This window comes from Pseudomonas sp. G(2018) (genome assembly GCF_005502415.1).
GTDB lineage: Bacteria > Pseudomonadota > Gammaproteobacteria > Pseudomonadales > Pseudomonadaceae > Aquipseudomonas.
Map to the genome: position 1 here is coordinate 1 of NZ_SCOO01000032.1, position 57,671 is coordinate 57,671.

A 57,671-nucleotide genomic window follows, 5' to 3' on the forward strand; every position below is an offset into this window, starting at 1 on the left:
GGCCTGACCTCATCGATCTACACCCGCGACCTGAGTAAAACCCTGCACGCCATGCGCGAACTGGATTTTGGCGAAACCTACGTCAACCGCGAGAACTTCGAGGCCATGCAAGGCTTCCATGCCGGCGTGCGCAAATCCGGCATCGGTGGCGCGGATGGCAAGCATGGGTTGTATGAGTACACCCATACCCATGCGGTGTATCTGCAAGGCTGAACCTGTAGAGCAAACCCTCGTGGGAGCGAGCCGGCTCCGGGTGGCGCTCCGACGAAAGCGGAGTGTCAGACGATACAAATGGCGACTGACACGCCCTCTTCGCGAGCAGGCTCGCTCCCACAGGATTTCGCTCAGAATTCGACCGTCGCCGTCAGCAGGTAGATTCGCTGTCATCCGACGCGCCCGCCGAACTCCAGTAGCGCTTGTCCACCTTGAACGCATAGCACGCGCCGACGTCGAAATGCTCCCACGAGCATCGCCACATCACTCATATAAATAAGCGTAAAAGAAGAGAAAAGCCAAATTTCAGACACAAAAAACCCCGGTCTTTCGACCAGGGTTTTTGCTATCGACTCGAAGTAGCCAATGTTGGCTTTCTTCGTAGCGCCAAGGCGTTCAGTGGGCCTTGAGGCAGATATGGCGCAGCGGACGGGACTCGAACCCGCGACCCCCGGCGTGACAGGCCGGTATTCTAACCGACTGAACTACCGCTGCGTATCGCTGTGGACTTGCGTCCAGGTAACTCGTTTGATTGAAAGCTTCGGTGCTTTTCAACCGCGAACCGAATAAATTCCGATTCGTAAAATATGGCGCAGCGGACGGGACTCGAACCCGCGACCCCCGGCGTGACAGGCCGGTATTCTAACCGACTGAACTACCGCTGCGCGTCGGTGGAGGCTTTTCAGCTTCCATCTTGCTTTCGCAAGACTCTCGGGAGTGGTGGGTGATGACGGGATCGAACCGCCGACATTCTGCTTGTAAGGCAGACGCTCTCCCAGCTGAGCTAATCACCCGTTTGCATCTCCGAGGCCGCGAAATTTACGCAGGTAGCGAACCTAAGTCAATAGCAGGATTGAAGTTTTTCTGAAAAAGACAAAATTCTTTCAATCGGTACTGCGTCGACCGCTTACGCGAGCAGGCTCGCCCACAACGGATCGCATTTCTAATGTGGGAGCGAGCCTGCTCGCGAAGACGGCGGCACATTCGACATCAATGCCTGAGTTACTCGCTGTAAATCATCTTCTTGGTCATGCCACCGTCCACCACGAATTCCTGCCCCGTGACGAAACCGGCGTTCTTCGACAGCAGCCAGGCCACCATCGCCGCCACGTCCTCAACCGTCCCTACCCTGCCCGCCGGATGCTGCGCATGATCGGCATCGGTCAGTGGCTCGGCACGGCGCACCGAAGGGTCCCGCGCATCGATCCAGCCGGGGCTGACCGCATTGACGCGAATCTCCGGCCCCAGACTGATGGCCAACGCGTGAGTCAGGGCCAACAGGCCGCCCTTGCTCGCCGCATACGCCTCGGTATCGGGCTCCGACTGCCCGGCACGGGTCGAGGCCAGATTGACGATCGCCCCGCTATGGGCTCGCAGATACGGCGCACAGTGTTTGGCCAACAGCATCGGCCCACTGAGATTGACCGCCAATACCCGATTCCAGTAAGCCAGATCGAGACTTTCCAGGGTGATGTTGTGCGGGTCGGCAACCGCGGCGTTGCACACCAGCGCATCCAGACGACCGAACTGCCCCAATACCTCGGCAACCCCCAATGCGACCTGCGCCTCATTAGAGACGTCCATGGCGATGAACCAGGCGTTCTCACCAAGCACCTTCGCCACTTTCGATCCGCGCACCCGATCCAGATCCGTCAGCACCACTTGCCAGCCTTCGCTGATCAACCAGGCCGCAATGCCCAGACCGATGCCCCGCGCAGCGCCGGTGACCAGCGCTACACGGCCATTGGAGCCCGTTGGCGTGGACAACTCGATCACAGGGCAGCCAAACCGCGCACCAGGTCGGCTTGCAGGTCCGCCACGTCTTCCAGGCCGACCGCGATGCGGATCAGGCTGTCACGAATGCCCGCAGCTTCACGCTCTTGCGGCGCGAGACGGCCGTGGGAGGTGGTGCTCGGGTGCGTGATGGTGGTTTTGCTGTCACCCAGGTTGGCGGTGATCGAAATCAGTCGGGTTGCATCGATAAAGCGCCAGGCGCCCTCTTTGCCGCCCTTGACTTCGAAACTCACCACCGCGCCGAAACCTTTTTGCTGACGCTGAGCCAATTCGTGCTGCGGATGGCTCTTGAGGCCGGCGTAATGGACTTTCTCGATACCGTCCTGCTGCTCCAGCCACTCGGCCAACTCCTGGGCGTTGGCGCAATGCGCCTTCATCCGCAGATTCAGGGTTTCCAGGCCCTTGAGGAAGATCCAGGCGTTGAACGGGCTCAGGGTCGGCCCGGCGGTACGCAGGAAACCCACCACTTCTTTCATTTGCTCGCTGCGACCGGCCACGACACCGCCCATGCAACGGCCCTGGCCGTCGATGAACTTGGTCGCCGAGTGCACAACGATGTCCGCGCCCAGTTTCAGCGGCTGCTGCAAGGCCGGGGTGCAGAAGCAGTTATCGACTACCAGCATCGCGCCCTTGGCGTGAGCGATTTTCGCCAACTCGGCGATGTCCACCAGTTCGGCCAACGGATTGGATGGCGATTCGACGAACAACAATTTGGTGTTGGGCTTGATCGCCGCGTCCCAACCGGACAAGTCCGCCAAGGGCACGTAATCGACTTCGACGCCAAAACGCTTGAAGTATTTCTCGAACAGACTGATGGTCGAACCGAACACGCTGCGCGACACCAGGACGTGGTCGCCGGCGCTGCACAGGCTCATCACCACCGCCATGATCGCGGCCATGCCGGTGGCAGTGGCAACAGCTTGCTCGGCGCTTTCCAGGGCGGCAATGCGCTCTTCGAAGGCGCGCACGGTCGGGTTGGTATAGCGCGAGTAGACGTTGCCCGGCACTTCCCCGGCAAAGCGCGCGGCCGCGTCGGCGGCGGTGCGGAACACATAGCTGGAAGTGAAGAACATCGGATCACCGTGTTCGCCTTCCGGCGTACGGTGCTGACCGGCACGTACGGCCAGGGTATCGAACGCTACGCCTTCGAGGTCGCTGTCCAACCGACCGGCATCCCAATCCTGACTCATGCTGTCACTCCTTTCCTTATTCCCGAAAATTAAAAGCCAGATACAAAACCGGCCCCTCAGGGCCGGTAGAAACTCAGTTGTTGTACAGATCGATGATCGCGCTGACTGCCTGCGTTTTGACCTTGGAGGCATCGTTACGTGCCTGCTCGATCTTGTTCAGGTAAGCCTCGTCAACGTCGCCGGTCACGTACTGGCCGTCGAACACTGCGCAATCGAACTTCTCGATCTTGATCTTGCCGCCACCGACCGCTTCGATCAAGTCAGGCAGGTCCTGATAGATCAGCCAGTCGGCACCGATCAGGTCCGCCACGTCCTGGGTCGAACGGTTGTGGGCGATCAGTTCGTGGGCGCTCGGCATGTCGATGCCGTAGACGTTCGGGAAGCGCACGGCCGGTGCGGCGGAGCAGAAGTAAACGTTCTTGGCGCCCGCCTCGCGTGCCATCTGGATGATCTGCTTGCAGGTGGTGCCGCGCACGATGGAATCGTCCACCAGCATCACGTTCTTGCCGCGGAATTCCAGCTCGATCGCGTTGAGCTTCTGGCGTACGGATTTTTTCCGTGCCGCCTGGCCCGGCATGATGAAGGTCCGGCCGATGTAGCGGTTCTTCACGAAGCCTTCGCGGAATTTCACGCCCAGGTGGTTTGCCAGCTCCAGGGCCGCGGTGCGGCTGGTGTCCGGGATCGGGATGACCACGTCGATATCGTGATCAGGACGCTCGCGCAGGATCTTCTCGGCAAGTTTCTCACCCATGCGCAGACGGGCCTTGTACACCGACACGCCGTCGATGATCGAATCCGGACGTGCCAGGTAGACGTGTTCGAAGATGCACGGGGTCAGGGACGGGTTGGTCGCGCACTGACGGGTGTGCAGCTTGCCATCTTCAGTGATGTAGACCGCTTCGCCCGGTGCCAGGTCGCGAATCAGGGTGAAACCGAGCACGTCCAGGGACACGCTTTCGGAGGCGATCATGTATTCGACGCCTTCGTCGGTGTGACGCTGGCCGAACACGATCGGACGGATGCCGTGCGGATCGCGGAAACCGACGATGCCGTAGCCGGTCACCATCGCCACGACCGCATAACCGCCCACGCAACGGTTGTGCACGTCGGTGACTGCGGCGAAGACGTCCTCTTCGGTCGGCTGCAACTTGCCGCGCTGGGCCAGTTCGTGCGCGAACACGTTAAGCAGCACTTCCGAATCGGAGCTGGTGTTGACATGGCGCAGGTCGGATTCGTAAATCTCCTTGGCCAGTTGTTCAACGTTGGTCAGGTTGCCGTTGTGCGCCAGGGTGATGCCGTAAGGCGAGTTGACGTAAAACGGCTGAGCTTCGGCCGACGTCGAGCTGCCCGCGGTCGGGTAGCGCACATGGCCGATACCCATATGGCCGACCAGGCGCTGCATGTGACGCTGCTGGAACACGTCACGCACCAGGCCATTGTCCTTGCGCAGGAATAACCGGCCATCATGGCTGGTCACGATACCGGCAGCGTCCTGGCCGCGGTGCTGGAGGACGGTTAGCGCGTCATACAGCGCCTGATTGACGTTCGACTTACCGACGATACCGACGATGCCACACATGCGACGCAACCCCTACTTAATGGATCTGAACTGAACACAACTCACTGAGGCGTTTTGGCCGTCGGCAAGAGGTGCTCCTTGAACGGTATATCAGCGGGTACGCTGATTCCGCTGGCAAGCCACTGACTGCTCCACCCGAGAATCAGGTTTTTGGACCAGTCTGCGACCAATAGAAATTTTGGCACGAGCTGGGACTGTTGCCACCACTCGTCCTGCTGTACCGGCCCCAGGCTCAACAGCCCGACCGCCACGACCACCAGCAGCCCGCCACGCGCGGCGCCGAAGGCCATGCCGAGGAATCGATCGGTCCCGGACAGCCCGGTGACGCGTACCAATTCGCCGATAAGATAATTGATCATTGCGCCTACGATTAACGTGGCGACAAACATTATTGCGCAACCCGTGATCACACGGGCTGATGGTGTTTGGATATATCCGGCGAGGTACTCGGACAATGAGCCACCAAACATCCAGGCAACGACTCCTGCGATGATCCAGGTCACCAGCGACAGTGCTTCTTTGACGAAGCCGCGGCTCAGACTGATCAATGCGGAGATGGCGACGATTGCAACGATCGCCCAGTCAACCCAGGTAAATGGCACAGTGCAGCCTACAGACGGATAAGGCGGCGCATTTTAGCAGAGCCCATGCTTATCGGTAAGCTGCGATTGTCAGTGCATTTCAAATCGGGTCGATAGATTTAGCCGCGTTCTGGTTGAAAGCGCACCACAAATCCCTTGAGGTTCTGCTGACGGTTCAACAAGTCACGCAGGCGATCGGCCTCGGCGCGCTCGATCAGCGGTCCGACAAACACCCGGTTCTTGCCGTCGGCAGAACGGATATAAGCATTGTAACCCTGGCTGCGCAGGGTTTTCTGCAGCTTTTCCGCACTTTCACGGTTGGACAGGCTGGCCAGCTGCACCGACCAGCTGACCGACAACCCATTGGCGTCGACGCGACTTTGCGTGGTGTCCGGCTTGCCCGGAGCCGCCGTAATGGGCTGGGCAGGAGCCGTCGCGGGCTTGGCAGCCAGCGCCGGGATCGGTGCCGGACCAGGCGGTGTGACCGGCTTGGCAGCTGGTGCCGGTGCCGGTACAGCGGACACAGCCGGTGCGACCGGTGCGACCGGTGCAGCCGGCGCTGCAGGCACGTCCTGAGCGATATCGTCGTCGCTCGGTACCGGTTCCTGTGGCAAGGCTTGGGGTTCTGGCACCACTACCGGCTCAACCTGCACTTGCGGCATCGCTGGCGCTTGCGGCGCAGCCGGGGCCTCGACCGTTACCTGGCGCTGCTCATCCTGACGGGAGAACAGCATCGGCAGGAAAATCACGGCCAATGCCACCAGGACCAGGGCGCCAACCATGCGCTGTTTGTAGGCTTTATCCAGCAATGCCATTTGCCGCTTCCTCCGTGGAGCGCCGGGCCAGCCAATCCAGGGCCTCGGCGACACAATAAAATGATCCGAACAACAGAATTTCGTCGTCGCTCGTCGCCAGCGCACACTGCCCTTCCAGGGCGGCGGCCACGCTGTCATATGACGTTACCGAAGCACCGCGCTTGTGCAGCGCCCCGTGCAACTCGACTACCGGCCGTGCCCGTGGCGAATCCAGCGGTGCGACGGCCCAGTGCTCGACACTAGCACTCAACTCGTCAATTACACCATCTAGATCCTTGTCCGCCAGCAAACCGAACACCGCCAGGCGCTTGCCGACAGGTGGACGACTGGCCAGACGCCGGGCCAGATATTCAGCCGCATGTGGGTTATGCCCCACATCCAGCAGCAGATTCAGACGCTTGCCCTGCCAGTCGAATTGCCGGCGATCGAGACGACCGACCACGCGAGTGGCTTGCAGCGCTTCGATGATTTGCGCATCCAACCAGGGCAATCCGAGCAGCAGATAGGCCTGCAACGCCAGCGCGGCGTTTTCCATCGGCAGATCAAGCAAGGGCAAATCGTGCAACTCGACCACGCGGCCCTGAGCGTCAAGGCCGCGCCATTGCCAGTTATGGTCGGTGATCCCGAGATCGAAATCGCGCCCACGCAGGAAAAACGGGCAGTTGAGCTCGCGCGCCTTATCCAGCAGGGGTTGCGGAGGATTCAGGTCGCCACAGAGCGCAGGCGCGCCCTGACGGAAGATGCCGGCCTTCTCGAAGGCCACGGACTCACGGGTATCACCCAGATAATCCGCATGGTCGACGCCAATGCTGGTGACCAGCGCCATGTCGGCGTCTACCACGTTGACTGTGTCCAGACGACCGCCCAGACCGACTTCCAGCACCACGGCATCGAGCCCGGACTGTTGAAACAGCCAGAAGGCCGCCAGGGTGCCCATCTCGAAATAAGTCAGGGACGTATCGCCACGCCCCGCCTCCACCGCAGCGAAGGCCTGGCACAGCTCGGCGTCAGTGGCCTCGACGCCGTTGACCTGCACCCGCTCGTTGTAACGCAGCAGGTGCGGGGAATTGTAGACACCGACATTCAGGCCCTGGGCTCGCAGCAAAGACGCTACGAAGGCACAGGTCGAACCCTTGCCGTTGGTGCCGGTGACCGTGATCACCCGAGGCGCCGGCTTGCCCAGTCCCATGCGGGACGCTACCTGTTGCGAGCGCTCAAGGCCCATGTCGATGGCCGAAGGGTGCAACTGCTCAAGGTAGGCGAGCCACTCGCCAAGGGTACGTTCGGTCATATGTTGGCAGGCACCGGTGGAACGACGATCGGTTCAATTGGCGCGGCAACGAACTTCGGCGTCGGCAGACCCATCATTTGCGCCAGCAGGTTACCCAGGCGCGGACGCAGTTCCTGACGGTGAATGATCATGTCGATCGCACCGTGTTCCAGCAGGAATTCACTGCGCTGGAAGCCTTCCGGCAGTTTTTCGCGCACGGTCTGTTCGATGACGCGCGGACCGGCAAAGCCGATCAGGGCTTTCGGCTCGCCGACGATCACGTCGCCCAGCATCGCCAGACTGGCGGAAACACCGCCGTAGACCGGATCGGTCAGCACGGAGATGAACGGAATGCCTTCCTCACGCAGACGCGCCAGTACCGCTGATGTCTTGGCCATTTGCATCAGGGAGATCAGCGCTTCCTGCATCCGCGCACCACCGGAGGCGGAGAAGCAGATCATTGGGCAGCGTTTTTCCAAGGCATAGTTGGCGGCGCGTACGAAGCGCTCGCCGACGATGGCGCCCATCGAACCGCCCATGAAGTTGAATTCGAACGCCGAAACCACTACTGGCATGCCCAACAGCGTGCCGCTCATGGAAATCAGGGCGTCTTTTTCGCCGGTCTGCTTTTGCGCTGCGGTCAGGCGATCCTTGTACTTCTTGCCGTCACGGAACTTGAGACGGTCGACCGGCTCCAGGTCCGCACCCAGCTCGGCACGACCTTCGGCGTCAAGGAAAATGTCGATACGGGCGCGCGCGCCGATACGCATGTGGTGATTGCACTTGGGGCAAACGTCCAGGGTCTTTTCCAGCTCCGGACGATACAACACAGCCTCGCAAGACGGGCATTTGTGCCAAAGACCTTCAGGCACCGAGCTCTTCTTGACCTCGGAACGCATGATCGAAGGGATCAGTTTGTCTACCAACCAGTTGCTCATGCTTTCTTTCTCCAGTACCGGCGGCCCGAACGCTCTGGTTCGCAGCCCCGCGTATGCCCTTGAGCTAAATTCATGTGTGCGGCGATGTTTGATGGATGGCCGGGTCAGTGAAGCGTGACCTGCGTACGACCCATCAATCCTCAGCCGTTTTTGTACAGTGCAGTGGACGGCGGCAGTGTGCCAGCCGTCACATCATCCGCGTGCCGCTTTGATGAACGCCTTGATCTTTGCGTGATCCTTGATGCCCTTGCTCGCCTCTACCCCGCCACTGACATCCACGGCATAAGGCCGAACCCGCGCCACCGCTTCGGCGACGTTATCCGGGGTCAGGCCGCCCGCCAGGATGATCGGCTTGCTCAAGCCCTGCGGTATCAATGACCAGTCGAACGCTTCGCCGGTTCCACCGGGAATGCCTTCGACATAGGCGTCGAGCAAGATACCGCTGGCACCTGGATACGCAGCACAGGCTGCTGCGATGTCATCACCGGCCTTGACCCGCAATGCCTTGATGTACGGACGATGCCAGCCTTCGCAGTCTTCAGCGCTTTCATCACCATGGAACTGCAAAAGGTCCAGCGGCACGGCGTCGAGGATTTCCCCCAACTCGCAACGGCTGGCATTGACGAACAAACCCACGGTGGTGACGAACGGCGGCAACGCCTTGATGATTGCGCGCGCCTGCTGGAACGTCACCGCCCGCGGGCTCTTGGCATAAAACACGAATCCGATGGCATCGGCCCCGGCTTCGACCGCTGCCAACGCATCTTCTATGCGGGTAATCCCGCAAATCTTGCTGCGAACGGCTGACATGTCGAGAAAACCCCACGGCAAATCCGAGAAAGTCCCGGATGGTAACAAAAGCGTTCGAGGGCGTCAGCCGTCAAGTTCGGAGAAACCGGTAAGGAAGTGCGGCCCGATGTATCGCTCGGGCAATTCGAACTCGTCACGGTACTCGACCTGCACCAGATACAACCCGAACGGATGCGCCGTCACCCCACCGGTACGGCGGATCCGGCTCTCCAGCACTTCCTTCATCCACTCCACCGGACGCTCGCCAGCGCCGATGGTCATGAGTACACCGGCAATGTTGCGCACCATGTGGTGCAGGAAGGCATTGGCGCGGATATCCAGCACGATCATCTTGCCGTGGCGCGTGACGCGCAGGTGATGCAATTGCTTGATCGGCGACTTGGCCTGGCACTGACCGGCGCGAAAGGCGCTGAAGTCATGGGTTCCCACCAGGTATTGAGCCGCCTCGGCCATACGCTCGACGTCCAGCGGACGGTGGTTCCAGGTGATTTCTTCGTTGAGGTGCGCAGGACGGATCTGATCGTTGTAGATCACATAGCGGTAGCGCCGGGCGATGGCCTTGAACCGCGCATGAAAATGCGCCGGCATGACCTTGGCCCAGCTGACACTGACGTCGTGCGGCAAGTTGATGTTGGCGCCCATGACCCAGGCTTTCATCGACCGTTCGACCTGGGTATCGAAATGCACCACCTGACCACAGGCATGCACGCCAGCATCCGTGCGCCCGGCGCAAAGCAGCGACACGGGAGAGTCGGCGACTTTGGACAGGGCGTTTTCGAGGGTTTCCTGCACGGTGAGTACACCGGAGGCCTGACGCTGCCAGCCGCGATAACGCGAGCCCTTGTATTCAACGCCCAACGCGATCCGGAAAAAGCCGTCGGCCGCCATTTCGGCGGCCGGGTTATCTATGTTTGCCAAGGGGAACAGCCTGCTGATGTACGCAATGGCGGGCATTATAAGGCTGTCGGATGGGGATGCCAGTACAACAGTGGTTAGAGTGATTGAATGTAAGGGCCTCATCGCGGGCAAGCCCGCTCCCACAGTTATTCGCGCTGTTCACAAACCCTGTGGAAGCGGGCTTGCCCGCGATGAGGCCTTCACAAACACTGCCTCACCAACGACAGAAACAAAAACGGCAGCCCACCGGGCTGCCGCTTTGCTTATAACGAGTCGAACACTCAAGCCAGGCGCGCAAGCATCTCCTTGGCTTCGCTCTTCTGGCCATCGTCGCCTTCGGTCACCACCTCATTGAGGATGTCCCGGGCGCCGTCGTTGTCACCCATGTCGATGTAGGCCTGAGCCAGATCGAGCTTGGTGGCGACTTCGTCGGTGCCGGACAGGAAATCGAACTCCGGCTCGTCGTCCACGGTCGCCAGGGCGTCGTCCACAGTGAAGGTTGGCTCGCTGAGGCTCTGGGACAAGCGATCCAGCTCAGCATTGACGTCATCCAGCTCGGCGGCGAATGCATCCTTCGCTTCTGGAATATCCATCTCGTCAGCCAGGGACAGATCGAAATCGGCCGGCAGCTCCAGATCGTCCAGCGCTACTTGCGGAGCTGTCGGCGCCTCGGCGACAGGCAGGTCCTTGACGTCGTCGTCCAGGCTCAGCAGGAATTCGTCTTCGGCCAGGGTTGCCGGCGAAGGCTCGCCACCGAGATCCATGTCCAGATCGAAGGCCGACAGGTCGTCGAGGTTTTCCTTGATTTCAGCCTGCTGCAGCACCGACTCGAAACTCAGGTCGTCGTCCAGCGGGAAGTCTTCCAGCTCGTCCAGGGTTGCAGCAACCTCAGGTTCAGGTTCAGGCTGCGGCGCTGGTACAACGGCGACTGGCGTAATGTTGTCCAGATCATCCAAGCTCAGATCGAAAGCACTGTCGAAATCGTCATCGGTCTGGATTGAGGCCAGGGCTTGCGGCTCGGGCTCCGGTTGCGCTGCCGGCGCAACGGCTGCCGGCGTAATGCTGTCCAGATCATCCAGGCTCAGATCGAAAGCACTGTCGAAATCGTCATCGGTCTGGATTGAAGCCGGGGCTTGCGGCTCGGGCTCCGGTTGCGCTGCCGGCGCAACGGCTGCCGGCGTAATGCTGTCCAGATCATCCAGGCTCAGATCGAAAGCACTGTCGAAATCGTCATCGCTTGGCACCTCCGCGGGAGCTTGCGGCTCGTCCAGCAGCAGGTCCTTGACGTATTGCGCGTCCAGTTCGGCAACCGCGGCGGCGGAAGCAATTCCACCGGCGGCGACCAGCGCCATGGCCGGGAAACGGCTTTTCAGTTTTTCGACCTGGGCGAAATTGTCGCCATTGGCCACCAGTTGACGCTCCTGAACCACGAATGCGTCGCGGTCGCCCTGCAAGCCGTAGACCTCCATCAGCTTCAGGCGCAAATCACTGCGCTGCGGCGCTTGCTTGACGCCCTCTTCCAGCAACGCGGCAGCCTGATTCAGACGTCCGGCGGCGATATGCGACTGAGCCTGGCCCAACACATCGTCGGAACGCTCGGCGGCCGGCGCCACCAGCGGTGCGGCGATCGGCGGCGTCACCACGACCGGAGCAATCACCGGCGCCGGAGCTGGCGCAGGCGCAGGCGCAGGCGCAGGCGCAGGCGGCGGCACGGTAGCGCGCTTCACGCTCGGCGGTGGAACTTCCAGACCTTCGAAGCTGCTTTCCGGCAGATCGAGATCGGCGGAAAACGGCTGCTCTTCGGCCAAGGCGCGGGCCATGCGCAGATGTTTCTCGGCTTCCTGCTGGGCTTTGCGGCGACGGGCCAGCAACAGCAGCAACAGCAACACCACCACTGCCCCGCCACCGGCCAGACCCAACAGCCATGGATTGGTCAGCAATTCGTTGAATTTCTGCGCGTCGGAGGCTGGCGATGTAGCCTCGGCGGGCTGCTCGGCCGGAGTCGATGCTGCAGGCACAGGTTCAGCAGGCGCTGCCCCAGTGCTGGCCGCCAGCTCAGCGGTGATCGCCGGAGCGGTCGCGGCAGGAGCTGCGTCCGGCGCACCCGCGGCACCTTCGGCCTGCAGCTTGGCCAGTTGATTGTTCTTCAGTTCGATCAGGCGTTGAAGCTTGTCCATCTGACTTTGCAGATCAGAGATACGGCTTTTCAGCTCCTCGTTGTCACGACGGGTCGTATCGAGGCTTTCCTGGGTGACCGCCAGTTTGTTGCTCAAGACCTTGGCATCGCCGGCGGCACCTTTGCCGCGGGCTTTTCCGGACTCAGCAGAAACCAGGCTCAGATTATCCCGCCCGACTTGCGTCGACACCGCTTCACCGCGGCCGCGATTAGTGGCATCGAGTTGTTGCTGTCCGGTCCCCGGCTTCGCCACATAACGACGCCCCTGACGCCAGGCAGTGTTCTGCGCAGCCACTTCAGCGATGGCCTTGGACTGCGGCAGGCTGGTGCTTTGCGCCTGATCCGGCAGACGCAGCACCTGCCCGATTTTCAGGCGGTTGATGTTGCCGTCGATAAAGGCATCCGGGTTCAGCGCCTGAATGGCCAGCATGGTTTGTTGAATCGACCCGCCGTTACGGGCCTTCGCAGCGATTTCCCACAGGGTATCGCGCGCCGAAGTGGTGTATTGGGATGGCTGGGTCGCACCGGTGACCGGCGTTGTGCCTTGAGTCGGTGCAGGCTGCGCAGCTGCCTCAGCGGTTTGCGGCGAAAATTTGGACGGATCGAGCAGCACGCTGTAATCGCGCAGCAGACGACCGTTGGGCCACATCACCTGAACCAGGAATTTCACCATCGGTTCGGAAAGAGGCTGGCTGGAGGTCACACGCAGGATGCTTTTGCCGCTGGCGTTCAACACCGGGGTGAAGGTCAGGTCGTTGAGAAACGCCTGGCGATCGACACCGGCCTTGGCGAAATCTTCAGGTGACGCCAGGCTCGGCACCACTTCGGCAGCGGTAAGCTCCTTGACGTCGAGCAACTCGATTTCCGCCACCAGCGGCTGGTTCAGCGCCGACTTCAGGGTCAATTCCCCGAGTCCGAGGGCATGCGCCATACCGGAGGACAGCGCCGAGGCGGCCGCTATTGCTAACACCAGTTTGCGAACTTGAACCATAGCTCATCCTTAGTTTGAACATTCCTCGGCCAGCGAGAAGGTATTGATTGCCGCTGCCGTAAGGCATGGCGCGGCGGCGAAGGGTCGTCGCGCGCGATCGTTTCGTGCATGCCCTGGAAAGCCCCTCAGGGTGACTCGCCTTCAGCATTCCGGCCAAGCATGGCGCTCGCCCGAAACCATTCGAAAATTTGTCGCCAAGTATCTTTTACAGCAGGTCTTTTATCAACAATTCAGCCAGCTGCACAGCATTAAGCGCGGCGCCTTTGCGTACGTTATCTGACGTCAGCCACACATTTAGTTCCGACAGGTCGTCGATACCGTGGCGAACCCGACCAACGTAGACCACATCCTGCCCTACCGCGTCGCCGACCGGTGTCGGGTAATCGCCGGCTTCGACCAGCTCGATACCGGGGGCGTCTTCCAGCGCGGCGTTGACTTTGGCCAGGTCGATCTCGCTCGCCGACTGCAAGGTCACGCTAAAGCTATCGCCAAAAAACACCGGGGCTTGAATGCAAGTGACAGAAATCTTTAATGCGGGCAGCGCCATGACCTGGCGCAGCTCGCGCACCAAGCGTTTTTCCAGCAGCGTATGGCCTTGCTCATCCGGCTTGCCGACCTGAGCCAACAGGTTGAAAGCCATCTGCCGGTCGAAAAATGTCGGTTCCAGAGGACGCACATTGAGCAGTTCGGCAGTCTGTCGAGCCAGCTCGGTGACGGCTTCGCGCCCCTGGGCAGACACGGCAAGGCTCGCCGTCAGGCTGACGCGCTGCAAATCGAGCAAGCCCAGCAGCGGTGCGAGTACCACCGCCAGGGTGGTGGCCGAGGGACTCGGGCTGCTGATCTGGAAAGGCTTTTTCAGGTTGGCCAACACGTGTGCATTGGCTTCCGGTACCACTTGCGGCGCCTGATCGGCGGGCAATGCGCCAGACAGGTCGATCACCGAGCAACCCGCGGCCGTGGCACGCGAAGCGAAACTCAGGGTTACCGCCGGACCAGCGGCGAAGAACACCAGTTGGACTTTGCTGAAGTCGAATTCATCGACCTCCCGCACCCGCACGTTCTTGCCGCGAAACGGCACTGAACTGCCGGCGGATTCGCTGCTGGCCAGCAGGTGCAGGTTGCCGACCGGGAAGTCGCGTTCTTCAAGAATCTGCACGAGCGTTTCGCCGACAGTACCGGTGGCGCCGATCACGGCAATATCAAAGGACTGGCTCATGGTTTTACCTCTGGCGAAACGGGGGGAGCGGCACTTTACCGGGTGGTGGGCATGCAGGCAATTCGACAGGATCTGCGGCGCCTGGTCCGGCCCCTTTCGCGGGCAAGCCTCGCTCCTACAAAATACCGCACAACCCGTAGGAGCGAGGCTTGCCCGCGAAGAGGACCTGAAGGGCGAATCCAACCCCATAAAAAAACCCGCACCTCTTCCAAGGCGCGGGTTCTTTCATTGCTTCAGTCGATCAACGCTCAAGCAGGATCCGCAGCATGCGACGCAGCGGTTCGGCCGCGCCCCACAGCAGCTGGTCGCCAACGGTGAACGCGCCGACGAATTGCGAACCCATGTTCAGCTTGCGCAGACGGCCGACCGGTACGTTCAGGGTGCCGGTGACTTTCGTCGGGCTCAGCTCCTGCATGCTGATATCGCGGTTGTTCGGCACCAGCTTGACCCATGGGTTGTGCTGGCTGATCAGCCCTTCGATGTCGGCGATCGGTACGTCTTTGTTCAGCTTGATGGTCAAGGCCTGGCTGTGGCAGCGCATGGCGCCGATGCGCACGCAAATGCCATCCACCGGGATCGGGCTCTTGAAGCGACCGAGGATCTTGTTGGTCTCGGCCTGGGCCTTCCACTCTTCGCGGCTCTGGCCGTTCGGCAGTTCCTTGTCGATCCACGGGATCAGGCTGCCGGCCAGCGGTACACCGAAGTTTTCGGTCGGGTATGCGTCGCTGCGCATGGCTTCGGCGACACGACGGTCGATGTCGAGGATCGCGCTGGCCGGGTCGGCCAGTTGATCGGCGACAGCAGCGTGGGTCGCGCCCATTTGCTTGATCAGCTCACGCATGTTCTGCGCGCCGGCACCGGAGGCCGCCTGATAGGTCATGGCGCTCATCCACTCCACCAGACCGGCTTCGAACAGGCCGCCCAGGCCCATCAGCATCAGGCTGACGGTGCAGTTGCCGCCGATGTAGTTCTTGGTGCCCGCGTCCAGCTGCTGGTCGATGACCTTGCGGTTGACCGGGTCCAGCACGATGACCGCGTCATCCTGCATGCGCAGGCTGGAAGCGGCGTCGATCCAGTAACCCTGCCAGCCGGATTCGCGCAGCTTGGGGAAGACTTCGCTGGTGTAGTCGCCACCCTGGCAGGTCAGAATCACGTCAAGGGTTTTCAGCTCTTCAATGCTGTAAGCGTCCTTGAGCGGAGCAATGTCCTTGCCCACGGACGGGCCTTGGCCACCGACATTGGAAGTGGTGAAAAACACCGGCTCGATAAGATCGAAATCCTGCTCTTCCAGCATCCGCTGCATGAGCACGGAACCGACCATACCGCGCCAACCGATCAGACCTACACGTTTCATCGCAACTACACCTTCTTGAAATGTGGGCCGCTGCTTTCGGGGGTGAAATGGGCAGCGGGCCCGAGAGATTACAGATTCCGCAGCGCGGCGACTACTGCGTCACCCATTTGCTGCGTACCGACTTTAGTGCATCCGGTCGACCAGATGTCACCCGTGCGCAAGCCCTGATCCAGCACCAGGCTGACGGCTTTCTCGATGGCATCGGCCGCGGCCTGCTGATTGAAGCTGTAACGCAGCATCATGGAGACCGACAGAATAGTCGCCAACGGGTTGGCGATGCCTTGGCCGGCGATGTCCGGTGCCGAACCGTGGCAAGGCTCGTACATGCCCTTGTTGTTGGTGTCCAGGGACGCCGACGGCAACATGCCGATGGAACCGGTGAGCATCGACGCCTGGTCGGACAGGATGTCGCCGAACATGTTGTCGGTGACGATCACGTCGAACTGCTTCGGTGCACGCACCAGCTGCATGGCCGCGTTATCGACGTACATGTGGCTCAGTTCGACTTCAGGGTAATCCTTGGCGACTTGCTCGACCACTTCACGCCACAACTGGCTGGATGCCAGTACGTTGGCCTTGTCCACCGAACACAGCTTCTTGTTGCGCACCATGGCCATGTCGAAACCGACACGGGCGATGCGACGGATTTCGCTTTCGCTGTACGGCAGGGTGTCATAGGACTGACGTTCGCCATTTTCCAGGGTACGGGTGCCGCGTGGCGCGCCGAAGTAGATGCCACCGGTCAGTTCGCGAACGATCAGGATGTCCAGGCCGGACACGATGTCCGCTTTCAGGCTGGAAGCTTCTGCCAGTTGCGGGTACAGGATCGCCGGACGCAGGTTGCCGAACAGGCCCAGTTGCGCACGGATTTTCAGCAGACCCCGCTCAGGGCGGATGTCACGCTCGATAGTGTCCCATTTCGGACCGCCCACGGCGCCCAGCAGCACCGCATCGGCCGCACGGGCACGCTCGAGGGTTTCGTCGGCCAGCGGCACGCCGTGCTTGTCGATGGCCGCGCCACCGATCACGTCGTGGCTCAGCTCGAAGCCCAGGGCGAACTTGTCGTTGGCCAGCTCCAGGACCTTGACCGCTTCGGCCATGATTTCCGGGCCAATACCGTCACCTGGGAGAATCAGAATCTGCTTGCTCATGCTTTCCTCATGTCATCAGTCGGTGCGCCCTTGGGCGCGCCCGGAAAAATTCTTATCGTTCGGCCATCAGGACCAGCACATCGGTACTGAACGAACCATCGGCCTCAATCTCAAAATATTCGCGTACTTCGTTGCCCATCGACTGCTGCAATTCGCGGATCGCCGCGCGCATCACCTGCGGCGTACGCATGCGTTCGACCCAGGAGTTGTATTCCAGGCGCAGCCGCTGACGCGTGGTGCTGCGGGTGTGCAACCCTGCCTCACTGACCTGGCGCAACCACTCACCGGCGGAATAATCGCGCACATGGCTGGTGTCACGCAGCACTTCGACGCTTTGCAGGTAAGTGTCGAACAACGGGCTGCCCGGTGACAACACATCGATGAACGCCGCTACGCCACCCGGTTTCAGCACCCGGCGAACTTCCCGCAGGGCCAGGCCGAGATCGCTCCAATGGTGTGCCGAATACCGGCTGAAGACGAAATCAAACTCGCCATCGGCGAATGGCAGGCGCTCGGCGGCGCCAAGGACCGTGGACACGTTGCTCAGCTCACGATCGACCGCGGCAGCGGCAACCACGTCGAGCATCTGCTGCGACAGGTCGTAGGCCACTACTTCTTTCACCAGCGCGGCCACGTGAAAACTGACATGACCGGCGCCGCAGCCCAGGTCCAGCACACGGGCATCGCCCTGCCCCGCCAATTCGGCCTGTAGCAGTGCGAATTCGGTGCCTTGAGCGTGGACGGCGCTGCTCAGGTAGGCCGCGGCCTGTTCACCGAATTGCTTCTGGACTACCTGACTGTGCTGGGCGGTGCTGGTCATGGGGACTTCCTTTTTCAGGGTTTAGTCTTGCGGTGTTTGTTCGGGCCCTGATTACATAAATCTCACGCGTCGCGAAACAACCACGGCTGGCTCGCCCGATGCTTGGCTTCGAACGCCGCAATCGCATCGCCGTCCTGCAAGGTCAGGCCGATGTCGTCCAGGCCATTGAGCAGGCAATGCTTGCGGAATGCATCGATTTCGAAGTTCAGCACCTTGCCGTCCGGACGGGTCACGGTCTGGGCTTGCAGATCGATCTGCAACTGGTAGCCCGGATTGGCCTCGACCTGCTTGAACAGCTCATCGACTTCAGCGTCGCTCAAGATGATCGGCAGCAAGCCGTTCTTGAAGCTGTTGTTGAAGAAGATGTCGGCATAGCTCGGCGCGATGATGCTGCGGAAACCGTATTCTTCCAGCGCCCATGGCGCGTGCTCGCGGCTGGAGCCGCAACCGAAGTTCTCACGGGCCAGCAACACGCTGGCGCCCTGATAGCGTTCGGCATTGAGGACGAAATCCTTGTTCAGCGGCCGCTTGGAGTTATCCTGATACGGTTGCCCCACATCCAGGTAGCGCCACTCATCGAACAGGTTCGGGCCGAAACCCGTGCGCTTGATCGACTTCAGAAATTGCTTCGGGATGATCTGGTCAGTGTCGACGTTGGCACGATCCAGAGGCGCGACAAGTCCAGTGTGCTGGGTGAAAGCTTTCATGCTGCGCTCCTTTAGATCAATTCACGGACGTCGACGAAACGACCGTTTACCGCGGCGGCGGCGGCCATGGCCGGGCTGACGAGGTGGGTACGGCCACCGGCGCCCTGACGCCCTTCGAAGTTTCGGTTGGAGGTCGAAGCGCAATGCTCGCCGGACTCCAGGCGGTCCGGGTTCATTGCCAGGCACATCGAGCAACCCGGCTCGCGCCATTCGAAACCGGCTTCGAGGAAAATCTTGTCCAGGCCTTCCGATTCGGCCTGCGCCTTCACCAGGCCCGAGCCCGGCACCACGATGGCTTGCTTGATGGTCGATGCCACTTTGCGGCCCTTGGCAATGACCGCAGCAGCGCGCAAATCTTCGATCCGCGAGTTGGTGCAGGAGCCGATGAACACACGGTCCAGCTGAATGTCGGTGATCGCCTGATTGGCGGTCAACCCCATGTATTTCAAGGCACGCTCGATGGAACCGCGCTTGACCAGGTCCATTTCCTTCGCAGGATCCGGCACGTTCTGATCGACCGCCAACACCATCTCGGGCGAAGTACCCCAGCTGACTTGCGGCTTGATCTGGGTGGCGTCGAGCTCGACGACGGTGTCGAACACCGCATCGGCGTCGGACACCAGGTCTTTCCAGGCTTCGACCGCCAAGTCCCACTCCGTGCCTTTCGGCGCGAACGGACGGCCCTTGACGTAAGCCACGGTTTTTTCGTCCGCAGCCACCAGACCTACGCGCGCGCCGGCCTCGATGGACATGTTGCAGATGGTCATGCGGCCTTCGACGGACAGGTCGCGAATCGCGCTGCCGGCGAATTCGATGGCGTGGCCGTTACCGCCGGCGGTGCCGATCTTGCCGATCACAGCGAGAACGATGTCCTTGGCGGTCACGCCGAACGGCAATTGGCCTTCGACGCGCACCAGCATGTTCTTCATTTTCTTGGCGACCAGGCACTGGGTGGCGAGTACGTGCTCGACCTCGGAAGTGCCGATACCGTGGGCCAGGGCACCGAACGCGCCGTGGGTCGAGGTATGGGAGTCGCCGCAGACCACGGTCATGCCCGGCAAGGTGGCGCCCTGCTCCGGGCCGATGACGTGGACGATGCCCTGACGGACGTCGTTCATCTTGAATTCGACGATGCCGTATTCGTCGCAGTTATCGTCGAGGGTCTGGACCTGCAAACGCGAGACCTGGTCGGCAATGGCTTCGATGCCGCCCTTGCGCTCCGGCGTGGTCGGTACGTTGTGATCCGGGGTCGCGATGTTGGCATCGATGCGCCAAGGCTTGCGCCCGGCCAGACGCAAGCCTTCGAAGGCTTGCGGCGAGGTCACTTCATGGATGATGTGACGGTCGATGTAGATCAGCGCAGAGCCATCGTCGCGCTGCTTGACCAAATGCGAATCCCAGAGCTTGTCGTAGAGCGTTTTGCCGGCCATCAGACGGTTTCCTCATCAGCTTGTTTCTATGCCCTGGGTCTTGAGCGATTCAATAACCCTTTGGCTTGTGAGGCTGATCCTATGGGGTTACATTAAATAACTCAAATTCATATTTTTTATGCTTTGGATAACCAACTGGAATGCACCCATGGACCTGGCCAATCTCAATGCCTTTATCGCCATTGCCGAGACCGGAAGCTTCTCCGGGGCCGGTGAAAGGCTGCATCTGACCCAACCGGCGATCAGCAAACGCATTGCCGGCCTGGAACAGCAATTGAAGGTGCGACTGTTCGATCGGCTGGGCCGTGAAGTGGGCCTGACCGAAGCCGGCCGTGCCCTGCTGCCCCGTGCTTACCAAATCCTGAACGTCCTCGATGATACGCGCCGCGCCCTGACCAACCTCACCGGCGAGGTAACCGGTCGTCTGACCCTGGCCACCAGTCACCACATCGGCCTGCACCGTTTACCGCCCTTATTAAGGGAGTTCACCCGACGCTACCCTGACGTCGCACTGGATATTCAGTTCCTCGATTCGGAAGTGGCCTACGAAGAGATTCTGCATGGCCGCGCCGAACTGGCTGTCATCACCCTGGCGCCGGAACCCCACGCGCTGGTCAAGGCCACGCCTGTGTGGGACGACCCGCTGGACTTCGTGGTCGCCCCGGAGCATTCGCTGCTGCACAACGGCAAAGTCAGCCTGGCGGACATCGCCCGCCATCCGGCGGTATTCCCTGGCGGCAACACCTTTACCCACCATATCGTCCAGCGCCTGTTCGAAGCCCAGGGCCTGACGCCGAACATCGCCATGAGCACCAATTACCTGGAAACCATCAAGATGATGGTGTCGATCGGCCTGGCCTGGAGCGTCCTGCCGCGCACCATGCTTGATGATCAAGTTGCACGAATACCTTTACCGGGCATACAACTGTCTCGCCAGCTAGGCTATATCCTGCACACAGAACGGACGCTATCGAATGCAGCACGGGCCTTCATGGCCTTGCTGGAGGCTCAAATCGATTTGCCAGGGACTCAAGGCTAACTTGTGCTACGCCTATAGAGCCGCGAATTCCTGTGCCTAATGCCCACTTCAGCCTAAGGCTTGCCAATGCCGAAATCTGTTGACCGTATTCCGCCGATGCCGCGTATTCAGGCACTTGACCCCAAACGCTCCGAGCAGAGCTGGGAAAGTGCCCCCCAATTGCTGGCCGCCCTGAACGGTGCGCGTCTGGGTGCGTGGTATTGGGATATCGAGCGCGGCCAGATCAGTTGGTCGCGGGGTACACAGGCATTGTTCGGCTTCGATCCACGGCAACCTTTGCCGGCCGATCTGGAATACCTCGATTTGCTGCCCCCCGAAGACCGGGCGAAAGCCGTTCGCGCCTTCCATGCGGTGATCGCCGGAGCACCACTGGAACAAGCGATGCACCATCGCATTCGCTGGCCTGACGGCAGCCTGCATTGGCTGGAGATCAACGGCAGCCTGTTGCCGGACAAGCACGGTCGCCCTCGGATGATCGGCGTGATCCGCGAAATCACTCACCAGCGCCAGCGCGAACAGGCATTGAGCAGTTCGGAAAAACGCTTCGCCACGTTGTTTCACCTGTGCCCGAACATGGTGCTGCTGACCCGCCAGGAAGACGGCCTGATCACCGAAGCCAACCAATATTTCGAAAGCCTGTTCGGCTGGCCAGTGCAGGACGCCATCGGCCGTACCACCCTGGAGCTGGGCCTGTGGGTGCACCCCGAGCAACGGTCGGAACTGGTCAAGGCCACCAAGGCCAAGGGCGAACTGACCAGCATGGAGGTGCAGTTTCGCGCCAGCAACGGCCAGATCCACGACGGCATCCTCAGCGCACAAAAGGTCGAACTCGAGGGTCAGCCCTATCTGCTGAGTACCTTCCTCGACACCACCGAGCGCAAAGCTGCCGAGCACGCGCTCAAAGACAGCCAGGAACGCCTCGACCTGGCCCTGGATTCGGCGCAACTGGGCACCTGGGACTGGCACATTCCCAGCGGCATGCTCTATGGCTCGGCCCGCGCCGCGCAGTTGCACGGCATGGAGCCCAAACCCTTCCATGAGTCTTTCGAAGAGTTTTTCGAAGGCGTGCCCGGCGAAGAACGCAGCTCCATGCGCGACGCCTACCGCAGCTTGCGCGAAGGCCCGGCCGGCAACTATCAACTGACCTATCGCGTGCAACTGCCGGATGGCAGCTCGCGCTACCTGGAAAGCCGCGCCCGGCTCTACCGCGATGACAACGGCGTGCCGCTGCGCATGGCCGGCACCTTGCTCGACATCACCGATCAGGTTGAACGCGAACAACGACTGGTGGCTTCCGAGGAAAAGTTCGCCACGCTGTTCCAGGTCAGCCCGGACCCGATCTGCGTGACCCGCCAGGACACCGGGCAGTTCATCGAGATCAACTCCAGTTTCACCCAGACGTTCGGCTGGAGCGCCGCCGACGTGATCGGCCGCAGCGCCGACGAAATCGGCCTGTGGGATGCTTCGGCGAAAAGCCTGCAGCGGATCGAACAGGTTATCCGCGAACAAGCGCTGAACAATGTGGCGATCATCGTCCAGCACAAGGACGGGCAATCCCTGACCTGCGTGATTTCCAGCCGCCAGATCAGCGTCGGTGACCAGCCGTGCATCGTCACCACCCTGCGCGACATTACCCAGCAACAACGCTCGGAAGCGGCACTCAAGGCCAGTGAAGAGAAGTTCGCCAAGGCGTTCCACTCCAGCCCCGATGCCATCACCATCACCGAACGCGACACCGGGCGCTATCTGGAGGTCAACGACGGCTTCTGCCGCCTGACCGGCTACCGCGCCGACGAAGTGATCGGCCGCACGGTCTATCAGGTCGGCATCTGGGCCGAAGAGAAGCAGCGTTCGGCGTTGCTGGCCGAACTGCAGATCAAGGGCCGGGTCCATCACCAGGAAATGCTCGGGCGCAACAAGCGCGGCGAGTTGCTGACCGTCGAGGTCTCGGTGGAACCGATCACCCTCAATGAAACCGCGTGCCTGTTGCTGACCGCGCGGGACGTCAGCCTGCTGAAAAACGCCGAGGCACAGATCCGCCACCTCGCCTACCACGACCCGCTGACCAACCTGCCCAACCGCGCGCTGCTGATGGATCGCCTGAGCCAGCAGATTGCCCTGCTCAAGCGCCACAATCTGCGCGGCGCGCTGATGTTCCTCGACCTCGACCACTTCAAGCACATCAACGACTCGCTCGGCCATCCGGTAGGCGATACGGTGCTGAAAATCATCACCGCGCGCCTGGAAGCCAGCGTGCGTATGGAGGACACCGTCGCGCGTCTGGGCGGTGACGAATTCGTGGTGCTGCTCAGCGGCCTCGAAGGTTCGCGCTACGAGGTCAGCGACCAGGTGCGGGGACTGGCCGACACCTTGCGCGAATTGTTGTCCGAGCCAATGTTCCTCGACGGCCAGCGCCTGCAGGTGACACCGAGTATCGGCATTGCACTGATTCCCGATCACGGTTCGACGCCGACCGACCTGCTCAAACGCGCCGATATCGCCCTATATCGCGCCAAGGATTCGGGGCGCAATACCGCGCAGATGTATCACAACACCATGCAGAAGGCCGCGAGCGAGCGCCTGCGCATGGAGACGGATCTACGCCTGGCGCTGTCCCGGGGTGAGTTTCACGTGCATTACCAACCCCAACTCGATGCCCGGAACAATCGCATCGTCGGTGCCGAAGCGCTGGTGCGCTGGACCCATCCGGAACTCGGCGCGCAATCGCCCGCCGAGTTCATCAAGGTACTGGAGGACAGCGGCCTGATCCTGGAGGTCGGTACCTGGATCATCGACGAGGCCTGCCAGGCCTTCAGGCAACTGATCGCCAACGGACTGGTGGACCCGCAGGATTTCAGCCTGTGCGTGAACATCAGCCCACGGCAATTCCGCCAGAATGACTTCGTCGAGCGCATCGAAGAGAGCCTCGCCCACTACGGCCTGCCCTGCTCTCTGCTGAAACTGGAAATCACCGAAGGCATCGTCATCCAGAATCTGGAAGACACCATCAGCAAAATGCTGCGCCTGAAAAAACTCGGCGTGAGCTTTGCCATGGACGATTTCGGCACCGGCTACTCCTCATTGACCTACCTCAAGCGCCTGCCGGTCGACACCCTGAAAATCGACCAGTCGTTCATTCGCGACGCCACCACCGACCCCAACGACGCCGAGATCATCCGCGCTATCGTCGCCATGGCCCGCAGCCTGGAACTGAAAGTGATTGCCGAAGGCGTGGAGACACAAGACCAACTCGATTTCCTGCAAGGGCTGGGTTGTCACTTTTATCAGGGGTATCTGCACAGCTTGCCGTTGCCAGTGGAAGAGTTCCAAAAACTGCTGAGGTAACAGAGTCCTCCTGCGGTAGCTCCTACAAATGCCTCCTTCAGCCGTCATACCTGTGTATGAATCGCTTAAACCCACACATGACCCCACTGACCCTGAGTCCGAGTGACGTCGTACCGTGTGCGCCTTACATTGAATCCACGCATTCGGTCGGCAGACAAACGTCCCGCCCCGCCGATGAATGATCGCGGCAGCCGATCATTCTCCCGTGCAATACCCCGGCCACTCTTCCCGATCACAGGGCCGGGTTTTCTGCGCCCGCATACCCGTTATGCGGGCGTTTTTTTTTTGGAACATTGAGGTGATTCCATGGGTGAATACCGCAAATTATGGTGGTCGCTGATTGGCGTCCTCGGCGTAACTTTCTGTCTGCTCGGATGGTTCGGTCGCGAGATTTATCGACAGGCACCGCCCATTCCCGAGCAGGTGCAAAACGTCGAAGGCAAAACCCTGTTCCGTGCCTCCGACATCCTCGATGGCCAGACCGCCTGGCAGAGCATTGGCGGCATGCAGCTGGGCTCGATCTGGGGTCATGGTGCCTATCAGGCGCCGGACTGGACCGCCGACTGGCTGCACCGCGAGCTGCTCGCCTGGCTGGACCTGGCGGCGCAGCAGGCTTACGGCAAGGCTTACCAGGCCATCGATGACGATCAGCAGGCTCTGTTGCGTCATCAACTCAAACGCGAGTACCGCGGCAACCGACTGGTGAACGGCACCCTGGTACTCAGCGAGCGCCGCGCGCAGGCCATTACGCAAACCGCCGCGCATTACCACGCGCTGTTCGGCAACGACGGCTCACTGCACGGCAGCCGCGAAAGCTTTGCCATGAAAGAAAACACCTTGCCAGATGCCGCGCGACGCCAGCAGTTGACGTACTTTTTCTTCTGGACCGCCTGGGCCGCCGCCACCGAACGCGATGGCCAGGACGCGACCTTTACCAACAACTGGCCCCACGAACCCTTGATCGATAACCACCCGACCGCCGAAAACATCGTCTGGTCGATTGTCAGCATCGTCGTGTTGCTGGCGGGTATCGCTTTCCTGGTCTGGGGCTGGGCATTCTTGCGCAACCACGAAGAAGGCGAGCCCAAGGTCCCGGCCAAGGATCCATTGAGCTTGATCAAACTCACACCTTCGCAAAAGGCCCTGGGCAAGTACTTGCTGCTGGTCGGTGCGCTATTCGGCTTCCAGGTATTGATGGGCGGGGTGACGGCGCATTACACCGTCGAGGGCCAGGATTTCTACGGGCTACCGCTGTCGAAGTGGTTCCCCTACTCGTTGACCCGGACTTGGCATTTGCAGAGTGCCATGTTCTGGATCGCCACCGGATTCCTCGCGGCCGGCCTGTTTCTGGCGCCGCTCATCAACGGCGGAAAAGACCCGAAATGGCAGAAGCTCGGCGTCGATGTGCTGTTCTGGGCGCTGGTATTGGTGGTTGTGGGTTCCTATGCCGGCAATTTCCTGGCCATCGCGCAATTGATGCCACAGCACTGGAGCTTCTGGCTGGGGCATCAGGGGTACGAATACGTAGACCTGGGCCGCCTGTGGCAAATCGCCAAGTTCGCCGGAATCGTGTTCTGGCTGGTGCTGATGTTGCGCGCCATGGTCCCTGCCCTGCGCCAGCCCGGTGATAAAAATCTGCTGGCGCTGCTCGCTGCGTCCGTGGTGGCCATCGGTCTGTTCTACGGCGCGGGGCTGTTCTACGGCGAGCGCACCAACCTGTCGGTCATGGAATACTGGCGCTGGTGGGTCGTGCATCTGTGGGTCGAAGGTTTCTTTGAAGTCTTTGCCACCACCGCCCTGGCTTTTATCTTTACCAGCATGGGCCTGGTTTCCAAGCGTCTGGCCACCACCGCCACCCTCGGCTCGGCCTCGCTGTTCATGCTCGGCGGCGTTCCCGGCACGTTTCACCACATTTACTTCGCCGGCACCACCACGCCGGTGATGGCCGTGGGCGCAACCTTCAGCGCCTTGGAAGTGGTCCCCCTGATTTTGCTGGGGCACGAAGCCTGGGAAAACTGGCGCCTGAAAGAACGCGCAACCTGGATGACGCAGATTCGCTGGCCGCTGCAATTCTTCATCGCCACGGCGTTCTGGAACATGCTTGGTGCCGGCGTGTTCGGCTTCCTGATCAACCCGCCGATTGCGCTGTTTTACATCCAGGGCCTGAACACCACGCCCATGCATGCACACGCTGCCTTGTTCGGGGTTTACGGCTCGCTGGCGCTGGGCTTCAGCCTGCTGATCCTGCGTTACCTGCGACCGAACCTGCAGTTCAACGACCGACTGATGAACACCGGGTTCTGGTGGCTCAACGGCGGCCTGATGCTGATGATCGTCACCAGCCTCTTGCCCATCGGTATCCTGCAGTTCCACGCGAGCGCCAGCCAGGGCTTGTGGTACGCCCGCAGCGAAGCGTTCATGCAGCAGGACCTGCTGCAAAACCTGCGCTGGGTCCGCACCTTCGGCGACATCGTGTTTCTGGTCGGCGCCTTTGCCGTGATCTGGCAAATCGCCGGTGGCTTGCTGTTTTCGTCCCGGCATCCGCGTGCTGTGGAAGTGGCCGGGCAGCGTTAAATCGCAGGCACAAAGAAGGGCGCCATTGGCGCCCTTCTTGTTGGCCCTGTTTCAGTGCTGCAGAGCCGGCTTTTGCGCACCGTTATTGATTGGAATGCGCTTGGCTTTAGCCTCTTCCGGAACCACCCGCAACAGATCGATACTCAACAGACCATTGCTCAGGTCGGCGGCCTTGATTTCGATATGGTCCGCCAGGCGGAACGACAGCTTGAAAGCCCGCTGTGCGATGCCCTGATACAGATAAGTGACCTGATCGTCAGCATCACGCTTTCCACCACTGATGGTCAGCACACCTTTTTCCACCTGCAGGTCCAGATCTTCTTCCTGGAAACCGGCGGCCGCTACAACGATGCGATACTGATCGTCACCGTGTTTTTCCACGTTGTAGGGCGGATAAGTACTGCCTGGTTCGTTGCGCAAGGCGGTTTCGAACAGATCATTGAAACGGTCGAAACCAACCGAGGAACGGAACAGTGGCGCCATGGAAAATGTAGTGTTCATGATTCAAATCTCCTGAAAACATATCAGCAAGTTTTTTGTCTCCGCGACCCGAATTCGGCATCGCGTAATCCTTAGATAGGGACCGCTGATTGCTTTTCAAGAGATTTTTTACAGATTTATTTACCCATTCAAGCCGCTTTTGTTATGCCCAAACCTAATAAATGCGAAACCTGTTCCGGCTCGGTTTCACGACGCAGAACGCTGAACAACTCGGCCGCTTCGGGGTAATTGCGCGTCAGCATCGCCAGCCACTGCTTCAATCGTCCCGGCGATTGACGTGGCGTCATCTGTGCCTTGGCTTGCAGCCAGAAGTCCTGGAGCAGCGGCAGCAGTTCGGCCCAGGTCATCTCGACGATCTCCTCGCCGGCACGCGCCGCGGCGATTTGCCGAGCCAGATCCGGACGCGAAACCAGACCGCGGCCCAGCATGATGTCTTCCACGCCGCTGATCTCGCGGCAACGACGCCAGTCTTCGACGCTCCAGATATCGCCGTTGGCAAACACCGGCACCTTGACCACGTCCTGTACCCGCGGAATCCATTCCCAGTGTGCCGGTGGCTTGTAGCCGTCGGTCTTGGTCCGCGCGTGAACCACGATGTGTTCCGCGCCGCCTTCGGCCAGGGCCGTTGCACACACCAGCGAGCCGTCCGGGCTGTCGAAACCCAGGCGCATCTTGGCTGTTACCGGAATGTTCGCCGGAACGGCGCGCCGGACATGCTCGACGATCCGGTTCAGCAGCTCAGGCTCCTTGAGCAGCACCGCGCCACCACGGGATTTGTTCACGGTCTTGGCCGGGCAGCCGAAGTTCAGGTCGATCACTTCCGAACCCAGCTCACAGGCCAGCGCGGCGTTTTCCGCCAGGCAAACCGGGTCTGAACCCAACAATTGCACGCGAAGCGGCACACCGGACGCGGTTCGGGCACCGGTCAGCAGTTCAGGGCCGAATTTGTGGAAATAGGCCGGCGTCAGCAGTTGATCGTTGATCCGGATAAATTCGGTCACGCACCAATCGATACCACCCACACGGGTCAGTACGTCGCGCAGGATGTTGTCGACCAACCCCTCCATGGGCGCCAAAGCAATTTGCATGAAAAACACACTCAACGAAAAACGTGCGGCAGTTTACTGGTTTCAGAGGGAATCTGCAGAACATCGCAGATTCCCCTGTGGGAGCAAGCCCGCTCCCATATTGTTAGATTTTGGCGGTATCCAATACCTGCAACGCCGGACCATAGCCCTCAATGAACTCGACCGGCATGCGCTTGGGCTTGCCCGTGGACAGTTCGATGCAGACGAAGGTGGTTTGCGCGCGCAGCAACGTCGAATTGTCGCTGGGGCGCTTCAATTGGAAATGGCGGGTCATTTTCAGGCGCTGGTCCCAATCGACGATCCAGGTCGCCAATTGCAGTTCGTCGCCTTCATAGGCGGCCGCCAGGTAATCGATCTCATGTCGCACCACTGCCATCGCCCGGTCCAGCCGACGGTATTCGACCAGATCCAGGCCAAGGCGTTGGGAGTGGCGCCAGGCACAGCGTTCGAGCCAGGTCACATACACCGCGTTATTGGCGTGCCCCAGCCCGTCGATGTCCTCGGCGCCCACTTGCAGATCAATGATAAATGGCGTTGCCCGATCCCAGCCCATGCCCCACTCCCGGTCAGATGATTTCGACCGGGGCAGTGTAACGGAAGCTCAGGCCGATTGGCGCGATTGCAGACTGCGACCGGCCAGCAGTGATAACACACCATCAATGACCCGGGGATCAGCAAGGACTCGCTGATGACCACCCTCTTCCAGGCGCAACAGGCGGCTGTCGAACCAGGCTTCGTGGATCAATTGAGATTCCTTGACCGGGACAAAGTCATCGTCTTCGGCGTGGACGATCAGGCCGGGCATGTCGAGTTGATAGTGCGCGACATCCAGCGTGGCAGCACGCATGCCAACGTCTTTTTCGACCTGGCGAATGAATGCCGAGCGGGCTTTCGGTGGCAATCGCACATAACGGGCGAAACCACGCAGCACGCCGAGGATCCGCGCCGGTGCGGCGATGCTGACCAGCGTTTCGGTACGCAAGCCCAGCTGCACGGCAAGCATGGCACTGGCGCCGCCCATGGAGTGACCGATAACCGCTTGCAATGGTGGTAACTCGGCGGCGGCTTCGAGCATGGCACGAGCAAACAACACGACATTCGCCTCGGTGCCTGGGGAGCGACCGTGTGCCGGACCATCGAGGGCAACCACGGTGTAACCGGCATCGACGAGCGCAGTGATGAGACTGGCAAACTGCGTCGGCCGACCCTCCCAGCCGTGCATCAACAGCACCGCCGGCCCCTGCCCCCAACGCAACGCCGAGAGACCGAAACGCAAAGTGATCCGCTCGGATTTCGCCAGTAGCGGCAACTCCCAATCACGCGGTGGAAAATCTCGCGGCGTCATGAACGCCAGTCGCATTTTGCTTGCGACCAGTTTCGGAGCAAACCAACCCAAGGTGCCATTAACGCCACGAACCCACTTCAACGTGCTCATCGCTGTCTCCCAAGGCTTTGCCTTCAGGTCAACGCACCGCAGACTTGGCGGCGCGAAGCAATCGATCGGATAAATCACCAGGACCCAGTGCCCGTGCAAGCGCCAGACCGCCCACCATCAAGGCCATGTCGGCCAAAGCTTTGTCGATATCTTCAGGACTGGCCGCCAACTGCGCGACCATCAACTCCAAATGCTCGTTCAGCGCAATCCGGAACGTCTCAGGCAGACGTCCGAGCTCGCCGATAGAGGCCGGGATCGGGCACGCAGACTCGCTGGAATCACGGTGTTTGCGCGACAGATAGAACGCTGCGACCAAGGCGCGACGCTCTTCACCGGTCAACTCGGCATCCATGTCGGCAATCAAGTCACGACGGCGACCCAGCAATTGCTTGAACGCCTCCAGCATCATCGCGTCCTTGCTTTCGAAGTGCGCATAGAAGCCGCCGACGGTCAGGCCGGCTGCGCCCATCACTTCGCCCACGCTTGGTTCGGCCGGACCACGCTGAATCAGCGCTGCGCTGGCGGCCTTGAGAATGCGTTCGCGGGTTTGAGCTTTTTTATCGTTCATCGTTGCCTCCGAATATTACGACTAGAATATTATTCTCATAATAATTTTCTGCAAGTCGTGGATGTGACCGCTGGTCTGAAGAACAGTTTGAAAGAAATGGGGGATTTGGCTAAACGCCAGACAAACAAAAGGGCCATTCAATAATTGAATGACCCTTATAAAATCCCGCAGAGCGGGTAATCGTGGCGTCCCCTAGGGGACTCGAACCCCTGTTACCGCCGTGAAAGGGCGGTGTCCTAGGCCACTAGACGAAGGGGACACAAACCCTTCTATACAACTGATCAGTGCTGAGAGCTGATCTATTCAAGGCCGGTGTGGCCAGACCTTGAACTGTAAATTGGTGGAGCTAAGCGGGATCGAACCGCTGACCTCCTGCATGCCATGCAGGCGCTCTCCCAGCTGAGCTATAGCCCCGGATTTTTCGCCTCGCGGCGGAGCGACATCTTGCAACATCGCTTCTGTAAAACTGGCGTCCCCTAGGGGACTCGAACCCCTGTTACCGCCGTGAAAGGGCGGTGTCCTAGGCCACTAGACGAAGGGGACGCAAACCCTTCTATACAACTGACCAACGCTGAGTGTTGATCGCTTCAAGGCCGGTGTGGCCAGACCTTGAAGTGTAAATTGGTGGAGCTAGACGGGATCGAACCGTCGACCTCTTGCATGCCATGCAAGCGCTCTCCCAGCTGAGCTATAGCCCCTCATCGTTGATGTCATCGCTGAGGACGGGGCGAATCTTAAGGGCGTATCGAAAGGCTGTCAAACTTATTTTTCAAAAAATTTAAAGTTTTTTGCCGACATAACAATCACTTACCGCCCTCCCCCCGAAAATCCGGGGGAAAGCGCCGAAGAGCAGGATCAAAAGATCGCAGCCTTCGGCAGCTCCTACGGAATCAAACGCAATCAGGCGATAGCGCCCAAGAGCTTTTCCCACTCTTTGTTTTCTTTCTTCGACACGCCGCCCAGCAGGTCGATCGCCTGGCGCAGACGGAAACGGGTCAGGTCCGGACCGAGGATTTCCATCGCATCGAGCACCGACACCGAGCTGGCCTGGCCGGTGATCGCGGCGAACATCAGCGGCATGGCATCGCGCAGCTTCAGCTCAAGGGACTCCACGACCGCCTGGATGGTCGCGGTGATGCTGTCCTTTTCCCACTGACGCAGGCTTTCGAGCTTCCACAGAATCAACTGCATCAACTGGCGAACCTGATCACCCGAGAGTTTCTTCGACTCGAACAGCTTGGCGTCCGGATTGACACCACCGGCAAAGAAAAAGCCGGCCAGCGGCGCGACCTGGCTGAAGGTTTCAACCCGACCCTGCACGTGCGGCGCGATCTTCATCATGTATTCGGAATTGAATGCCCACTTCTGCACGCGGGCGGCGAACTCTTCCACCGGCAGATCGCGCAACCACTGGCCGTTGAGCCACGACAGCTTCTCGATGTCGAAAATCGGCCCGCCCAGGGAAACGCGCTTGAGGTCGAAGTTGTCGACCATTTCCTGCAGTGAAAACTTTTCGCGCTCGTCCGGCATCGACCAGCCCATGCGGCCCAGGTAGTTGAGCATGGCCTCCGGCATGAAGCCCATGCGCTCGTAGAAGGTCACCGAGGTCGGGTTCTTGCGCTTGGACAGCTTGCTCTTGTCCGGGTTACGCAACAGCGGCATGTAGCACAGTTCCGGCTGTTCCCAACCGAAGTATTCGTACAGCAGGATCAGTTTCGGTGCCGATGGCAGCCATTCTTCACCACGCAATACGTGGGTGATGCCCATCAGGTGGTCGTCGACCACGTTGGCCAGGAAGTACGTCGGCAGGCCGTCGGTCTTCATCAGGACTTGCATGTCCATGCGATCCCACGGGATTTCGACATCGCCACGCAACATATCCGGCACTACGCAGACGCCTTCGCTCGGCACTTTCATGCGGATCACGTGCGGCTCGCCGGCAGCCAGGCGGCGCGCGACTTCTTCCTTGGACAGCAGCAGCGCGCGGCCGTCGTAACGCGGGGTTTCGCCACGGGCCATTTGCTCGGCACGCATCTGGTCCAGCTCTTCAGCGGTGCAGAAGCACGGGAAAGCATGCCCCATGTCGACCAGTTGCTGGCAGTACTTCTGATAAATATCGCCGCGCTCGCTTTGACGGTACGGACCGTGCGGGCCGCCGACGTCCGGGCCTTCGCTCCAGTCGATGCCCAACCAGCGCAAGGCATCGAAAATCTGCTGTTCGGACTCGCGGGTCGAACGCAACTGGTCGGTGTCTTCAATCCGCAGGATGAACTCACCGCCGTGCTGCTTGGCAAAGCAGTAGTTGAACAATGCGATGTAAGCGGTACCTACGTGGGGGTCCCCGGTAGGCGATGGCGCGATGCGAGTGCGGACGGTGGTCATGGCATGTCTCGAAAAGAATAAAAGCAAAGATTTAACAAGGGGCGAATGGTAACAGGCGCAGACCGCCCGGCTCCAGTGAACAGGGCATTTAAGCCAAGGTTGCGACTGTAACCCCCGTATGACGCGGTGAATGACCGAATATCAGCCGATGGCATTTACCGTCTATCGGCTGTATGCCAGATTCACCTGCTGATAACTTTCCTTGCAATTTCTCGACTACAGTCAGCCCATGCCTGCCCAACTCAAGCGTCGCCTGTTTAGTTTCCTGTTGATTGTCCTGCTGGTTGCCGGGGGCTTTTTTGCCCATTGGTTCCTCAAGGGACGGTTCTATGAAAGCACTGACAACGCGTATGTCCAGGGCGAGATCACCCGTGTGTCGAGCCAGTTGGGCGCGCGCATCGATCAGGTGCTGGTGCAAGACAACCAGCACGTCGAGAAAGGCCAAATACTGATCAGGCTTGAAGGCGATGATTTCCGCCTCGCCGTCGACCGCGCCAACGCCACCCTCGCCACCCGCCAGGCCGAGCGCCTGCAGGCCCAGAGCAAATTGACCCAGCAGGCCAGCCTGATTGCCGCCAGCGAAGCGCAAGTCGCATCCAGCCAGGCCAGCCTGGGCCGTTCGCAAATTGACCTGTCCCGCGCCCAGACCCTGCGCAAGCCCGGCTACGTCTCGGAGGAACGGGTGACCACCCTCTCCGCCGACAACCACATTGCACGCTCGCAACTGAACAAGGCCCAGGCGGATGCCCAAAGCCAGCGCCAGCAAGTGAACGCGCTGACCGCCGAGATCAAGCGCCTCGACGCGCAGATCGCCAACGCCAGGGCCGATCTGGCCCAGGCCGAATTGAACCTCACGCGCAGCGAAATTCACGCGCCCATCAGTGGCCTGATCGGTCAGCGCGCCGCGCGCAATGGCCAGTACGTGCAGGCCGGCGCCTATCTGCTGTCGATCGTTCCCGATGAAGACATCTGGATTCAGGCCAACTTCAAGGAAACCCAGATTGGCCATATGCAGCCCGGCCAAAAAGCGGAATTGACCTTCGATGCCTATGGCGACACGCCGATCGAGGCCCGGGTCGATAGCCTGTTCGCCGCCTCGGGCGCGCAGTTCAGCCTGTTGCCGCCGGACAATGCCACGGGCAACTTCACCAAAGTCGTACAACGGATTCCGGTAAAACTGACCTTCGCCGCCGACAACCCGTTGCGCGGCAAGATCCGCCCTGGCATGTCAGTCACCGTCAAAGTGAACATCAGGGGCACCCCTGACGAGGTCACTGCCAACGTGAGCATTAAAGACGCCGCTGGCGATGACCGGTGATCAACTGATCCGCCCGGTCGGGGAACCGACGCGGCGGGACTGGATTGCGGTGATGAGCGTGATGCTCGGCGCGTTCATGGCGGTACTCGACATCCAGATCACCAATTCATCGCTCAAGGATATTCAGGGCGCGCTGTCGGCGACCCTGGAGGAAGGTTCATGGATTTCCACCTCGTACCTGGTGGCGGAAATCATCATGATCCCGCTGACTGCCTGGCTGGTACAGCTGCTGTCGGCGCGGCGCCTGGCGGTGTGGGTGTCCCTCGGCTTTCTCGTCGCCTCGCTGCTGTGTTCAATGGCATGGAGCCTGGAGAGCATGATCGTCTTTCGCGCCTTGCAGGGCTTTACCGGCGGCGCGTTGATTCCGCTGGCGTTTACCCTGACCCTGATCAAACTGCCCGAGCATCACCGCGCCAAAGGCATGGCCATGTTCGCTATGACCGCCACCTTCGCCCCGTCCATCGGCCCGACCCTCGGCGGCTGGCTGACGGAAAACTGGGGCTGGGAATACATTTTCTACATCAACATACCTCCCGGTCTGCTCATGATCGCCGGCCTGATGTACGGTCTGGAGAAGAAAGAAGCACACTGGGAACTGCTGAAAAGCACTGACTACACCGGGATTGTCACCCTCGGCGTGGGCCTGGGCTGCCTGCAGGTATTTCTGGAGGAAGGCCATCGCAAGGACTGGCTCGAATCCAATCTGATCGTGGCCCTCGGCAGTATCGCGCTGGTCAGCCTGATTACCTTCGTGATCGTGCAGTTTTCCAAGCCCAATCCGCTGATCAACCTCGGCATCCTCGGCAATCGCAACTTCGGTCTGTCGAGCATTTCCAGTGTCGGGATGGGTGTCGGCCTGTATGGCTCGATCTATCTGCTACCGCTGTATCTGGCGCAAATCCAGAACTACAACGCCCTGCAGATCGGCGAAGTGATCATGTGGATGGGCGTGCCGCAATTGTTCCTGATTCCGCTGGTACCCAAGTTGATGAAGGTTGTCTCGCCGAAATGGCTGTGCACGATTGGCTTCGGCCTGTTCGGCCTGGCGAGTTTTTCCTCGGGGGTGTTGAACCCGGACTTCGCCGGCCCGCAGTTCAACCAGATCCAGATCATCCGCGCGCTGGGTCAGCCGCTGATCATGGTCACCATCTCGTTGATCGCCACCGCCTACATCCTGCCTCAAGATGCGGGCTCGGCGTCGAGCCTGTTCAACATCCTGCGCAACCTCGGAGGCGCCATCGGCATCGCCCTCCTTGCCACGTTGCTGGATGCGCGAACCAAGACCTACTTCGATTATTTGCGTGAGTCCATTGTGCCAAGCAATCCGCAAGTGGCCGAGCGCCTGGCGACGTTGACCGATAAACTGGGCAGTGAAACGGCGGCGCTGGGCAAACTCAGCGAGATCGCCCACCAGCAGGCGTCGATCATGGCTTACAACGATGCGTTTCATTTTGTCGGGATTGCGCTGGGGATCAGCATGCTGGCGGTGTTGTTGACCAAGACATTGCCGGCGGGGCTGAAGGCTGGGGAAGCACACTGAATCTATAGTGCCTGGACGGGCCTCATCGCGGGCAAGCCCGCGAAGGGGCCGGCCAGAGCGCTACAAATCTCAAACCGTGATCAACCGCTCCCGCAACTTGGCTATCTCATCACGCATCTGCGCCGCGGCTTCAAACTCCAGGTCACGGGCGAGTTGGTACATCTTCTCTTCCAGAGCCTTGATTCGCTTGGCGATCTCACCCGGCGAGCGCAACTCGGCTTCGTACCGGGCGTTTTCCTCGGCAGCCTTGGCCATGCCCTTGCGCTTCTTGCTGCGCGAACCCGGCACGGTGGCGCCTTCCATGATGTCGGCAACGTCCTTGAACACCCCTTTGGGCGTGATGCCGTTGGCCAGGTTGAAGGCGATCTGCTTGTCGCGCCGGCGCTCGGTTTCACCAATCGCCCGCTCCATGGAGCCGGTAATGCGATCGGCATAGAGAATCGCCCGACCGTTGAGGTTACGCGCCGCGCGGCCGATGGTCTGGATCAGCGAGCGCTCGGAACGCAGGAAGCCTTCCTTGTCCGCATCAAGGATGGCCACCAGCGACACTTCCGGCATATCCAGGCCTTCGCGCAGCAAGTTGATCCCTACCAGCACATCGAACGTGCCCAGGCGCAGATCGCGGATGATTTCCACCCGTTCGACGGTGTCGATGTCCGAGTGCAGGTAACGCACACGTACACCGTGGTCAGCCAGGTAATCGGTCAAGTCTTCGGCCATGCGCTTGGTCAGCGTGGTGACCAGCACCCGTTCCTCGACCGCCACCCGCTTGGTGATTTCCGAGAGCAAGTCGTCGACCTGGGTCAGCGCCGGGCGGATCTCCACTTGCGGGTCAACCAGGCCGGTCGGACGCACCACTTGTTCAACCACTCGACCGGCGTGCTCGGCTTCATAGTTACCCGGGGTCGCCGAGACGAAAATCGTCTGCGGGCTGATGCTTTCCCATTCGTCGAAACGCATCGGCCGGTTATCCAGCGCCGATGGCAGGCGGAAACCGTATTCCACCAAGGTCTCTTTACGCGAACGGTCACCTTTGTACATGGCACCGACCTGCGGCACGCTGACGTGGGATTCATCGATCACCAGCAAGGCATCGGCCGGCAGATAGTCGTAAAGGGTCGGTGGCGGCGCCCCGGCTTCACGACCGGACAGATAGCGCGAGTAGTTTTCGATGCCGTTGCAATAGCCCAGCTCAAGGATCATCTCCAGGTCGAAACGGGTGCGCTGCTCCAGACGCTGGGCTTCCACCAGTTTGTTGTTGGAGCGCAGGTATTCAAGACGCTCCTGCAACTCGACCTTGATCCCTTCGACGGCGCCCATCAGGGTTTCCCGCGGCGTCACGTAGTGGCTTTTCGGGTAGAAGGTGAAGCGCGGCAGCTTGCGGATGACTTCGCCAGTCAGCGGATCGAACGCCGACAGACTCTCCACTTCATCATCGAACAGCTCGATGCGGATCGCTTCAAAATCGGATTCCGCCGGGTGGATATCAATCACATCGCCGCGCACGCGAAAGGTCGCCCGGGCGAAATCCATGTCATTGCGGGTGTACTGCAGGTCAGCCAGGCGCCGCAACAATTCGCGCTGATCGAGCCTGTCGCCGCGATCGACGTGCAACACCATCTTCAAATAGGTTTCCGGGCTGCCCAGGCCGTAGATACACGACACCGTGGTGACGATGATCGCGTCCTTGCGCTCCAGCAATGCCTTGGTCGCGGACAGGCGCATCTGCTCGATGTGATCGTTGATCGAGGCGTCTTTCTCGATGAAGGTGTCGGAAGACGGGACGTAGGCTTCGGGCTGGTAGTAGTCGTAGTAGGAAACGAAGTACTCCACGGCGTTGTTCGGAAAGAACGCCTTGAACTCGCCGTACAACTGCGCCGCCAGGGTCTTGTTCGGTGCCAGCACCAGGGTTGGACGCTGCACCTGCGCGATCACGTTGGCGATGCTGAAGGTCTTGCCCGAGCCGGTCACACCGAGCAGTGTCTGGTGCGCCAGCCCGGCTTCGATGCCCTCGACCATCAGACGGATGGCTTCCGGCTGATCGCCGGCAGGCTCGAAGCGGGTGACTAGCTGGAATTCAGACATGCATACCTCTCGGTTCTCGGAGCAAGGAATCGCGCCTGCGCGGTCAAACCGGCAGGAACAAGAAAGGCCGCAAACGACGAACGTCGCCCGAGGAAAAAACTGGATTGTGCTCAATGTGGTGCCGATTGCCCGCGCTTTCAAGGCAAACGTCCTACATCCCACGAAGTCTTTGACGCAGCCAATCGACTAACGGTCGAAAAATAATAGGAAAAACTTACCGCAAAAGCCGAATCGTCTGTCGCCATCAATCGCAGATGACCTCTATACTAGCTCCCCGTTTGTGCACCGCTCTAGTGCATTCGGCTGGAGCGCGACACGTCCCTCCACTCTCCATTCAGAGCTGCCGCAAAAATGAGCCTGTTCTCCGCTGTCGAAATGGCACCACGCGATCCAATCCTGGGCCTCAACGAAGCATTCAACGCCGATACCCGTACTGACAAAGTCAACCTGGGGGTCGGTGTTTACTGCAACGAGGAGGGGCGAATTCCACTCCTGCGCGCCGTTGTCGAAGCCGAGACGATTCGCGTCGCTCAACACGCTTCCCGTGGCTACCTGCCGATCGACGGCATTGCTGCCTACGACCAGGCCGTGCAAAAACTGCTGTTTGGCAATGATTCGCCGCTGATCGCTGCTGGCCGTGTCATCACCACCCAAGCCGTTGGCGGTACCGGCGCACTGAAGATTGGTGCCGACTTCCTCAAGCAACTGCTGCCGAACGCTGTCGTGGCGATCAGTGACCCGAGCTGGGAAAACCACCGCGCACTGTTCGAAACCGCTGGTTTCCCGGTGCAGAACTACCGTTACTACGACGCCGCGACCCACGATGTGAACCGCGCCGGCCTGCTGGAAGACCTGAACGCCCTGCCTGACGGCTCGATCGTTGTGCTGCACGCCTGCTGCCACAACCCGACCGGTGTCGACTTGAGCCCGGCGGATTGGAAAAACGTTCTGCAAGCCGTGAAGGCCAAAGGTCACGTGCCGTTCCTCGACATGGCCTACCAGGGCTTTGGCGACGGCATCGACGAAGACGCCGCTGCCGTGCGCCTGTTCGCCGAGTCGGGCCTGACCTTCTTCGTTTCCAGCTCGTTCTCCAAATCCTTCTCGCTGTACGGCGAGCGCGTTGGCGCCCTGTCGATCGTCAGCGAATCGAAAGAAGAAAGCGCGCGCGTGCTGTCGCAAGTCAAACGCGTGATCCGCACCAACTACTCCAACCCGCCGACCCACGGTGCAAGCATCGTCGCTGCCGTACTGAACAGCCCGGAACTGCGCGCCCAGTGGGAAGCCGAACTGGCCGAAATGCGCCTGCGGATTCGTGGCATGCGCACCCAGATGGTCGACCTGCTGGCGAAAAACGCACCGCAGCGCGATTTCAGCTTCGTCGGTCGCCAGCGCGGCATGTTCTCCTACTCCGGCCTGAGCGTTGAACAGGTTCACCGCCTGCGCAACGAGTTCGGTATCTATGCCCTGGACACCGGTCGTATCTGCGTGGCGGCGTTGAACCAGAGCAACATCAAGGTCGTGACGGATGCGATCGTTCAGGTGATCTGAACCGCGCCGTGATGCTCAAAACGGGAAGCCAAATGGCTTCCCGTTTTTTATAGGCTCCAGAAAATTCTCAAACCACCCACCAAGCCCTCTAAACTCTACGCAGATCAACTGTGGGAGCGAGCCTGCTCGCGAAGGCGTCAGTCCAGTCGATGATGCGTTGAATTGACTATCGCCTTCGCGAGCAGGCTCGCTCCCACATTGGATTTGTGTACACCCTGAATTCTGACGAGTACCAAAATGAAAATCGATGACCTACGCGCTGAGCGCGATGACCGCGACGATCTGGATGACTTCATCCCCCGTACCCCGGCCAAACGCGGCAACAACCTGGTGATGCAAGTCGCTGCCGGCGTGTTTCTCGGCGGCCTGGCCCTGTGGCTGGTGCAATTGGGCGCCACGGCGCTTTACGCCAAGCTGATGCTCGGCACAATCACCTTTGGCGGTTAGGCCAGTTCGCTCGCGCGCTGGCTGGCAGCATCGTCAAACTCGACATAGAGCGATTCAGCAACCTGACTCTTGATCGCCTTGGTGCTTTCCAGGCCCAGGACAAAGCCTTCGGCCTTGCCACCCGCGCGGTTCAATTCTTCAGCGGTGCCAGCCTGAGTGATGGCGTCGAACAGCTTCTCAGCATGCGGGCCGACACCTTTGGGCAGGCTGATCTGAGCGATGCTCATGCGAACACCTCATCGATTAGAAGCGTTGTTGTGGTCAAGCGAGTCATGGCGCGTACCTTTTCGGCGAATGGCCGGCAGCGCGTGTAACCACTTCCGGGCGGTCATGGTAGACCTCTGAAGCGATTCTGGTAACCGACAATCATCGATAAACCACCGTCCGTCCCATTGAATCCGTCAACTTGCTATCAGATGCTTGACTTCTCTTTTTGAATCAGTAACATAGGCGCCATTCCGCGATAGCTCAGTTGGTAGAGCAAGTGACTGTTAATCACTGGGTCCCTGGTTCGAGTCCAGGTCGTGGAGCCAGACAAGGTTCGGAGAAGGCTTTCAAAATCTCCAACCAACAAAAACCCGCCTTATGGCGGGTTTTTTCGTTTTGGCGTTTCCTGCTCATACCTGAGACTTCACCGTCTGCCGGGGCAACTCTCCAAACCGCTGCCGATAGTAATTGGCAAACCGCCCCACATGCCCAAATCCGAATTCCAATGCCACCTCAGTCACGCTGGAGTGCGGCCGCGCCAGCAAGTACTCCCGGGCGGCTTCAAGCCGTAATCCACGCAAACGGTCCATCGGGCTTTGGCCGTATTCGCGCTGGCATAACGTGTTCAAGCTGCGAATGCTCACCCCGGCGGCAACCGCCAGTTCGGCCAGGGTGATGCCCTGGGCCAAGTGTTCGCGCATACAGGCGTCGATTTTTTGCAGTTGCCGGGTGGGTTGGCGCAAAGGCGGCTCTTGTTGCGCAACGCCACAATGGCTGAGCAGAAACAGCGGCAGACTTTGCTCCAGATGCTGCAACCAGCGCGAAGGCGCCGCGCTTGCCTCGCCGTCGGGCAAATGCTCCAGCAACTCGCTGACCAGACGAAACCAGCGCATGGCCAGCGGTCGTTGCAGACGGCTGACCGGCGCCAGCGTGAAGCCCGATGGCAAGTCATCGGCCAGAGCGCTCTGGCCGGCGTCGAGCAAGGTGCGTGGCAGTTTCAGGATCAGTTGCTCACAGCCCTCCTCCCATACCACTCGAGCTTGTTCACGCGGGGACAGAATCGCCACTTCTCCGGGGCTGACGCCATAGCCCATGCCGTCGGACTCAAGGGTGGCACTGCCGCGCAGTGGCATCTGTACCAGCACGAAATCTTCGAAAGGTTGCGGCCGGATTTCGACCTGGCCGCCATAACGCAACGCATAAAGCTCGCAGCTGGCGACCTGGCCGCGATAGAACGCCGTATCGACGCCGCCCCGTGGCCAATCCAATTCATGCTCCACCAGCGCTTGCCCCATCAGGCGCTGGGTTTCTTGCGCCGAGCGACTGGTGAAGACCGGCTCGCGGCACATCAGCGACAAATTCAGGCCCACGCTGTTGGCGGTGGCCGCCTGTAAGGTCGTCATCTCAAAGCGACCGGTTGCGACGGGCTTCGCTGCGCTGCAGGGTGGCACTGGGCGTTTCGTTGAACAGCTTGCGGTATTCGCTGGCGAACCGGCCCAAATGCGAGAACCCCCAACACATCGCGATCACGGAGATGTTGCGCACCGAGGCGTCTTCTAGGATTTCCTGGCGCACGGCGCCGAGGCGATACTTTTTCAGGTAAGCCATGGGCGAGACGCCAAAGTGCTTGCGAAAGCCTTCGAACAGTTTGAAGCGAGACACGCCTGCCGCCGCCTCGATGTCCTCCAGGTGCATGTCTTCGCGGGCGTTGCTTTCGATGAAGTCCTTGGCGCGCACCAGGTAGTACGGCAACTTGACGGCCAGTTGCTCACGCAATTCGGCGCTGTAGTTGTTGGGCTGGGAAAGGATAAGGCCCTTGATCAGCGCGCTTTCGATATCGCGGGTGAAGAACACCTGATTGAACAGGTCCTGGCCGCGCTCCAGCTCATCGATGTAGTAACGGGCCAGCCGCCACCAGGAGGCAGAGGCGCCGTTGACCGCGTCCATCACAGGTTCGAACTTCAGCGGCATTTCCAGCGGGCGTTGCAGCATGCCTTCGAGGGTCTGGCGCATGGCCATGCGGGTGATCACCACGGAGATCTTGTGACAGTCACCGGCCATCGTCAGCGCCTGGGTTTCATGGGGCGTCACGATCAGGCCCTGGTCCTGGTTGGAGTACAACCGGCGACCGTCCTTGAGCAGTTCCTGCTCGCCGCGGATCGGCAGGCTGAGGCTATAGCAATTGAGATGTTCGGCATCCTCGACGCCGATGGTCACGTCGGTGCCGTATTCCATCCGGCCCAGGGTCGTGGACATGGATTTGAACACATTGGCCTTATGGTGAAACTGAATCCGGTTCGGCTGGCGGGTCTGCAGTTCGTGCGGCCCGCAAATGCCGGCCATCCAGGCACGGGCACCGGCCAGGTCGTAGCGATCTATGCGGATATCTCGAAATTGGACAACATGTGGTTCGGTCATGTCAGTACACCCACGGCAATGAACATCGACACGCTCTTCGGCGCGTATTTTCATTGAGTTTGCAAGGGCTATGCCCAGCCGGTGCGAACAGGCGATATCCGCATTTTTCGGCTAGTAATCGGAAACTATCTGGATATCGAACGCGTTGCAGAGGGCTGAAGCGCACAGCAACGGTGCCGGCAATGGTCGACGCCCAGGGTAAAACGCTACCCAAGGCGTCACTTCAGCGCACAACCGCGTTCGTTTTCAGGGCGGGGCGTTACCAAAATTTCCAGGTGTAGGTGGTGATCAGGCGGTTCTCGACCCAGTCATTGCCGTGGCTGAACTTGGCGACGACATTGCCCGCCTCCACCCCCACGCCTTTGAGCGGGCCGCTTTGCACCACGTAAGACAGCACCAGGTTGCGCTCCTGCTCCGCCGCCTCGCTCAGGCTGTCGCCACGGTCCACCGAAGTGCCCTTGAAGTAACGCGTCATGAAATTCAGGCCCGGCACGCCGAGGGCGGCAAAGTCGTAGTCATAACGCAGTTGCCAGGATTTTTCGTTGGGCTTGATGAACGCCACCCGCGACCAGTTCACCAGAAACGGCTGCGGGACGTAACCGCCCAGGGTTGGGAAGTTGCTGTCGCCGAGCATGCGCTGGTACCCCACGCCGAAGCGATGCCCGCCCTTTTTCAGCGAGGTCATGGCGCCGTAGGAGCGGTTGTCGATGTCGCCGTAGAGGGCGTCACCGTCTTCGCTGTTGTTGAAGTAACGCAGGTCGGTCTTCAATACATAACCGTCGCCCAGGTCGGCCAGATGGGTGATACCCAGGTAGTGCTGCTGGTAGATGTCTTCCAGTTGTGCGTAGAAATAGGTCCCGGTCAGCGATGGGGTCAAGGCATAACTGGCACCGGCGAGGTTGAGGCCGTCACTGCCGTGCCGCACGCCGGAGCCGGTCTGCAGATACAGTTTTTCGTAGTTGGAGGAGTTACGCGCCCCGATCTGCGTCAGCCGCCCGGCGGTCAATGTCAGGCGATCGACTTCCTTGGATTCGAGCAAGGCACCGCGATAGGTCGTCACCAGTTGGCGCGAATCGTCAATGATCACCACCGGCAGAAACGGCCGCAGCTCACCGACCTTCAACTCGGTTTTCGAATAGCGCATTTTCAACGTCACACCGCCGCGACCGTATTCATCGGCCTGCTCCTGCCGGCTCTGGCTGTAAGGGATGATGGTGTCATCGCCGCGCCCGCCACCGCCGTCCAGTCGATAGGCATATTGCGCCTCTGCATCGAGGCCGAACTGCACCGGGCCCTCGGTATAGCCAGAGGCGAAACGCAGGTCAAAACCCTGAGTCCAACTGCCCACCCGCGAATGGGGCGGGTTGTTTTCCTTGTAATCCCGATCGATGTAAAAGTTGCGCGTACCCAGCGTCAGCTTGCTGTCATTGACCACATCCGCCTGTGCCAACAATGGTGTCAGCAAGCCCACTGTTTGAATTCCTCGAACTAACCACGCTTTATGCAACATATTATTTCTTCCCCCTGCCGCTTATATAGCAACGCATGAATAAAAGGCACTTCTGATACAAAACCCAAGGCCATGTGCAATGGCAGTTTCCAGTGACCTGCAGCGAGACACTCTGGTGGTGCTTCGATTGAAATTAAGCCGTAACAAGTTCATCAGCGGCTATCCCGTTACTGAACGACAAATAGCCATTTGCTCAGCCGCCGAGCGCAGCAAAAGCCCGTATTTAAGGGGATTCATCACCCGTAACCGCGGATCGGGGCTTATTTTCCGGATGGGTTTTCACTAATAAGCGGATAGACCCTGCCAGCCACCACGTCATTAAATGAAGCCATGAATTAGCCCATTGGCCGAGGACTGGGATATGACAACTGCACGAAGTGTCGAACAGTGGAAAAGTTATATAGAAAGTTGCCTGGACTTCCGTCCGCAAGACGGTGTTTATCGCATTGCCCGCGATATGTTTACCGACCCGGAACTGTTCGACCTGGAAATGGAACTGATTTTCGAGAAGAACTGGATCTACGCCTGCCACGAAAGCGAGATCGCCAATAACCACGACTTCATGACGATGCGTGCCGGGCGCCAGCCGCTGATCATCACCCGCGACGGTGAAGGTCGTCTCAATGCCCTGATCAACGCCTGCCAGCACCGCGGCACCACGCTCACCCGCGTCGGCAAGGGTAACCAGTCGACCTTCACCTGCCCCTTCCACGCCTGGTGCTACAAAAGCGACGGCCGTCTGGTGAAGGTCAAGGCGCCGGGGGAATACCCCGAAGGCTTCGACAAGGCCACCCGCGGCCTGAAAAAGGCCCGTATCGAAAGCTACAACGGCTTTGTGTTCGTCAGCCTCGACGTGGAAGGCACCGACACCCTGGAAGACTTCCTCGGTGACGCCAAGGTGTTCTTCGACATGATGGTGGCGCAGTCACCGACCGGTCAGCTCGAAGTGCTGCCGGGCAAGTCGGCCTACACCTACGACGGCAACTGGAAACTGCAGAACGAGAACGGCCTGGACGGTTATCACGTCAGCACCGTCCACTACAACTACGTCGCCACCGTGCAGCACCGCCAGCAGGTCAACGCCGAAAAAGGCCTGAGCGCCAGCGACACCCTGGACTACAGCAAGCTGGGCGCCGGCGACAAGGAAACCGACGACGGCTGGTTCGCTTTCCACAACGGCCACAGCGTGCTGTTCAGCGATATGCCCAACCCGGCCGTGCGCCCAGGCTACGCCAGCATCATGCCGCGCCTGGTCAAGGAGCATGGCCAGGGCAAGGCCGAATGGATGATGCACCGCCTGCGCAACCTGAACGTCTACCCGAGCATGTTTTTCCTCGACCAGATCAGCTCGCAACTGCGGATCATCCGCCCGCTGGCCTGGAACAAGACCGAGATCAACAGCTTCTGCCTGGGCGTGGTCGGCGAGTCGGATGCCGATCGGGAAAACCGTATTCGCCAGTTCGAAGACTTCTTCAACGTGTCCGGCATGGGCACCCCCGACGACCTGGTGGAGTTCCGTGAAGCCCAACGTGGTTTCCAGGCCCGCCTGGAACGCTGGAGTGACATTTCCCGCGGCGAAGGCAAGTGGGTCGAAGGCCCCACCCGCAACAGCGAAACCATTGGCATCGCCCCGGCGCTGACAGGCACCGAGTTCACCCATGAAGGCCTGTACGTCAACCAGCACGCCAACTGGCAGCGCTTTTTGCTCGAAGGCCTGGCGCGCAAGGCGGCCGAACAACAACCGTTGAAACTGCGTGAGGTGTGAACATGAATTCGCAACTGCAATACCGCGTCGAGCAATTTCTTTACCGCAACGCCGAGGCCTGCGATGCCCAGGACTGGGACACCTACCTGGCCATGTTCAGCGACGACAGTGAATTCCACCTGCCGCAATGGGATTCGGAGCACGTCTATACCACCGACCCGAAAAAAGGCATGTCGCTGATCTATTACCCCAACCGGGGTGGCCTGGAAGACCGCGTGTTCCGCATTCGCACCGGCAAGGCGGCGTCGACCATTCCGATGCCGCGCACCCTGCACCTGATCAGCAACGTGCGCATCGCGCCGCTGCAGGACGATGAGCTGGAGGTGCGCGTCAATTGGAACACCCTGTACTACCGCATGCAGACCGCCGAGCAATTCTTCGGCCGCGCCACCTACCGCCTGCGCCCCGACGGCGAGAGCTGGAAGATCGCCCGCAAACACGTGGTGCTGCTCAACGACACGATCAACTCCGTGCTCGATTTCTACCATCTTTGAACCCTGCGGATTAACGCTCATGACGTACAAGGTCGCCTTCAGTTTCGCCGACGGCAAAACACTCTTTTGCAACGTGCAGAACAATGAAATCCTGCTCGACGCGGCCCTGCGCAGCGGGATCAAGATTCCGTTGGACTGCCGCGAAGGAGTTTGCGCGACCTGCCAGGGCCGCTGTGAATCCGGGCAGTACACCCAGGACTACGTGGACGATGAAGCCCTGTCCGCCAGCGACCTGGCCGAGCGCAAGGTACTGACCTGCCAGACCCGCGTGCAGTCGGATGCCGCGTTCTACTTCGACTTCGACTCCAGCCTCTGCGGCAGCAGCGGCCCGAGCAGTCTGCAAGGCACCGTGAGCGAGGTGCGACAGGTCTCCCCGACCACCGCCATCGTGCACGTGGAAGTCGGTGCCGCAGGCGCGGCGCTGGACTACCTGCCAGGCCAGTACGCGCGCCTGCAAGTACCGGGCACCGAGCACCGCCGCTCGTATTCCTTTGCCTGCGCGCCAGGCAACAGCCACCTGCAGTTTCTCATTCGCCTGCTACCCAGCGGCGTGATGACCGACTACGTGCGCGATCGTTGCCAGGTCGGCGATGTGATCCACATGGAAGCGCCGCTGGGTGCCTTCTACTTGCGCCATATCGACCGCCCGCTGGTGATGGTGGCGGGCGGCACCGGGCTGTCGGCGTTCCTGGGCATGCTCGAGCAGATCGCCGAGCAGCACGGCTGCGGTCACCCGGTGCACCTGTACTACGGCGTACGCGAGGCCACGGACCTGTGCGAGGTCTCGCGCATCGAGGCCTATGCCGCACGAATCCCGGGGTTCCGTTTCACGCCCGTGGTCAGCAACCCCAACCCCGACTGGCCGGGCAAGACCGGCTACATCGCCGAACACCTGGAGTTGGCCGAACTGCGTGACCAACCGTTCGATCTGTACCTGTGCGGCCCGCCGCCGATGGTCGAGTCGATCAAGGACTGGCGCCAGCAGCACGGCCTGGATCAAAGCCGCCTTTACCTGGAGAAGTTCACCGAGAGCAACAGTTGACACAGCGCCCCATAACAACAATCAATCGGCCCGACCGAACACTGAATCACTGCCCTCATCGATATCCACCGTGCGTTGGCACGACCTACTTCATAGGCCGCCTCATGAAAAATCTGGTATTGCGTGCATGTCTGGCAACCTCCCTCTGCGCAGCGACTGCTGCCCAGGCCGTGGAGCCTGTCCGAATCGGCTTCATCACCACCCTCTCCACCCCCGCCGGCTACCTGGGCGAAGACTCGCGCGACGGCTTCCAGCTGGCGATCGATCAGGAAGGCGGCAAGCTCGGCGGCGTGCCGGTGCAACTCATCGTGGAAGATGATGGCCTGCAACCGGCCAAGGCCAAGCAGATCGCCGACCGCATGAGTCTGGACGGCATATCGCTGTACACCGGAGTGATTTTTTCCAACGTGCTGGCGGCCGTGATCAACACCGCGACCAAGGACGGTTTCTACGTCAGCAACAACACCGCGCCCTCGACCCTGGCCGGTGAAAAGTGCATGGCCAACTACTTCGTCGGCTCCTACCAGAACGACACCCCGCACGAGATGGCCGGTGTCGCCGCCAATGAGCTGGGCTACAAGAAGATGGTGATCCTGGCGCCCAACTATCAGGGCGGCCGTGACGCACTGGCCGGTTTCAAGCGCACCTTCAAGGGCGAAGTGACCGAGATCTACACCAAGCTCAACCAGCTCGACTTCTCGGTGGAACTGGCGCGCGTGCGCTCGCTGGCGCCGGATGCGATCTTCCAGTTTCACCCCGGTGGCGGCGGCATCAACTTCGCCAAGCAATACGGCGGTTCAGGACTGTCGGCGCACATCCCGATGGTGGTGCCGGTGTTCTCCATGGATGAGCGCATGCTCGCCGCTACCGGCGACGTGGCCAAGGGCACCAACATCGTCACCCTGTGGAACCCGCAATCGGACAACCCGGCCAACCAGGCCTTCGTCAAAGCCTTCACCGAGAAGTACAAGCGCGCCCCGACGGTGTATGCCGCCCAGACCTACGACACGGCACGCTTGATCGGCGCGGCACTGAAAACCTCCCAGGGCAATCTGCAAGACCAGGCGGCCTTCCGCGCGGCCATGAAGAACGTCAAGTTCGATTCCATTCGCGGTGACTTCAGCTTCGCCCAAAACCAGCACCCGGTGATCGACTGGTACCTGCTGCAAGTGCAGGCCGGCGCTGACGGCAAGCTGATCGAAGTGCCGATCAAAACCCTGGCGACCCGCCACGTCGACAGTTACGCCGCTCAATGCACGATCTGATCGGCACCTGAACCCCGTCCTCGCCCTGCAGCACCACTGCGGGGCGTTTTCATGAGGAACGCAGCAATGCTATTGCTCGAACAGATTCTCAACGGCCTGCAATACAGCGCCTTGCTGTTTCTGCTGGCCTCGGGCCTGACCCTGATTTTCGGCATCATGGGCGTGATCAACCTGGCCCATGGGGCCTTTTACATGGTCGGCGCTTTCTGTGCCGCCTACACCGCCATGGCCACTGGCTCGTTCTGGCTTGGCGGCCTGGCCGCGCTGATCGGTTCGGCCTGCTACGGCGCGTTGATCGAAACCTCGATCATGCGTCGACTCTACAATCGCGATCACCTGGATCAGGTGCTGGCGACCCTGGCCGTGGTGTTTTTCAGCAACGAATTGCTGACCCTGATTTTCGGCCGCAGCCCGCCGGCGATGCCCACGCCCGATTGGTATTCAAGCTTCGTCGAAGTGCTGCCGGGGCTGATGTACCCGGTCAGCCGGCTGCTGTTCATCGCCGCCGGGCTGATCGTGGCGGTCGGCATGTGGTTGCTGATCAACCACACGCGCCTGGGCATGCTGATTCGCGCCGGTGCCGACGACCATGAAATGGTCGGCGCACTGGGCGTCAACATCGCCCGGCTTTACACCCTGGTGTTCGTATTCGGCTGCGTGCTGTGCGGCCTGGCCGGTTTCATGGCGGCACCGTTGCTGTCGGTGGAAATCGGCATGGGCGAGAAGATCCTGATCACCACCTTCGTGGTCATCGTCGTTGGCGGTGTCGGCTCGGTGCGCGGGGCGCTGGTGGGAGCCTTGCTGATCGGCATGGTCGACAGCCTGGGGCGTGCCTACATTCCGCCGCTGCTCGACCAACTGCTGCCCAGCGAAACCAGCGGCACCCTGAGCGCCGGTCTGATTTCCGCCAGCGCCTACATCGTCATGGCCCTGGTGCTGCTGGTGCGTCCGCGCGGCCTGCTGCCGGCCCGTGCCTGAGGAGAACGCCATGTCACCACGCCTAATCATCGACCTTGCGTGCCTGGCGACCTTCGCCTGCATGCCGCTGCTGGCCCACTGGTTGCACGAACCTTACCTGGTCAGCTTCTTCACCCGCCTGGCCATCTATGGCATGGCGGCCATCAGTCTGGACCTGCTGATCGGCTATGGCGCCATGGTCAGCTTTGGCCATGCCGCGTTCTTCGGCCTGGGCGGCTATATCGTCGGCATCATTGCCTTTCACACCTCGCAAGGCATGCCGCTGTGGGGCTGGGACGGCAGCAACAGCGCGCTGGTGGTATGGCCCCTGGCCCTGCTGGTGTGCGCGCTGTTCTCGCTGCTGGTGGGTTATCTGTCGCTGCGCACCAGCGGCGTACAGTTCATCATGATCACCCTGGCGTTCGGCCAGATGCTCTACTTCGTGCTCGGCTCGCTGTCGCTATACGGCGGCGACGACGGCATTCTGCTGAGCGAACGCAACACCTTGGGCGCCCTGGATCTGAGTGATGCCAACCACTTCTACTACCTGTGCGTGGCCTTGCTGGCCGGCTGGTTGCTGCTGTGCCGGCGGCTGGTCAATTCGCGTTTCGGTTTTGTGTTGCGCGGGCTCAAGCAGAGCGAGCGGCGCAGCGTCAGCCTGGGCCTCAAGCCCTTGCGCTATCGCCTGACGGCGTTTGTGATCGCCGGCACTGGCGGTGGCCTGGCGGGCATTCTGTGGGCCAACTACGCGCTGTTCGTCAGCCCTGACATGGGCGCCTGGCACAAGTCCGGCGAACTGATGGCGATGGTGATTCTCGGCGGCGTAGGCACCTTGCTCGGCCCGCTGCTGGGCGCGGCCACCTATCTGGGCCTTGAACAGGTGCTGAGCCAGTGGACCGAGCACTGGATGCTGATTTTTGGGCCATTGCTGTTGCTGGTGGTGCTGTTCGGCAAGAAAGGCGTCTACGGATTGCTGCTGAGCCTGCTGCAGCGCAAACCGAAGGTGGGTGCTGTCAAACCCAACGCCGCCGTGGAGGTACGCCCATGAGCGCACAACTGTCGATTCGTGATTTGCACAAGGCTTTCGGTGCGGTGAAAGCCACCAACGGCGCCAGCCTTGAGCTGGCCAAGGGCGAACTGCACGCCATCATCGGCCCCAACGGCGCCGGCAAGTCCACCTTGATCGCCCAGATCGCCGGCGAGATTTTCCCCGACCAGGGCCAGATCCACCTCAATGGCCAGGACATCACCCGCGTGCCGGCCTGGCAGCGGCCACGCCTGGGCCTGGCGCGTGCGTTCCAGGTCAGCCAGCTGTACACCGAGTTCAGCCTGCTGGAGAACGTCGCCCTGGCCATCGCCGCCCGCGAAGGCAAGGCGTTCGGCATGTGGCGCCCGCTGGCCCGCGACACTCGCCTGCTGGAACCGGCGCTGGGCTACTTGCAGCAGGTGGGCCTGGGCCTTCGCGCACAAGACCCGGTCCACGAACTGTCCCACGGCGAACGGCGACAACTGGAGATTGCCCTGGCACTGGCTCAGGAAGCTTCAGTGCTGCTGCTCGATGAGCCGATGGCCGGGATGGGGGCCGATGAATCCGCGCGCATGACCGAATTGCTGCACAGCCTCAAGGGCCGCTACGCGATCCTGCTGGTGGAACATGACATGGACGCGGTATTCGCCCTCGCCGACCGCATCACGGTGCTGGTGTACGGCCAGACGGTTCTGACCGGCAGCGTCGAACAAGTGCGCAACGACCCGCAAGTGCGGGCCGCTTACCTGGGAGAAGAACATGCTTGACGTTCAAGGCTTGAAAGCGGGCTATGGCTTGAGCCAGGTGTTGTTTGACATGCACCTGAGCATCGAGCAGGGCCAGGTGGTGTCGTTGATCGGCCGTAACGGCATGGGCAAGACCACCACGGTCAAATCGATCATGGGGCTGCTCAAGCCCAGTGCCGGCAGCATCCGCATCAACGGCACGGAAATGCGCGGTGCCGCGCCCTATCGCATCGCCAAGGCCGGCCTGGGGTTGGTGCCGGAGGGGCGCCGCGCCTTCGGCACCTTGAGCGTGCGGGAAAACCTGCTGGCCACCGCCACGCGGGGCAAGTGGGACCTGGCGCGGGTCTATGAACTGTTCCCGCGCCTGCTGGAGCGCCAGGACCAGCTGTCACGCACCCTCTCGGGCGGCGAGCAACAGATGCTGGTGGTCGGCCGCGCACTGCTGACCAACCCCAGCCTGCTGATTCTCGACGAAGCCACCGAAGGGCTGGCGCCGATCATTCGCGAGCAGATCTGGAGCTGCCTGGCCACCCTCAAGGCCGAGGGTGAGACGATTCTGGTGATCGACAAGAACCTCAAGGAAATGGCGCGGGTGGTCGACCGTCATCACATCATCGAGAAAGGACGCCAGGTCTGGGATGGCACGCCGGTGGAGTTGGCGGCTCAACCCGAACTGTCGCAACGCTACCTGGGAGTGTGAGCCGCCATGGACCTCAATCAGGCTTACAACAACGTCGCAGCCGTCGGTAATTTTCCGCAGATCATGCAGCGTTTTCGCCAGCGCAGCGCCGAGACTTATGCAGGCCACGCCTGGCAGCGCGACGTGACTTATGGCAATGCCATGCGCGAGCGTTTCGACTGGTACGCCCAGGCGGATGCCGGGGCGCCGACGTTGCTGTTCATTCATGGCGGTTACTGGCAGGCCTCGGACAAGGACGACTACGCCTTTATCGCCGAGGGCCTGATCGAGTCCGGCTTCAATGTCGGTTTGCTGGAGTACACCCTGGCGCCCGAGGCGAGCATGGCCACCATCGTCGGCCAGATCGGCAAGGCACTGGACCATCTGCTGGCGCAGCGCGAAGCCTTGAACATCGGTCAACAGGTGGTGCTGTGCGGGCACTCGGCCGGTGGCCATCTGAGTGCACTGTATCGCCGGCATCCGCTGGTGAGCCTGGCCATGCCAATCAGCGGCCTCATGGAGCTCGAACCCATCAGCCGCTGCTGGCTGAACGACAAGCTGCGACTGAACGAAGAGGACATCCAGCGCTATAGCCCGCAAAGGCTGATCGGCGCGGGTGCACCGTTGCTGGTGACCGTGGGCGGGGATGAGTTGCCGGAGTTGATCCGCCACTCGCGCGACTACGCCAGTGCCTGTCGCGAGGCCGGGCAGGCCGTGAGCCTTGTCGAGCTTGCAGGGTGTCATCACTTTGCGGTGCTGGACGATCTGGCCAGGGCGGATGGCGAACAATTGCGTGCTTTGTTGGCGCTTCTGAAGGTGACGCGTTCAACCAGATAACGCGCGTTATCGTTAACGTCCATCGCGAGCGAGCTCGCTCCTACAGGCATTGCGCAGCCCTCTGTCGGAGCGAGCCTGCTCGCGAAAAAACGCCCGGACGCCGCGGTCATTCAGGCAGGCCGCGTTATCGAAGACGCCCATCGCGCCCGTCAATCACTCTCGCCAGATGTGGATACAGGTTTGCCGTTTGCGGCTTTTTTGACCCTCTCAGGCTTCATACAGTGACTACGAATTCAGACAGGAATTGCGTATGTCCAGCCTCTCGCTCAGGGTCCAACAGATTGACCCCCTGACCCCAAGAATCCGCCGCGTACTGTTGGTGTCCAGCGCCGCCCAGCCACTGCCGGGCTTCACCGCCGGGGCACATCTGGAGCTGCATGTGCCTGGCAGCCGCGCGCAACGCAGGGCCTATTCGCTGGTCAACCTGCCCGACGGTGAACACTACGAAATCGCCGTCCAGCTCGAAGAGGCGAGTACCGGTGGTTCGCGTTGGGTGCACTCGCTCAAGGTCGGCGACGAACTGCTGGCCGATGCGCCCCGCAACCACTTCCCACTGTGTGAAAACACCGAGCATGCGCTGCTGATCGCCGGCGGCATCGGCATCACGCCCATGCTAGGCATGGCCCGGTCGCTGCAAGCGGCGGGCAAGCCCTTCACCCTGCACTACGCCGGTCGCGATGAAGCACAGATGGCCTATCTGCCAGAGGCCCGCGCCTGCCAGGACAACCATTGCTGGATCAGCGGCGGCGACCCGCAAAAGCGCTTCCCCGCCGCCACGATCCTGGCCGCGCCAAGGCCCGGCCTGCACCTCTACATCTGCGGCCCGAGCGCCATGCTCAACAGTGTGTTGGCCAGCGCTCGCGAGCAGGGTTGGGCCGAGGATCACCTGCATTACGAACTGTTCAGCGGCGCCCTGGAAATGGCCAGCGATCAAGGCTTTGAAGTGCAGCTGCGCGTAACCGGCGTGAACCTGCAAGTGGCTGCCGGGCAAAGCGTGCTGGACGCCATGCTCCAGGCCGGCCTGGACCCGATGTTCGATTGCCGACGAGGTGACTGCGGCGTGTGCGTCGCCCAGGTCATCGACGGTCAACCCGATCACCGCGACATCTGCCTGTCGGAGCGCGACCGCGCCAGCGGCAGTTTCTGCACCTGTGTCTCCCGTGCCAGCAGCGCGCTGCTGGTGCTCGATCTGTGACAAGCCGAGGACTTCCCGTGATACCGACCAACGAGCAAATCGCTGCCTTGATCCGCGAGGACAGCGTACACAAGAGCGTCTACACCGACCCGACCCTGTTCAAGCTGGAGATGGAGCGCATCTACGGCAACGCCTGGATCTACGTCGGCCATGAAAGCCAGGTCAAACACCCCGGCGACTACCACACCACGCGCATCGGCGATCAGGACGTGATCATGGTGCGCGGCGCCAACCAGCAGGTCAGCGTGCTGTACAACCGCTGCCCGCACAAAGGCGCCAAACTGGTGGCCGACGGTGACGGCAGTGTCGGCAAATTCTTCCGCTGCCCGTACCACGCCTGGACCTTCAAACTCGACGGCCAGCATCTGTCGGCGCCGCTCAAGAGCGGTTTCGAAGGCACCTGCTACGATCCCAAGCACCCGGATTTCTCCATGGTCAGCGTCGCCCGCGTCGAGACTTATCGCGGCTTCGTGTTCGCCAGCCAGGCGGCGTTCGGACCGGACCTCAAAGCATTCCTGGGCGGTGTCATCACCTCCATCGACAACCTCTGCGACCGCTCGCCGGTCGGTGAAGTCGAAGTAGCCGGCGGCATCTTCCGCGTTCAGCAGCGCTCGAACTGGAAAGTCTTCTACGAGAACCTGCACGACACCATGCACGCCCGCGTGACCCACGAATCGTCGGTCGACGCCGCGCGTGACGAAGCACAGGCCATCGGCGAAATGCCCTTCGAGCTATTGATCATGGACGGCAATGGCGAGCCCTACGACTTCTGGGAAAAGCTCGAACTGCGCGCCTACCACAACGGCCACGGCTACATGGAGGCGATCTTCGACCCGAGCGCCGCCGAGCGCGACGAGGTCTCCCGCGCCCACTACGAATGCCTGAGCCAGGCCTACGGCGAGCAGCGCGCCAAGGAGATCCTGGGCATGAACCGCCACAACACGGTGATCTACGGCAGTGGCTCGCCGCACACGGTGTTCATGCAGTTCCGGGTGATCCGTCCGATCGCAGTGGACCAGACCATGGTCGAGATCCAGACCTTCCGCTGCAAGGGCGCTCCGGATGCGGTGTTCGACCGTGCGCTGACCTACGCCAACGTCATCAACTCGCCGTCCTCCAACGTGATGCCCGATGACGTCGAAGTCTATGCCCGCTGCCAGGAAGGCAACATGACCCGCGGTGGAGAGTGGATCAGCATGCATCGCTATGTCGGTACCGATAAGCCGCTGGAAGACGGCGCGGTGTCCACAAACGGCACCAGCGAACTGCCGATGCGCAACCAGTTCGCTGCCTGGAAACAGTTCATGACCGCCACCCTGATTGCCAAGGAGAGCACCCATGCTGCTTGACCGCCGAATCGACGTCGACACCCGCCAGTTGACCCCCGCCCATGTTCCCGTCGAGACCCTTCGCCAGATCGAACAGTTTCTTTATCAGGAGGCACGCCTGCTGGATGAGCGACGTTTCTGGGAATGGGACAAGCTATTCACCGACACCGGGATGTACTGGGTGCCACACAAGCACGAGCAAGCCAACCCGTTCGACCATATCTCGCTGTTCTGGGAAAACCGCATGCTGCGCGAGGTGCGGATCCGCCGGGTGGAGAACGCCCGCAACTGGTCGCAGCAACCGCGGACCCAAACCGCACACCTGGTCGGCAATGTGATGGTCGAGGGTCTCGACGCCCAGGGCCTGCTGGTGGTCAGCGCCAGCTTCCAGTACAGCGAGTGGCGCCTGGAACAACGCCAGCTCGCCGGCCGCTACACCTATAAATTGGCCCCTCGGCAAAGCGGTGGCTGGCAGATCCAGCTCAAGCGCGTGGACCTCATCAACTGCAACGATGTGTTCGCCAACCTTGAGGTATTCGTGTGATGAACGCGCCGGTGGTGATCGCCCTGCACTATCAGAACGACGTGTTGCACCCCGAAGGCAAGATTCGGGTCGGGCTGGGAACCGATGACAGCATGCGTGCCGAGCTGCTCGACGCTGCCGGCCGACTGCTCGCCGGGGCGCGCGCCAAGGGCTGGCCGATCGTCCACGTCCGCGTGGCATTCCGGGCGGACTACGCCGACCTGATCCAGAACGCGCCGATTCTGCGCAGCGTCGCCTCCATCGGCGCGGCTCAGGAAGGCAGTTGGGGCGCGGAGTTCCTCAGCGCCCTGGCCCCGCTGGACAACCGCCACGAGTTCGTCGTCACCCATAACCGGATCAATGCCTTCTATGGCTCACCGCTGGAAACCCTGGTGCGCCAGTTCAATCCTTCGCACCTGTTGATCGCAGGCGTAGCGACCCACTCGGTGGTGGAAAGTACGGTGCGCCATGCGGTGGATTGCGGTTTCGAGGTGACGGTGGCGGCCGATGCCTGCGCCAGCGCGGACAGCGGCGCGCATGCCGCCTCGCTGGCGAGCATGGCGCTGATCGCCCGTATCAGTCACGTCAACGAAGCACTGGAGGACTTGGCATGATGCTCGAAGGCAAAGTGGCGATTGTGACCGGCAGCACCCAGGGGCTGGGCCTGGACATCGCTCGGCAGCTGTTGGCCGAAGGGGCCCGTGTGATGCTGGTGGGGCGCAACGCCGACAGTGGGCAGGCCTTGGCGCGCGCATTGGATTGCGGGTTTTGTGTCTGCGACGTGGAGCGCGACGAAGACATCGACGCCTGCATCGCCGCCACGCTGGCCCGCTTCGGCAGGCTCGACATCCTGGTCAACAACGCCTGCCTGTACGCCGATCAGGGACTGGCCTCGGACCGCGCGCAGTGGCTCAAAACCTTGAACGTCAATCTGGTGTCGGCGGCGATCTTTACCCAGAAGGCCGCCGTGTACCTGCCCGGTGGCGGCGTAGTGATCAACATCGGCAGTACTGGCGGCAAATTCGGCGCGGCCGGGCGCGCACTCTATCCCGCTTCCAAAGCCGGCATTCTGCAACTGACGAAAAACCTGGCCATGACCCTGGCCCCGCAGCAAATCCGGGTACTGAGCGTATCCCCGGCCTGGACCTGGTCGCCCAACGTCGCCGAGTTCAGCGACAACGATCCGCAGCTGGCCGATCGGGTCGGCGCGCCCTTTCATCCACTGGGGCGCATCGGCCGGGGCCATGAGATCGGTAGCGTGGTGGCCTTTCTGTGCAGCGCCGGGGCCAGCTGGATGACCGGTGTCGATGTGCCGGTGGATGGCGGCTTTTCGATTCTCGGGCCCGACCGTGGCGTGTCGCCGCGCGTGTGGTTCCAACAACACCGTGACAGCCAATAAACCCTGACAACCGAATGAGGTAGATGACATGGGCAAGATGATTGAAATCCGGGCAACGGACAGCAGCGCCACGTTCAGCGGTTACCTGGCCCTGCCGGCCAGTGGCAAGGGCCCCGGGGTCGTGATCGGCCAGGAGATTTTCGGGATCAACGCCAATATGCGCGCGGTGGCCGATTTCTATGCCGAGGAAGGCTATGTGGCGCTGGTGCCGGATCTGTTCTGGCGCCTGCACCCGGGCATTGACCTGGGCTACACCGAAGCTGATTTTGCGGTCGCCATCGACCTGTTCCAGCGCCTGGACGTGGACAAGGCCGTCACCGACATCGACGCCAGCTTCACAGCCCTGCGGGCTCTGCCTGAAGTCGAAGGCTCGGGCCTGGGTTACGTCGGCTTCTGCATGGGTGGCAAGCTGGCCTGGCTGACCGCCACGCGCACCGATGTTGCCTGCGCCGTCGGCTACTACGGCATGGGCATCGA

General features: G+C 60.9%; 50 protein-coding genes and 8 tRNA genes (1 of these 58 running past the window's edge). 24 read left to right on the forward strand and 34 right to left on the reverse strand.

All coding sequences use genetic code 11. The features are described from left to right. On the forward strand, window positions 1-213 hold a 213-nt coding region (locus FFS64_RS24240; RefSeq protein ID WP_137807442.1), incomplete at its 5' end, for an aldehyde dehydrogenase family protein. A 418-nt stretch (window positions 214-631) separates the two neighbouring features. On the opposite strand, the gene FFS64_RS24245 is transcribed toward FFS64_RS24240, so the two are convergent. The 19 genes from FFS64_RS24245 to leuC form a co-directional block, all read right to left on the reverse strand. Continuing rightward, window positions 632-708, reverse strand: a tRNA-Asp gene (locus tag FFS64_RS24245). Window positions 709-801: 93 nt separating this feature from the next. After that, window positions 802-878, reverse strand: a tRNA-Asp gene (locus FFS64_RS24250). Window positions 879-931: 53 nt separating this feature from the next. Beyond that, window positions 932-1,007, reverse strand: a tRNA-Val gene (locus tag FFS64_RS24255). A gap of 208 nt (window positions 1,008-1,215) precedes the next feature. Next, entirely contained in the window at window positions 1,216-1,989 is a 774-nt protein-coding gene (locus FFS64_RS24260; protein ID WP_095193315.1) for an SDR family oxidoreductase, read from the reverse strand. Then, window positions 1,986-3,197, reverse strand: coding sequence for an O-succinylhomoserine sulfhydrylase (locus FFS64_RS24265; protein WP_137807443.1), 1,212 nt, complete (start codon window positions 3,195-3,197; stop codon window positions 1,986-1,988). The genes FFS64_RS24260 and FFS64_RS24265 overlap by 4 nt, the downstream gene beginning before the upstream one ends. Window positions 3,198-3,270: 73 nt before the next feature. Next, window positions 3,271-4,776 (reverse strand): amidophosphoribosyltransferase, encoded by a 1,506-nt coding sequence (gene purF / locus FFS64_RS24270; protein WP_095193313.1) that lies wholly within the window; start codon window positions 4,774-4,776, stop codon window positions 3,271-3,273. A gap of 41 nt (window positions 4,777-4,817) precedes the next feature. Then, on the reverse strand, window positions 4,818-5,378 hold the full coding sequence (locus tag FFS64_RS24275; RefSeq protein WP_095193312.1) for a CvpA family protein: 561 nt from the start codon (window positions 5,376-5,378) through the stop codon (window positions 4,818-4,820). 98 nt (window positions 5,379-5,476) lie between these two features. Next, window positions 5,477-6,172 (reverse strand): SPOR domain-containing protein, encoded by a 696-nt coding sequence (locus FFS64_RS24280; protein WP_137807444.1) that lies wholly within the window; start codon window positions 6,170-6,172, stop codon window positions 5,477-5,479. Beyond that, a complete protein-coding gene (gene folC, locus FFS64_RS24285) occupies window positions 6,156-7,463 on the reverse strand; it encodes a bifunctional tetrahydrofolate synthase/dihydrofolate synthase (protein ID WP_137807445.1) in 1,308 nt (435 codons plus the stop codon). The genes FFS64_RS24280 and folC overlap by 17 nt, the downstream gene beginning before the upstream one ends. Then, window positions 7,460-8,380, reverse strand: a complete 921-nt coding sequence (gene accD, locus FFS64_RS24290; RefSeq protein WP_137807446.1) for an acetyl-CoA carboxylase, carboxyltransferase subunit beta — start codon at window positions 8,378-8,380, stop codon at window positions 7,460-7,462. The genes folC and accD overlap by 4 nt, the downstream gene beginning before the upstream one ends. Before the next feature lie 192 nt (window positions 8,381-8,572). Beyond that, a complete protein-coding gene (locus FFS64_RS24295; protein ID WP_137807447.1) occupies window positions 8,573-9,190 on the reverse strand; it encodes a phosphoribosylanthranilate isomerase in 618 nt (205 codons plus the stop codon). Between the two features lie 63 nt (window positions 9,191-9,253). Next, on the reverse strand, window positions 9,254-10,078 hold the full coding sequence (truA, locus tag FFS64_RS24300; protein WP_095193691.1) for a tRNA pseudouridine(38-40) synthase TruA: 825 nt from the start codon (window positions 10,076-10,078) through the stop codon (window positions 9,254-9,256). Window positions 10,079-10,368: 290 nt separating this feature from the next. Continuing rightward, window positions 10,369-13,254, reverse strand: coding sequence for a FimV/HubP family polar landmark protein (locus tag FFS64_RS24305; protein ID WP_137807448.1), 2,886 nt, complete (start codon window positions 13,252-13,254; stop codon window positions 10,369-10,371). A gap of 205 nt (window positions 13,255-13,459) precedes the next feature. After that, window positions 13,460-14,470 (reverse strand): aspartate-semialdehyde dehydrogenase, encoded by a 1,011-nt coding sequence (locus FFS64_RS24310; protein ID WP_137807449.1) that lies wholly within the window; start codon window positions 14,468-14,470, stop codon window positions 13,460-13,462. Between the two features lie 241 nt (window positions 14,471-14,711). Continuing rightward, window positions 14,712-15,824, reverse strand: coding sequence for an aspartate-semialdehyde dehydrogenase (gene asd / locus FFS64_RS24315; protein WP_137807450.1), 1,113 nt, complete (start codon window positions 15,822-15,824; stop codon window positions 14,712-14,714). 68 nt (window positions 15,825-15,892) lie between these two features. Next, complete coding sequence (gene leuB, locus FFS64_RS24320; protein WP_137807451.1) at window positions 15,893-16,975, reverse strand: 3-isopropylmalate dehydrogenase; 1,083 nt, start codon at window positions 16,973-16,975, stop codon at window positions 15,893-15,895. 52 nt (window positions 16,976-17,027) lie between these two features. Continuing rightward, window positions 17,028-17,795 (reverse strand): class I SAM-dependent methyltransferase, encoded by a 768-nt coding sequence (locus FFS64_RS24325; RefSeq protein ID WP_137807452.1) that lies wholly within the window; start codon window positions 17,793-17,795, stop codon window positions 17,028-17,030. 62 nt (window positions 17,796-17,857) lie between these two features. Continuing rightward, the gene (gene leuD, locus FFS64_RS24330) at window positions 17,858-18,502 is read right to left on the reverse strand and encodes a 3-isopropylmalate dehydratase small subunit (protein ID WP_137807453.1); all 645 of its coding nucleotides are present in this window, start codon (window positions 18,500-18,502) and stop codon (window positions 17,858-17,860) included. 11 nt (window positions 18,503-18,513) lie between these two features. After that, complete coding sequence (gene leuC, locus FFS64_RS24335; protein WP_137807454.1) at window positions 18,514-19,932, reverse strand: 3-isopropylmalate dehydratase large subunit; 1,419 nt, start codon at window positions 19,930-19,932, stop codon at window positions 18,514-18,516. 148 nt (window positions 19,933-20,080) lie between these two features. Between leuC and FFS64_RS24340 the strand changes: the two genes are divergently transcribed. The 3 genes from FFS64_RS24340 to FFS64_RS24350 all read left to right on the forward strand — a co-directional run bounded on the left by FFS64_RS24340 (window position 20,081) and on the right by FFS64_RS24350 (window position 26,890). Then, window positions 20,081-20,971 carry a LysR family transcriptional regulator gene (locus tag FFS64_RS24340; protein ID WP_137807455.1) on the forward strand — a complete coding sequence of 297 codons (891 nt, stop codon included), beginning with the start codon at window positions 20,081-20,083 and terminating at the stop codon, window positions 20,969-20,971. A 66-nt stretch (window positions 20,972-21,037) separates the two neighbouring features. Next, window positions 21,038-24,316, forward strand: coding sequence for a PAS domain S-box protein (locus FFS64_RS24345; protein WP_137807456.1), 3,279 nt, complete (start codon window positions 21,038-21,040; stop codon window positions 24,314-24,316). Between the two features lie 306 nt (window positions 24,317-24,622). Continuing rightward, complete coding sequence (locus FFS64_RS24350; protein ID WP_137807457.1) at window positions 24,623-26,890, forward strand: nitric-oxide reductase large subunit; 2,268 nt, start codon at window positions 24,623-24,625, stop codon at window positions 26,888-26,890. 51 nt (window positions 26,891-26,941) lie between these two features. Here FFS64_RS24350 and FFS64_RS24355 read toward each other — a convergent pair whose 3' ends face one another. The 10 genes from FFS64_RS24355 to gltX all read right to left on the reverse strand — a co-directional run bounded on the left by FFS64_RS24355 (window position 26,942) and on the right by gltX (window position 32,864). Beyond that, the gene (locus tag FFS64_RS24355) at window positions 26,942-27,391 is read right to left on the reverse strand and encodes an Hsp20 family protein (RefSeq protein ID WP_137807458.1); all 450 of its coding nucleotides are present in this window, start codon (window positions 27,389-27,391) and stop codon (window positions 26,942-26,944) included. Window positions 27,392-27,519: 128 nt separating this feature from the next. Further along, complete coding sequence (locus tag FFS64_RS24360) at window positions 27,520-28,479, reverse strand: tRNA-dihydrouridine synthase (protein WP_137807459.1); 960 nt, start codon at window positions 28,477-28,479, stop codon at window positions 27,520-27,522. Window positions 28,480-28,582: 103 nt separating this feature from the next. Beyond that, on the reverse strand, window positions 28,583-29,032 hold the full coding sequence (locus tag FFS64_RS24365; RefSeq protein ID WP_137807460.1) for a thioesterase family protein: 450 nt from the start codon (window positions 29,030-29,032) through the stop codon (window positions 28,583-28,585). A gap of 48 nt (window positions 29,033-29,080) precedes the next feature. Further along, window positions 29,081-29,914 carry an alpha/beta fold hydrolase gene (locus tag FFS64_RS24370; protein ID WP_137807461.1) on the reverse strand — a complete coding sequence of 278 codons (834 nt, stop codon included), beginning with the start codon at window positions 29,912-29,914 and terminating at the stop codon, window positions 29,081-29,083. 28 nt (window positions 29,915-29,942) lie between these two features. Next, a complete protein-coding gene (locus FFS64_RS24375) occupies window positions 29,943-30,482 on the reverse strand; it encodes a TetR/AcrR family transcriptional regulator (RefSeq protein WP_095193294.1) in 540 nt (179 codons plus the stop codon). A gap of 183 nt (window positions 30,483-30,665) precedes the next feature. After that, a tRNA-Glu gene (locus tag FFS64_RS24380) sits at window positions 30,666-30,741 on the reverse strand. Between the two features lie 79 nt (window positions 30,742-30,820). Continuing rightward, window positions 30,821-30,896: transfer RNA gene (locus FFS64_RS24385), tRNA-Ala, on the reverse strand. A gap of 53 nt (window positions 30,897-30,949) precedes the next feature. Then, window positions 30,950-31,025, reverse strand: a tRNA-Glu gene (locus FFS64_RS24390). 79 nt (window positions 31,026-31,104) lie between these two features. Beyond that, a tRNA-Ala gene (locus FFS64_RS24395) sits at window positions 31,105-31,180 on the reverse strand. Window positions 31,181-31,382: 202 nt separating this feature from the next. Further along, complete coding sequence (gltX, locus tag FFS64_RS24400; protein ID WP_007956429.1) at window positions 31,383-32,864, reverse strand: glutamate--tRNA ligase; 1,482 nt, start codon at window positions 32,862-32,864, stop codon at window positions 31,383-31,385. A 229-nt stretch (window positions 32,865-33,093) separates the two neighbouring features. Between gltX and FFS64_RS24405 the strand changes: the two genes are divergently transcribed. Continuing rightward, window positions 33,094-34,182: an HlyD family secretion protein gene (locus FFS64_RS24405; RefSeq protein ID WP_137807462.1), complete on the forward strand. Its 1,089-nt coding sequence runs from the start codon at window positions 33,094-33,096 to the stop codon at window positions 34,180-34,182. A 49-nt stretch (window positions 34,183-34,231) separates the two neighbouring features. Next, window positions 34,232-35,722 (forward strand): MDR family MFS transporter, encoded by a 1,491-nt coding sequence (locus FFS64_RS24410; protein ID WP_170948754.1) that lies wholly within the window; start codon window positions 34,232-34,234, stop codon window positions 35,720-35,722. Between the two features lie 69 nt (window positions 35,723-35,791). On the opposite strand, the gene uvrB is transcribed toward FFS64_RS24410, so the two are convergent. Continuing rightward, entirely contained in the window at window positions 35,792-37,807 is a 2,016-nt protein-coding gene (gene uvrB / locus FFS64_RS24415) for an excinuclease ABC subunit UvrB (protein ID WP_137807464.1), read from the reverse strand. A 351-nt stretch (window positions 37,808-38,158) separates the two neighbouring features. Here uvrB and FFS64_RS24420 point away from each other — a divergent pair, with 351 nt between their 5' ends. Together FFS64_RS24420 and FFS64_RS24425 are read left to right on the forward strand one after the other, a co-directional pair. Continuing rightward, a complete protein-coding gene (locus FFS64_RS24420) occupies window positions 38,159-39,355 on the forward strand; it encodes an amino acid aminotransferase (protein ID WP_095196865.1) in 1,197 nt (398 codons plus the stop codon). Window positions 39,356-39,592: 237 nt separating this feature from the next. After that, entirely contained in the window at window positions 39,593-39,802 is a 210-nt protein-coding gene (locus FFS64_RS24425) for a hypothetical protein (protein WP_137807465.1), read from the forward strand. Here the strand turns inward: FFS64_RS24425 and FFS64_RS24430 are convergent. Continuing rightward, window positions 39,799-40,029: a hypothetical protein gene (locus FFS64_RS24430; RefSeq protein WP_137807466.1), complete on the reverse strand. Its 231-nt coding sequence runs from the start codon at window positions 40,027-40,029 to the stop codon at window positions 39,799-39,801. The two genes, FFS64_RS24425 and FFS64_RS24430, sit on opposite strands and share 4 nt — an antisense overlap. Before the next feature lie 230 nt (window positions 40,030-40,259). Here FFS64_RS24430 and FFS64_RS24435 point away from each other — a divergent pair. Beyond that, window positions 40,260-40,335 (forward strand) — tRNA-Asn (locus tag FFS64_RS24435). An 84-nt stretch (window positions 40,336-40,419) separates the two neighbouring features. Here the strand turns inward: FFS64_RS24435 and FFS64_RS24440 are convergent. The 3 genes from FFS64_RS24440 to FFS64_RS24450 all read right to left on the reverse strand — a co-directional run bounded on the left by FFS64_RS24440 (window position 40,420) and on the right by FFS64_RS24450 (window position 43,937). Further along, entirely contained in the window at window positions 40,420-41,412 is a 993-nt protein-coding gene (locus tag FFS64_RS24440) for an AraC family transcriptional regulator (protein ID WP_137807467.1), read from the reverse strand. Window position 41,413: 1 nt separating this feature from the next. After that, complete coding sequence (locus FFS64_RS24445; protein WP_137807468.1) at window positions 41,414-42,427, reverse strand: AraC family transcriptional regulator; 1,014 nt, start codon at window positions 42,425-42,427, stop codon at window positions 41,414-41,416. Between the two features lie 259 nt (window positions 42,428-42,686). After that, window positions 42,687-43,937 carry an OprD family porin gene (locus FFS64_RS24450; RefSeq protein WP_137807469.1) on the reverse strand — a complete coding sequence of 417 codons (1,251 nt, stop codon included), beginning with the start codon at window positions 43,935-43,937 and terminating at the stop codon, window positions 42,687-42,689. A 361-nt stretch (window positions 43,938-44,298) separates the two neighbouring features. On the opposite strand from FFS64_RS24450, the gene antA reads away from it, so the two are divergent. From antA to FFS64_RS24525, 15 genes are all read left to right on the forward strand, one after another. Beyond that, entirely contained in the window at window positions 44,299-45,702 is a 1,404-nt protein-coding gene (antA, locus tag FFS64_RS24455; RefSeq protein WP_137807470.1) for an anthranilate 1,2-dioxygenase large subunit, read from the forward strand. Between the two features lie 2 nt (window positions 45,703-45,704). Then, the gene (gene antB, locus FFS64_RS24460; RefSeq protein WP_095196872.1) at window positions 45,705-46,196 is read left to right on the forward strand and encodes an anthranilate 1,2-dioxygenase small subunit; all 492 of its coding nucleotides are present in this window, start codon (window positions 45,705-45,707) and stop codon (window positions 46,194-46,196) included. A gap of 19 nt (window positions 46,197-46,215) precedes the next feature. After that, window positions 46,216-47,238: an anthranilate 1,2-dioxygenase electron transfer component AntC gene (gene antC / locus FFS64_RS24465; protein WP_137807471.1), complete on the forward strand. Its 1,023-nt coding sequence runs from the start codon at window positions 46,216-46,218 to the stop codon at window positions 47,236-47,238. 104 nt (window positions 47,239-47,342) lie between these two features. Next, the gene (locus FFS64_RS24470) at window positions 47,343-48,503 is read left to right on the forward strand and encodes an ABC transporter substrate-binding protein (RefSeq protein WP_137807472.1); all 1,161 of its coding nucleotides are present in this window, start codon (window positions 47,343-47,345) and stop codon (window positions 48,501-48,503) included. 66 nt (window positions 48,504-48,569) lie between these two features. Further along, window positions 48,570-49,481, forward strand: coding sequence for a branched-chain amino acid ABC transporter permease (locus FFS64_RS24475; RefSeq protein WP_137807473.1), 912 nt, complete (start codon window positions 48,570-48,572; stop codon window positions 49,479-49,481). Between the two features lie 10 nt (window positions 49,482-49,491). Further along, window positions 49,492-50,508 carry a branched-chain amino acid ABC transporter permease gene (locus FFS64_RS24480; protein WP_137807474.1) on the forward strand — a complete coding sequence of 339 codons (1,017 nt, stop codon included), beginning with the start codon at window positions 49,492-49,494 and terminating at the stop codon, window positions 50,506-50,508. Then, window positions 50,505-51,254: an ABC transporter ATP-binding protein gene (locus FFS64_RS24485; RefSeq protein WP_137807475.1), complete on the forward strand. Its 750-nt coding sequence runs from the start codon at window positions 50,505-50,507 to the stop codon at window positions 51,252-51,254. The genes FFS64_RS24480 and FFS64_RS24485 overlap by 4 nt, the downstream gene beginning before the upstream one ends. Then, window positions 51,247-51,933, forward strand: a complete 687-nt coding sequence (locus FFS64_RS24490) for an ABC transporter ATP-binding protein (protein ID WP_095196878.1) — start codon at window positions 51,247-51,249, stop codon at window positions 51,931-51,933. Before FFS64_RS24485 ends, FFS64_RS24490 begins: the two co-directional genes overlap by 8 nt. A gap of 6 nt (window positions 51,934-51,939) precedes the next feature. Continuing rightward, window positions 51,940-52,749 carry an alpha/beta hydrolase gene (locus FFS64_RS24495; protein WP_137807476.1) on the forward strand — a complete coding sequence of 270 codons (810 nt, stop codon included), beginning with the start codon at window positions 51,940-51,942 and terminating at the stop codon, window positions 52,747-52,749. 250 nt (window positions 52,750-52,999) lie between these two features. Then, the gene (locus FFS64_RS24500) at window positions 53,000-53,944 is read left to right on the forward strand and encodes a PDR/VanB family oxidoreductase (protein ID WP_137807477.1); all 945 of its coding nucleotides are present in this window, start codon (window positions 53,000-53,002) and stop codon (window positions 53,942-53,944) included. Between the two features lie 17 nt (window positions 53,945-53,961). Continuing rightward, window positions 53,962-55,293, forward strand: a complete 1,332-nt coding sequence (locus FFS64_RS24505) for an aromatic ring-hydroxylating dioxygenase subunit alpha (protein WP_137807478.1) — start codon at window positions 53,962-53,964, stop codon at window positions 55,291-55,293. After that, window positions 55,283-55,816: an aromatic-ring-hydroxylating dioxygenase subunit beta gene (locus FFS64_RS24510; protein WP_137807479.1), complete on the forward strand. Its 534-nt coding sequence runs from the start codon at window positions 55,283-55,285 to the stop codon at window positions 55,814-55,816. The genes FFS64_RS24505 and FFS64_RS24510 overlap by 11 nt, the downstream gene beginning before the upstream one ends. Then, the gene (locus FFS64_RS24515; RefSeq protein WP_137807480.1) at window positions 55,816-56,409 is read left to right on the forward strand and encodes a cysteine hydrolase family protein; all 594 of its coding nucleotides are present in this window, start codon (window positions 55,816-55,818) and stop codon (window positions 56,407-56,409) included. Before FFS64_RS24510 ends, FFS64_RS24515 begins: the two co-directional genes overlap by 1 nt. Then, on the forward strand, window positions 56,406-57,194 hold the full coding sequence (locus FFS64_RS24520; protein WP_137807481.1) for an SDR family oxidoreductase: 789 nt from the start codon (window positions 56,406-56,408) through the stop codon (window positions 57,192-57,194). The genes FFS64_RS24515 and FFS64_RS24520 overlap by 4 nt, the downstream gene beginning before the upstream one ends. A gap of 28 nt (window positions 57,195-57,222) precedes the next feature. Next, a protein-coding gene (locus tag FFS64_RS24525) for a dienelactone hydrolase family protein (RefSeq protein ID WP_137807482.1) crosses the window boundary here: on the forward strand, window positions 57,223-57,671 show its 5' portion. It continues 784 nt past the right edge of the window; only the first 449 of its 1,233 coding nucleotides appear in the window; the start codon lies at window positions 57,223-57,225; its stop codon lies beyond the right edge, outside the window.

Excerpts from the sequence above, each read along its gene's own strand:
- FFS64_RS24265 (WP_137807443.1), bottom strand. The coding sequence starts at position 3,197 with ATGAGTCAGGATTGGGATGCCGGTCGGTTGGACAGCGACCTCGAAGGC.
- purF (WP_095193313.1), bottom strand. The coding sequence starts at position 4,776 with ATGTGTGGCATCGTCGGTATCGTCGGTAAGTCGAACGTCAATCAGGCG.
- FFS64_RS24280 (WP_137807444.1), bottom strand. The coding sequence starts at position 6,172 with ATGGCATTGCTGGATAAAGCCTACAAACAGCGCATGGTTGGCGCCCTG.
- folC (WP_137807445.1), bottom strand. The coding sequence starts at position 7,463 with ATGACCGAACGTACCCTTGGCGAGTGGCTCGCCTACCTTGAGCAGTTG.
- accD (WP_137807446.1), bottom strand. The coding sequence starts at position 8,380 with ATGAGCAACTGGTTGGTAGACAAACTGATCCCTTCGATCATGCGTTCC.
- FFS64_RS24295 (WP_137807447.1), bottom strand. The coding sequence starts at position 9,190 with ATGTCAGCCGTTCGCAGCAAGATTTGCGGGATTACCCGCATAGAAGAT.
- truA (WP_095193691.1), bottom strand. The coding sequence starts at position 10,078 with ATGGCGGCCGACGGCTTTTTCCGGATCGCGTTGGGCGTTGAATACAAG.
- FFS64_RS24305 (WP_137807448.1), bottom strand. The coding sequence starts at position 13,254 with ATGGTTCAAGTTCGCAAACTGGTGTTAGCAATAGCGGCCGCCTCGGCG.
- FFS64_RS24310 (WP_137807449.1), bottom strand. The coding sequence starts at position 14,470 with ATGAGCCAGTCCTTTGATATTGCCGTGATCGGCGCCACCGGTACTGTC.
- asd (WP_137807450.1), bottom strand. The coding sequence starts at position 15,824 with ATGAAACGTGTAGGTCTGATCGGTTGGCGCGGTATGGTCGGTTCCGTG.
- leuB (WP_137807451.1), bottom strand. The coding sequence starts at position 16,975 with ATGAGCAAGCAGATTCTGATTCTCCCAGGTGACGGTATTGGCCCGGAA.
- FFS64_RS24325 (WP_137807452.1), bottom strand. The coding sequence starts at position 17,795 with ATGACCAGCACCGCCCAGCACAGTCAGGTAGTCCAGAAGCAATTCGGT.
- leuD (WP_137807453.1), bottom strand. The coding sequence starts at position 18,502 with ATGAAAGCTTTCACCCAGCACACTGGACTTGTCGCGCCTCTGGATCGT.
- leuC (WP_137807454.1), bottom strand. The coding sequence starts at position 19,932 with ATGGCCGGCAAAACGCTCTACGACAAGCTCTGGGATTCGCATTTGGTC.
- FFS64_RS24340 (WP_137807455.1), top strand. The coding sequence starts at position 20,081 with ATGGACCTGGCCAATCTCAATGCCTTTATCGCCATTGCCGAGACCGGA.
- FFS64_RS24345 (WP_137807456.1), top strand. The coding sequence starts at position 21,038 with ATGCCGAAATCTGTTGACCGTATTCCGCCGATGCCGCGTATTCAGGCA.
- FFS64_RS24350 (WP_137807457.1), top strand. The coding sequence starts at position 24,623 with ATGGGTGAATACCGCAAATTATGGTGGTCGCTGATTGGCGTCCTCGGC.
- FFS64_RS24355 (WP_137807458.1), bottom strand. The coding sequence starts at position 27,391 with ATGAACACTACATTTTCCATGGCGCCACTGTTCCGTTCCTCGGTTGGT.
- FFS64_RS24360 (WP_137807459.1), bottom strand. The coding sequence starts at position 28,479 with ATGCAAATTGCTTTGGCGCCCATGGAGGGGTTGGTCGACAACATCCTG.
- FFS64_RS24365 (WP_137807460.1), bottom strand. The coding sequence starts at position 29,032 with ATGGGCTGGGATCGGGCAACGCCATTTATCATTGATCTGCAAGTGGGC.
- FFS64_RS24370 (WP_137807461.1), bottom strand. The coding sequence starts at position 29,914 with ATGAGCACGTTGAAGTGGGTTCGTGGCGTTAATGGCACCTTGGGTTGG.
- FFS64_RS24375 (WP_095193294.1), bottom strand. The coding sequence starts at position 30,482 with ATGAACGATAAAAAAGCTCAAACCCGCGAACGCATTCTCAAGGCCGCC.
- gltX (WP_007956429.1), bottom strand. The coding sequence starts at position 32,864 with ATGACCACCGTCCGCACTCGCATCGCGCCATCGCCTACCGGGGACCCC.
- FFS64_RS24405 (WP_137807462.1), top strand. The coding sequence starts at position 33,094 with ATGCCTGCCCAACTCAAGCGTCGCCTGTTTAGTTTCCTGTTGATTGTC.
- uvrB (WP_137807464.1), bottom strand. The coding sequence starts at position 37,807 with ATGTCTGAATTCCAGCTAGTCACCCGCTTCGAGCCTGCCGGCGATCAG.
- FFS64_RS24420 (WP_095196865.1), top strand. The coding sequence starts at position 38,159 with ATGAGCCTGTTCTCCGCTGTCGAAATGGCACCACGCGATCCAATCCTG.
- FFS64_RS24425 (WP_137807465.1), top strand. The coding sequence starts at position 39,593 with ATGAAAATCGATGACCTACGCGCTGAGCGCGATGACCGCGACGATCTG.
- FFS64_RS24430 (WP_137807466.1), bottom strand. The coding sequence starts at position 40,029 with ATGAGCATCGCTCAGATCAGCCTGCCCAAAGGTGTCGGCCCGCATGCT.
- FFS64_RS24440 (WP_137807467.1), bottom strand. The coding sequence starts at position 41,412 with ATGACGACCTTACAGGCGGCCACCGCCAACAGCGTGGGCCTGAATTTG.
- FFS64_RS24445 (WP_137807468.1), bottom strand. The coding sequence starts at position 42,427 with ATGACCGAACCACATGTTGTCCAATTTCGAGATATCCGCATAGATCGC.
- FFS64_RS24450 (WP_137807469.1), bottom strand. The coding sequence starts at position 43,937 with ATGTTGCATAAAGCGTGGTTAGTTCGAGGAATTCAAACAGTGGGCTTG.
- antA (WP_137807470.1), top strand. The coding sequence starts at position 44,299 with ATGACAACTGCACGAAGTGTCGAACAGTGGAAAAGTTATATAGAAAGT.
- antB (WP_095196872.1), top strand. The coding sequence starts at position 45,705 with ATGAATTCGCAACTGCAATACCGCGTCGAGCAATTTCTTTACCGCAAC.
- antC (WP_137807471.1), top strand. The coding sequence starts at position 46,216 with ATGACGTACAAGGTCGCCTTCAGTTTCGCCGACGGCAAAACACTCTTT.
- FFS64_RS24470 (WP_137807472.1), top strand. The coding sequence starts at position 47,343 with ATGAAAAATCTGGTATTGCGTGCATGTCTGGCAACCTCCCTCTGCGCA.
- FFS64_RS24475 (WP_137807473.1), top strand. The coding sequence starts at position 48,570 with ATGCTATTGCTCGAACAGATTCTCAACGGCCTGCAATACAGCGCCTTG.
- FFS64_RS24480 (WP_137807474.1), top strand. The coding sequence starts at position 49,492 with ATGTCACCACGCCTAATCATCGACCTTGCGTGCCTGGCGACCTTCGCC.
- FFS64_RS24485 (WP_137807475.1), top strand. The coding sequence starts at position 50,505 with ATGAGCGCACAACTGTCGATTCGTGATTTGCACAAGGCTTTCGGTGCG.
- FFS64_RS24490 (WP_095196878.1), top strand. The coding sequence starts at position 51,247 with ATGCTTGACGTTCAAGGCTTGAAAGCGGGCTATGGCTTGAGCCAGGTG.
- FFS64_RS24495 (WP_137807476.1), top strand. The coding sequence starts at position 51,940 with ATGGACCTCAATCAGGCTTACAACAACGTCGCAGCCGTCGGTAATTTT.
- FFS64_RS24500 (WP_137807477.1), top strand. The coding sequence starts at position 53,000 with ATGTCCAGCCTCTCGCTCAGGGTCCAACAGATTGACCCCCTGACCCCA.
- FFS64_RS24510 (WP_137807479.1), top strand. The coding sequence starts at position 55,283 with ATGCTGCTTGACCGCCGAATCGACGTCGACACCCGCCAGTTGACCCCC.
- FFS64_RS24515 (WP_137807480.1), top strand. The coding sequence starts at position 55,816 with ATGAACGCGCCGGTGGTGATCGCCCTGCACTATCAGAACGACGTGTTG.
- FFS64_RS24520 (WP_137807481.1), top strand. The coding sequence starts at position 56,406 with ATGATGCTCGAAGGCAAAGTGGCGATTGTGACCGGCAGCACCCAGGGG.